This is a genomic window from Hamadaea sp. NPDC050747 (genome assembly GCF_040654195.1).
Taxonomy (GTDB): Bacteria; Actinomycetota; Actinomycetes; order Mycobacteriales; family Micromonosporaceae; genus Hamadaea.
In genome coordinates this window covers 57672-115342 of the sequence record NZ_JBFAHM010000012.1, presented here as the reverse complement: position 1 = coordinate 115342, position 57671 = coordinate 57672, and the positions used below count along the sequence as shown (strand labels likewise).

Annotated in this window: 50 protein-coding genes (2 of these 50 cut by a window edge); 28 read left to right on the top strand and 22 right to left on the bottom strand. The window is 69.3% G+C overall.

Annotated features, from left to right (window positions below; all coding sequences use genetic code 11):
- The 3 genes in view from AB0H43_RS27825 to AB0H43_RS27815 are tightly spaced (at most 23 nt apart) and all read right to left on the bottom strand, a layout consistent with a single transcriptional unit that may run on beyond the window.
- A protein-coding gene (locus tag AB0H43_RS27825; protein ID WP_360004005.1) for a DUF58 domain-containing protein crosses the window boundary here: on the bottom strand, positions 1-273 show its start. It extends 807 nt beyond the left edge of the window; only the first 273 of its 1080 coding nucleotides appear in the window; it begins with the start codon at positions 271-273; the stop codon falls past the left edge of the window.
- A 23-nt stretch (positions 274-296) separates the two neighbouring features.
- On the bottom strand, positions 297-1250 hold the full coding sequence (locus tag AB0H43_RS27820; RefSeq protein ID WP_360004003.1) for a MoxR family ATPase: 954 nt from the start codon (positions 1248-1250) through the stop codon (positions 297-299).
- The gene (locus tag AB0H43_RS27815; protein WP_360004001.1) at positions 1247-3016 is read right to left on the bottom strand and encodes a fibronectin type III domain-containing protein; all 1770 of its coding nucleotides are present in this window, start codon (positions 3014-3016) and stop codon (positions 1247-1249) included. Before AB0H43_RS27815 ends, AB0H43_RS27820 begins: the two co-directional genes overlap by 4 nt.
- A 139-nt stretch (positions 3017-3155) precedes the next feature.
- Between AB0H43_RS27815 and AB0H43_RS27810 the strand changes: the two genes are divergently transcribed.
- The 9 genes from AB0H43_RS27810 (at position 3156) to AB0H43_RS27770 (ending at position 15354) form a co-directional block, all read left to right on the top strand.
- A complete protein-coding gene (locus AB0H43_RS27810; protein WP_360004000.1) occupies positions 3156-4397 on the top strand; it encodes a type VII secretion protein EccE in 1242 nt (413 codons plus the stop codon).
- A gap of 296 nt (positions 4398-4693) precedes the next feature.
- Entirely contained in the window at positions 4694-6856 is a 2163-nt protein-coding gene (locus AB0H43_RS27805; RefSeq protein WP_360003998.1) for a hypothetical protein, read from the top strand.
- The gene (gene pelF / locus AB0H43_RS27800) at positions 6853-8391 is read left to right on the top strand and encodes a GT4 family glycosyltransferase PelF (protein ID WP_360003996.1); all 1539 of its coding nucleotides are present in this window, start codon (positions 6853-6855) and stop codon (positions 8389-8391) included. Before AB0H43_RS27805 ends, pelF begins: the two co-directional genes overlap by 4 nt.
- A complete protein-coding gene (locus AB0H43_RS27795) occupies positions 8388-9827 on the top strand; it encodes a hypothetical protein (RefSeq protein ID WP_360003995.1) in 1440 nt (479 codons plus the stop codon). The genes pelF and AB0H43_RS27795 overlap by 4 nt, the downstream gene beginning before the upstream one ends.
- 37 nt (positions 9828-9864) lie before the next feature.
- Complete coding sequence (locus AB0H43_RS27790; RefSeq protein ID WP_360003993.1) at positions 9865-10602, top strand: sugar phosphate nucleotidyltransferase; 738 nt, start codon at positions 9865-9867, stop codon at positions 10600-10602.
- Complete coding sequence (locus tag AB0H43_RS27785; protein WP_360003991.1) at positions 10599-11492, top strand: NAD(P)-dependent oxidoreductase; 894 nt, start codon at positions 10599-10601, stop codon at positions 11490-11492. Before AB0H43_RS27790 ends, AB0H43_RS27785 begins: the two co-directional genes overlap by 4 nt.
- Before the next feature lie 5 nt (positions 11493-11497).
- The gene (locus tag AB0H43_RS27780; protein WP_360003989.1) at positions 11498-12370 is read left to right on the top strand and encodes an endo alpha-1,4 polygalactosaminidase; all 873 of its coding nucleotides are present in this window, start codon (positions 11498-11500) and stop codon (positions 12368-12370) included.
- Positions 12371-12391: 21 nt separating this feature from the next.
- Positions 12392-13693 (top strand): nucleotide sugar dehydrogenase, encoded by a 1302-nt coding sequence (locus AB0H43_RS27775; protein WP_360003987.1) that lies wholly within the window; start codon positions 12392-12394, stop codon positions 13691-13693.
- Positions 13690-15354, top strand: a complete 1665-nt coding sequence (locus AB0H43_RS27770) for an NAD-dependent epimerase/dehydratase family protein (RefSeq protein WP_360003985.1) — start codon at positions 13690-13692, stop codon at positions 15352-15354. Before AB0H43_RS27775 ends, AB0H43_RS27770 begins: the two co-directional genes overlap by 4 nt.
- A 66-nt stretch (positions 15355-15420) precedes the next feature.
- Here the strand turns inward: AB0H43_RS27770 and AB0H43_RS27765 are convergent, their stop codons facing one another.
- Entirely contained in the window at positions 15421-16188 is a 768-nt protein-coding gene (locus AB0H43_RS27765; RefSeq protein WP_360003983.1) for a TetR/AcrR family transcriptional regulator, read from the bottom strand.
- 107 nt (positions 16189-16295) lie between these two features.
- Here AB0H43_RS27765 and AB0H43_RS27760 point away from each other — a divergent pair, with 107 nt between their 5' ends.
- Positions 16296-17831 carry an MFS transporter gene (locus tag AB0H43_RS27760; protein ID WP_360003981.1) on the top strand — a complete coding sequence of 512 codons (1536 nt, stop codon included), beginning with the start codon at positions 16296-16298 and terminating at the stop codon, positions 17829-17831.
- 66 nt (positions 17832-17897) lie between these two features.
- Positions 17898-18488 (top strand): DinB family protein, encoded by a 591-nt coding sequence (locus AB0H43_RS27755; RefSeq protein ID WP_360003979.1) that lies wholly within the window; start codon positions 17898-17900, stop codon positions 18486-18488.
- Positions 18489-18519: 31 nt separating this feature from the next.
- Here the strand turns inward: AB0H43_RS27755 and AB0H43_RS27750 are convergent, their stop codons facing one another.
- Both AB0H43_RS27750 and AB0H43_RS27745 read right to left on the bottom strand, forming a co-directional pair.
- Positions 18520-19179, bottom strand: coding sequence for a Type 1 glutamine amidotransferase-like domain-containing protein (locus tag AB0H43_RS27750; protein ID WP_360003977.1), 660 nt, complete (start codon positions 19177-19179; stop codon positions 18520-18522).
- A gap of 134 nt (positions 19180-19313) precedes the next feature.
- A complete protein-coding gene (locus AB0H43_RS27745; protein WP_360003975.1) occupies positions 19314-20024 on the bottom strand; it encodes a hypothetical protein in 711 nt (236 codons plus the stop codon).
- A 72-nt stretch (positions 20025-20096) separates the two neighbouring features.
- On the opposite strand from AB0H43_RS27745, the gene hrpB reads away from it, so the two are divergent.
- Entirely contained in the window at positions 20097-22577 is a 2481-nt protein-coding gene (gene hrpB, locus AB0H43_RS27740; RefSeq protein WP_360003973.1) for an ATP-dependent helicase HrpB, read from the top strand.
- 171 nt (positions 22578-22748) lie between these two features.
- Positions 22749-23993 (top strand): acyltransferase, encoded by a 1245-nt coding sequence (locus tag AB0H43_RS27735; protein WP_360003971.1) that lies wholly within the window; start codon positions 22749-22751, stop codon positions 23991-23993.
- A 74-nt stretch (positions 23994-24067) separates the two neighbouring features.
- On the opposite strand, the gene AB0H43_RS27730 is transcribed toward AB0H43_RS27735, so the two are convergent.
- Positions 24068-25054: an LLM class flavin-dependent oxidoreductase gene (locus AB0H43_RS27730; protein WP_360003970.1), complete on the bottom strand. Its 987-nt coding sequence runs from the start codon at positions 25052-25054 to the stop codon at positions 24068-24070.
- A gap of 144 nt (positions 25055-25198) precedes the next feature.
- Between AB0H43_RS27730 and AB0H43_RS27725 the strand changes: the two genes are divergently transcribed.
- The 3 genes from AB0H43_RS27725 (at position 25199) to AB0H43_RS27715 (ending at position 28449) form a co-directional block, all read left to right on the top strand.
- Positions 25199-25783, top strand: a complete 585-nt coding sequence (locus AB0H43_RS27725; protein WP_360003968.1) for a helix-turn-helix domain-containing protein — start codon at positions 25199-25201, stop codon at positions 25781-25783.
- A gap of 19 nt (positions 25784-25802) precedes the next feature.
- A complete protein-coding gene (locus AB0H43_RS27720) occupies positions 25803-27410 on the top strand; it encodes a hypothetical protein (protein ID WP_360003966.1) in 1608 nt (535 codons plus the stop codon).
- Positions 27411-27690: 280 nt separating this feature from the next.
- Positions 27691-28449, top strand: a complete 759-nt coding sequence (locus tag AB0H43_RS27715) for a VOC family protein (protein ID WP_360003964.1) — start codon at positions 27691-27693, stop codon at positions 28447-28449.
- Between the two features lie 25 nt (positions 28450-28474).
- On the opposite strand, the gene AB0H43_RS27710 is transcribed toward AB0H43_RS27715, so the two are convergent.
- Entirely contained in the window at positions 28475-28963 is a 489-nt protein-coding gene (locus AB0H43_RS27710; protein ID WP_360003962.1) for a quercetin 2,3-dioxygenase, read from the bottom strand.
- Positions 28964-29024: 61 nt separating this feature from the next.
- Here AB0H43_RS27710 and AB0H43_RS27705 point away from each other — a divergent pair, with 61 nt between their 5' ends.
- From AB0H43_RS27705 to AB0H43_RS27685, 5 genes are all read left to right on the top strand, one after another.
- Positions 29025-29678 carry a helix-turn-helix domain-containing protein gene (locus AB0H43_RS27705; protein ID WP_360003960.1) on the top strand — a complete coding sequence of 218 codons (654 nt, stop codon included), beginning with the start codon at positions 29025-29027 and terminating at the stop codon, positions 29676-29678.
- A gap of 50 nt (positions 29679-29728) precedes the next feature.
- A complete protein-coding gene (locus AB0H43_RS27700; RefSeq protein ID WP_360003958.1) occupies positions 29729-30238 on the top strand; it encodes a YcxB family protein in 510 nt (169 codons plus the stop codon).
- A gap of 256 nt (positions 30239-30494) precedes the next feature.
- Entirely contained in the window at positions 30495-32768 is a 2274-nt protein-coding gene (locus AB0H43_RS27695) for a glycosyltransferase family 2 protein (RefSeq protein ID WP_360003956.1), read from the top strand.
- A 2-nt stretch (positions 32769-32770) separates the two neighbouring features.
- Positions 32771-33601 carry a hypothetical protein gene (locus AB0H43_RS27690; RefSeq protein WP_360002274.1) on the top strand — a complete coding sequence of 277 codons (831 nt, stop codon included), beginning with the start codon at positions 32771-32773 and terminating at the stop codon, positions 33599-33601.
- Positions 33594-35261, top strand: coding sequence for a hypothetical protein (locus AB0H43_RS27685; protein WP_360003955.1), 1668 nt, complete (start codon positions 33594-33596; stop codon positions 35259-35261). The genes AB0H43_RS27690 and AB0H43_RS27685 overlap by 8 nt, the downstream gene beginning before the upstream one ends.
- Before the next feature lie 123 nt (positions 35262-35384).
- Here the strand turns inward: AB0H43_RS27685 and AB0H43_RS27680 are convergent, their stop codons facing one another.
- A complete protein-coding gene (locus tag AB0H43_RS27680) occupies positions 35385-37007 on the bottom strand; it encodes a hypothetical protein (RefSeq protein WP_360003953.1) in 1623 nt (540 codons plus the stop codon).
- Positions 37008-37199: 192 nt separating this feature from the next.
- Entirely contained in the window at positions 37200-37886 is a 687-nt protein-coding gene (locus tag AB0H43_RS27675; RefSeq protein ID WP_360003952.1) for a hypothetical protein, read from the bottom strand.
- Positions 37887-38038: 152 nt separating this feature from the next.
- Between AB0H43_RS27675 and AB0H43_RS27670 the strand changes: the two genes are divergently transcribed.
- Entirely contained in the window at positions 38039-38611 is a 573-nt protein-coding gene (locus tag AB0H43_RS27670) for a carboxymuconolactone decarboxylase family protein (protein WP_360004364.1), read from the top strand.
- A 10-nt stretch (positions 38612-38621) separates the two neighbouring features.
- On the opposite strand, the gene ileS is transcribed toward AB0H43_RS27670, so the two are convergent.
- The 4 genes from ileS to AB0H43_RS27650 form a co-directional block, all read right to left on the bottom strand.
- The gene (gene ileS / locus AB0H43_RS27665; RefSeq protein ID WP_360003950.1) at positions 38622-41771 is read right to left on the bottom strand and encodes an isoleucine--tRNA ligase; all 3150 of its coding nucleotides are present in this window, start codon (positions 41769-41771) and stop codon (positions 38622-38624) included.
- A gap of 490 nt (positions 41772-42261) precedes the next feature.
- Positions 42262-43011, bottom strand: coding sequence for a hypothetical protein (locus tag AB0H43_RS27660; RefSeq protein ID WP_360003948.1), 750 nt, complete (start codon positions 43009-43011; stop codon positions 42262-42264).
- Positions 43008-43898 carry an ABC transporter ATP-binding protein gene (locus tag AB0H43_RS27655; protein ID WP_360003947.1) on the bottom strand — a complete coding sequence of 297 codons (891 nt, stop codon included), beginning with the start codon at positions 43896-43898 and terminating at the stop codon, positions 43008-43010. The genes AB0H43_RS27660 and AB0H43_RS27655 overlap by 4 nt, the downstream gene beginning before the upstream one ends.
- Positions 43895-44104 carry a PLDc N-terminal domain-containing protein gene (locus AB0H43_RS27650; protein WP_360003946.1) on the bottom strand — a complete coding sequence of 70 codons (210 nt, stop codon included), beginning with the start codon at positions 44102-44104 and terminating at the stop codon, positions 43895-43897. The genes AB0H43_RS27655 and AB0H43_RS27650 overlap by 4 nt, the downstream gene beginning before the upstream one ends.
- A gap of 131 nt (positions 44105-44235) precedes the next feature.
- On the opposite strand from AB0H43_RS27650, the gene AB0H43_RS27645 reads away from it, so the two are divergent.
- Positions 44236-45090, top strand: coding sequence for a universal stress protein (locus AB0H43_RS27645; protein ID WP_360003944.1), 855 nt, complete (start codon positions 44236-44238; stop codon positions 45088-45090).
- A gap of 43 nt (positions 45091-45133) precedes the next feature.
- Here AB0H43_RS27645 and AB0H43_RS27640 read toward each other — a convergent pair whose 3' ends face one another.
- A complete protein-coding gene (locus AB0H43_RS27640; RefSeq protein ID WP_360003942.1) occupies positions 45134-46021 on the bottom strand; it encodes a fructose bisphosphate aldolase in 888 nt (295 codons plus the stop codon).
- Positions 46022-46259: 238 nt separating this feature from the next.
- On the opposite strand from AB0H43_RS27640, the gene AB0H43_RS27635 reads away from it, so the two are divergent.
- The 3 genes from AB0H43_RS27635 to AB0H43_RS27625 all read left to right on the top strand — a co-directional run bounded on the left by AB0H43_RS27635 (position 46260) and on the right by AB0H43_RS27625 (position 48490).
- A complete protein-coding gene (locus AB0H43_RS27635; RefSeq protein WP_360003941.1) occupies positions 46260-46856 on the top strand; it encodes a GNAT family N-acetyltransferase in 597 nt (198 codons plus the stop codon).
- A 23-nt stretch (positions 46857-46879) separates the two neighbouring features.
- Positions 46880-47473: a hypothetical protein gene (locus tag AB0H43_RS27630; RefSeq protein WP_360003939.1), complete on the top strand. Its 594-nt coding sequence runs from the start codon at positions 46880-46882 to the stop codon at positions 47471-47473.
- A gap of 192 nt (positions 47474-47665) precedes the next feature.
- On the top strand, positions 47666-48490 hold the full coding sequence (locus AB0H43_RS27625) for an alpha/beta hydrolase (protein ID WP_360003937.1): 825 nt from the start codon (positions 47666-47668) through the stop codon (positions 48488-48490).
- A 276-nt stretch (positions 48491-48766) separates the two neighbouring features.
- Here AB0H43_RS27625 and AB0H43_RS27620 read toward each other — a convergent pair whose 3' ends face one another.
- Together AB0H43_RS27620 and AB0H43_RS27615 are read right to left on the bottom strand one after the other, a co-directional pair.
- Complete coding sequence (locus AB0H43_RS27620; protein ID WP_360003935.1) at positions 48767-49111, bottom strand: hypothetical protein; 345 nt, start codon at positions 49109-49111, stop codon at positions 48767-48769.
- Positions 49112-49177: 66 nt separating this feature from the next.
- Positions 49178-49552 (bottom strand): ADP-ribosylation/crystallin J1, encoded by a 375-nt coding sequence (locus tag AB0H43_RS27615; RefSeq protein ID WP_360003933.1) that lies wholly within the window; start codon positions 49550-49552, stop codon positions 49178-49180.
- Between the two features lie 181 nt (positions 49553-49733).
- Between AB0H43_RS27615 and AB0H43_RS27610 the strand changes: the two genes are divergently transcribed.
- Together AB0H43_RS27610 and AB0H43_RS27605 are read left to right on the top strand one after the other, a co-directional pair.
- Positions 49734-50732, top strand: a complete 999-nt coding sequence (locus tag AB0H43_RS27610; RefSeq protein ID WP_360003931.1) for an ATP-binding cassette domain-containing protein — start codon at positions 49734-49736, stop codon at positions 50730-50732.
- Positions 50729-51580 carry an ABC transporter permease gene (locus AB0H43_RS27605; protein WP_360003929.1) on the top strand — a complete coding sequence of 284 codons (852 nt, stop codon included), beginning with the start codon at positions 50729-50731 and terminating at the stop codon, positions 51578-51580. Before AB0H43_RS27610 ends, AB0H43_RS27605 begins: the two co-directional genes overlap by 4 nt.
- 3 nt (positions 51581-51583) lie before the next feature.
- On the opposite strand, the gene AB0H43_RS27600 is transcribed toward AB0H43_RS27605, so the two are convergent.
- From AB0H43_RS27600 to AB0H43_RS27580, 5 genes are all read right to left on the bottom strand, one after another.
- Positions 51584-54727: a BTAD domain-containing putative transcriptional regulator gene (locus AB0H43_RS27600; RefSeq protein ID WP_360003927.1), complete on the bottom strand. Its 3144-nt coding sequence runs from the start codon at positions 54725-54727 to the stop codon at positions 51584-51586.
- Between the two features lie 44 nt (positions 54728-54771).
- A complete protein-coding gene (locus tag AB0H43_RS27595) occupies positions 54772-55716 on the bottom strand; it encodes a M15 family metallopeptidase (RefSeq protein WP_360003925.1) in 945 nt (314 codons plus the stop codon).
- Positions 55717-55880: 164 nt separating this feature from the next.
- Positions 55881-56465 (bottom strand): hypothetical protein, encoded by a 585-nt coding sequence (locus AB0H43_RS27590; protein WP_360003923.1) that lies wholly within the window; start codon positions 56463-56465, stop codon positions 55881-55883.
- 86 nt (positions 56466-56551) lie between these two features.
- On the bottom strand, positions 56552-57052 hold the full coding sequence (locus AB0H43_RS27585; protein ID WP_360003921.1) for a hypothetical protein: 501 nt from the start codon (positions 57050-57052) through the stop codon (positions 56552-56554).
- Positions 57053-57150: 98 nt separating this feature from the next.
- Positions 57151-57671, bottom strand: the 3' portion of a protein-coding gene (locus AB0H43_RS27580) for a dihydrofolate reductase family protein (RefSeq protein ID WP_360003919.1). Its footprint extends 37 nt past the window's final position; the window shows 521 of its 558 coding nt (coding positions 38-558); its start codon lies off the right edge, out of view; its stop codon occupies positions 57151-57153.

Here is a 57671-nt window from a genome sequence, read left to right as displayed (position 1 = left end):
GCGTACCTGAGGGCCGACCCGGTCGTCGACGGCGAATCCGGCCAGCCAGCGCCGGGTGGGGTTGCGGACGACCAGCGAGGCCAGGGCGGGACGCCCCCGCTCGACTCGCTCGGGATCCACGGTGCGGCTGAGCTCGACCGCCGGACGAAACCGGGCGATCAGCAGGGCTGCGACCACCGCCCCGATCGCGACCCCGGCGATCATCCGCACCACGGTGAAGCCGGCGTACTCGCCGAGGAGGTAGCCGCCGAACCCACCGGCGAGCAAAGCCACGCCACGGCGAGTGAGCCGCACGGCTACCGCCCGGCCAGGGCCGTCGGCACCGCCGTGTCCGCCAGCACCTCGGCCACGATGTCGTCGGCCTGCCGTTGCCGCAGCTCCGCCTCCGGGGTGAGCACCAGCCGGTGGTGCAGCACAGGACGGGCCATGTCCTTCACGTCGTCCGGGGTCACGAAGTCCCGCCCGTGGGTGGCGGCGAACGCCTGCGCCGCCCGGATCAAGGCGATGCTTCCGCGTGGGCTGGCGCCGTAGCGGACGTGCGGATGCTCCCGGCTCGCCGCGGCCAGCCGGACGGCGTACGACACGACCTCCGGGGCCACATGACCGGCGCGTACGGTGGTGATCACCTGCTGCAGCTCGTCGACGCTGAGCACCGGCTCGAGCTGGTGGGGCGAGATGCCCGCCCGGTCGCCGAGGACCGCCCGCGTCTCGGCGTCGTGATCGGGATAGCCGATGGACAGTCGCATCAGGAACCGGTCGAGTTGCGCCTCGGGCAACCGATAGGTGCCCTCCATCTCGATCGGGTTCTGGGTCGCCACGACCATGAAGGGCCGGGGCACGTCGTGGCCGACCGAGTCGACCGTCACCCGGTGCTCCGCCATCACCTCCAGCAGGGCGGCCTGGGTCTTCGGCGTACCGCGGTTGATCTCGTCCGCCAGCACCACGTTGGCGAAGATCCCGCCGGGGTGGAACTGGAAGCGCTCGGAGCTCTGGTGGTAGACCATCACGCCGGTGATGTCGCTGGGCAGCAGGTCGGGGGTGAACTGAATACGGTTCCACGCCCCGCCGACGCTGGCGGCCAGGCACCGGGCGAGCGTGGTCTTGCCGACGCCCGGCACATCCTCGATCAGCAGGTGGCCCTCGGCGAACAGCGTCGTGACGGCAAGCCGAACCGCGTCCGCCTTGCCGTGCAGCACCTGCTGCACGTTGTCGGCGATCAGGCGGTACGCGTCACCCGGGGTCGTCGTCATGGCATCGGCACGACGGCGGGGATCAGCGCACTGCCGGTCCGGCCTTTGATCTGCGGCCCGGATCCGAACCGGGTCACCGCGTACACGGTGACGGTCACAGCCGCCGTGGTGTTGAAAACGTTGGCGTAGGCGGCCTTCTCGCTCGTCACCGTCTGGTCGGCCTGGTCCGGCACCTTCACAACGTAGTACACGAGGGTCGCCCCGTGCAGGTTCGGACGGGCCCAGGTCACCGTGATCGGGCGCGTCCCGAACCACACGTTGGGCACCTGCACCGTGATCGCCGGCGCTCCGGCGGCCGGCGAGGGCATCGCGACCCGGGTCCCGGCGCCGGGGCCACGGCCCGCCTCGTTCTCCGCCGCCACGGTGATGACGTGTGTCGTCCCGTTGGCGAGGCCGGTCACCTTGACACTGGTGGCCGAGCCGCCGACCTTGGTCGAACCGCCGGGCCAGGACACCCGGTACGCCGTCACCGGCGAGCCGGTCGAGGCGGCCGGCGACCATCGGACGGTCGCGGAACCGTCGCCCGCCGTGGCGGTCACGTTGCGGGGCGCGCCCGGCAGGGAGCCCCGGCTCGGCGGGCCAGCGGTCGTGGAGGTCCCGGTGGTGGGCGTCTGCTCGGTCGGCGAGGTCGACGTCGGATGCGGCCAGGGCGACGCTCCGCCGACGGCGACCTTGGTCACGACCCCGGTCTCTCCGTTGACCACGAGCACGTGCGAGCCGTCGGTGCCGTCGACGTAGATCCGGTTGTCCTCCCCGCGGACCGGCTGCGACGTCGCGGCGTCCACCAGGGGCACGCGGCTGCGTACCGTGCCCGAGCTGTCATACGTGAGCAGTTCGTTGTTGACCTGATCGAGAAGCGCGATGACCTGTGGGGTCGCGACGGGACCGGCGAACCGGCCGCCCTCGGGCAGGTCGACGGCGACCGGTTTGGCGACGGGCCGGTTCTGCAGCCCGGCGGTGTCGATCAGATGCAGCTTGGTGCGCTCGGGGTCGACGATCGCGAGCCGACCGGCGGCGACCCCGCCGGCCACCTGCGCCGTCGACGGCAGGTCGACACCGATCGGTACGGCCTTGCCGAAGCCTTCCTTGCTGAAGGTCTGCAGGGTGTCGGCGGTCGTGTCGACGAGCACCGGCTGGTCGTCCACAATGGTCACCGAGCCGCTGTGCCCCTGGACCAGTTGCGCCGCGCAGGTCATCCGGGTCGCACCGGGGGCCAGCTCGCACAGCGAGCCGGTGTCGATGCGGTGCAGCCAGACCGACCCCTGGGAGGTGACCGCGGGCTGGGACAGCGGGCCGCCCGCCGGCACCGTCGCGATCGGATCGCCGAGCCGGACGACCTGACCGGCGTTGCGGTACACCAGATACGGCCCGCCGACCACCTCGAGGACCTCCGGCCGCTCGGTCGCCGGCGGCGTCAGACTCTCCTCCACGGTCAGCGTCGACTTGTTGAACTCGGTGATCCGCGACCGTCCCACGACGTAGCCCGACTGATCACCCTGGGCGACCAGGCTGCCCGCCTCGCCGCCGGGCACCGACACCCGCCCGTCGACCTGGCTGGTCGAGCCGTCGACGTGGAAGGCCGTCTCCAGGCTGTCGTTGTACACCCAGTGCCCGGCCTGGGCGAACTGAAGATTGCTGGCTGCGGGCGACCGGTCGGTCAGCACCAGCCCGATCAGCCCGGCCGACGCGAGGACCAGGACCGCCACCACCAGCCGGGGCCGGTTCCGGCCACTCAGCCAGCGGCGCGGCGTCTCATCCGTGGTCATGGCGGCCCCCACCTCTGCTTCCACAGCCGGAGTCGATCGTAGCCCGAAGTGTGCCCACAGTAGATGATCGCCAGGACGCCGATGGCAGCATCGTGCCATCAGCGCCCGCGAGCCCCGGCCCGGCCGGACAGTGTGGTCCGTGACAGGCGCCGGGTGGGCTCAGGCCGCGGAGGACGTCGCGACCGGACGGTCGCAACCGGTCCACCAGGTGCGTCCGGCGGCCGACGCCGATGACAGCGCGGCGGCGTTGACCGGGCCACGGGCCGATGCACGCAAGGCTGCGTACGCCGCTCTTGCCGCCGCACAGGCGGCCGCCGCTCCCCCGGTCACGTCCGTCCAGCAGCCGTCCACCGTCGCGCAGCCAGGCCCACCACCGGCGACCACGACGCGGGCGACCATCCGTTCGCGGCGGGTCGTGCTGACCCAGCTCGTGTGCTGGCAACTCGGCCTGGTCGCGGCGATGATCGCCGTCCGGCAGCCGTGGCCCGTGGCCACGGTGTCGATCGTCACGACGGTCGCCTTCCTCCTGGTGACCGCGGTGCCGGTGCGCGGGCGTCGTGCGTACCAGTGGCTGTTTCTCCGGTGTGGCTTCTGGCGGCGCGAACGCGACCGTGACCTGCCCGATCAGGCCGGGGCGGCGCTGCTGCGGTTCCTCTCGCCCCAGGCGGTGACCGTGCCGGGCGAGCTGTTCATGATGAGCCGCGCGGCCGGTGCCACCGCGGTACTCCAGCCCTCCGGGGAACTCGGCGCTCTGCCGTCGGCGGCCGACCTGCTGCCGGGCGCCGACGAGGCCCTCGCGTTCGTCGTGCAGGTCGTCTGGCACGCCGGGACGGATCGCACCCGGCCGCCCCGGACCTGGATCGCGCTGCAAGCACGACGCACAGTGGACGTCCATCGGGACGACGACGTCGGTCGCGTGCTCAGCAACGCGGTGCGGCGGGTCGTGCGCCGGCTCCGGCAGGAAGGACTGATCGCACGGCCGCTCGCGGAGCAGGAGGTGCTCGGCACTCTGGCCGCGCTGGCGCATGTCAACGCCGGCCGGGGCCAGGTCCGCGAGACGTGGCGGTACTGGCGCAGCGGCCCGGTCGCTCAGGTCACGTTCCGGATCGGCGAGCGCCGCGGCCTGCCGGATCAGTTGCTCGCGCTGGCGCCGGGAGTGGCGATCACGCTCGCGGTGAGCGCGCATCGCCGGCCCGGCCAGGCCGCGGCGATGACCGAGGCAGTGGTACGCCTGGCGGCGGTCGATCCGGCCGCACTGGAAAGCGCGGCGGCCGACGTCGAACGGATCGCGCAGGAGAACGGGGTCGACGTGGAACGCCTCGACGGCCGGCACGGCCGTGGTGTGGCCGCGACCTTGCCGATCGGCGGGCCCGATCGCTGACAGCGATCCACTGGTGCAGTGACGCGGCATGACCGCTTCGTGTCGCGGACGTGACAGGCCAAGAGCAGCGCAAACGTGCCAAGGGGCCACAAGGGGTCGGGCAGGACGCGAAGTTCGTACGAATAGGTAGCGCTCCGGAAATTCTGAGCTACTGAGCGGTGACTGTCTGTCAGCATCATTTTCCGACCAACTTTGCCTATTTGTGCGTCTCGGGACTTTTGTCGCTGGCCCATCCGCGTGGTCGCGATGGCGGCTGCCCGATGGACGTCCGAATCCACGTGTGAAGGAGCCCCACGGTGCGATTCAGCCGTGCAGTGACGTCCCATCCTCGCCAGCTCACCACGAGATGGCTCACCGTCGTCACCGCGACGACGCTGGCGATCGTGTCGACCCTGGCCAGCCCGGGCTCCGCTCGTCCGAACGCCCCCACCGGAACGACCGCCGTCGCCCCCTCGATCGTCGGCTACCCGCCGGTCGCCGCGCCCCAGGAACCCGCTCCGGATCCGCTGCCGAAGAAGGGCGGCTCCGTGAAGCTCGACAAGACCACCCACGCCAACCCGAAGGGTGGCGCCTCGCTGCTGGCGACGCCGGCCACCGCGAAGGTCGCGTTGCGAGCGCTGGTGGTCGCCACCTCCGCCGACGACTTCGGCGTGCCGACGTGGACCTCGACGCTGGATCAGATCGGCGCGGCCTACGACGTGCTCTACACGGCGACCACGCCGCTGGCCGGCACGACGCTGGTACGCCCGGACGGCGTCGGCAAGTACAACGCCATCCTGCTCACCAGCACGATGCTGCTGTACGCCGACGGCGCCGGATACACCGCCGGGCTGTCCCCCGACGAGTGGAACCTGCTGTGGGCGTACGAGCGGGACTACGGCGTACGCCAGGCCGCGCTCTACGGCAGCTACGGCAGCTGGCCCGAGGACTACTGCCTGCGTTCGCGTACCGAGGGCAGCGTCGGGGACACCGCCCTGACGGCGACCCTGACGGCCGACGGCGCGGCCGCGCTGGACTATCTCAACCCGGCGGCACGCATCCCGATCCTGCAGTCGTACGTGTACCGCACCCAGCTGGCCGCCGGCTGCGCCGCCCAGCCGCTGCTGCAGATCGGATCGGACATCGTCGGCGTACGCAGCACCTCCACCGACGGGCGTGAACGCGTGACGCTCACCTTCACCTCGAACCAGTACCTGTTGCAGGCCCGCCTGCTGACCTACGGCCTGTTCCGGTGGGCCAGCAAGGATCTGTTCCTCGGCGACCAGCGCCACTACCTCAACATCGACGTGGACGACTGGTTCAACACCTCCGACGAGATGTTGCCGACCGGCCAGCTCAACAGCGACCCGGGATACCAGATGTCCGGGCACGACGCGTACAACGCGTATGTCCGGCAGACCGGGCTCCGCAGCTCGTACCCGCTGGCCTCACAGCTCACCTTCGGCATGGCGATCAACGGCGGCGACGCCGACCTGTCGGCCGCTTCCCGGTGCTACCCGAGCGGGGGCGTCGCCCGGCTGACCGCCACCACCCGTTGCCTGCGCGACGACTTCCGGTGGATCAACCACTCGCTGACGCATCCGAAGATGAACTTCACCGACTACGCGACCAACGTGACCGAGATCAGCCAGAACCTCACCGTCGCGCAGCGCCTGGGGCTTCCGGTCGACCGCACCGTGCTGAAGACGCCGGAGTACTCGGGTCTGGGCGTCTACAACCCCGACGCGACCAACGACATCGACCCGCCGACCGACTTCGGCCTGAACGCCTCCAACCCCGACCTGCTGAGCGCCGCCACCGATCTCGGCGTGAAGTACCTGCACGGCAACATGTCGTTCCCGAGCCACCAGCCGCCCTGCTTCAACTGCGTGACGGCGCATCCGATGGCCCCGAACCTGAGCATCGTGCCGGACTGGCCGACGAACATCGCCTACTTCTCCACCACGCCGGCCGAGGAGACGTACTTCTACAACTCGTTCTACGGGCCGAACGGCAAGTTCCCGTACTGGTCGACGAACCTGACCTACAACCAGATCATCGGCTACGAGACCGACCAGGCACTCCTGCGGCTGGCCTCCGGAACGTCCTACACGACCACGTTCCACATCGGCAACCTGCGCGACTACGGCAGCGGACGCACGCTGCTCACCGACTGGGCCGACCAGCTGCTGGCCAAGTACAGCTCCTACTACTCGGTCCCGGTGCTCAGTCCCGGCTGGCCCGCCCTGGCCGCGTATTCGCAGGCTCGCACGGCCCACTTCGCCCAGCTCGCCGCCGGCGTGGACCCCGTCTACGACGCCGCGACCGCCACCGTCACGGTGACCTCGCCCGTCGCCGGCAGCCTCACCCTGTGCGGCGCGCAGACCGCCGATGCCACCACCTACGGCAATGACGTGTCGGCGCAGCTCACGCTCGCGGCGAACACGCCACTCACGGTGTCGATGCGGCCCCGGCTATGAAAATCGCACTCGTCTCGGAAGGGACCTACCCGTTCGCCGTCGGCGGCGTCAGCACCTGGTGCGACCAGTTGATACGCGGGTTTCCCGAGTACCGGTGGGACATGGTGGCCCTCACCGTGGACGGCACCGAACAGCCGTTGTGGCCCGCCCCGGACAACCTCGACTCGCTGCAGCGCATACCCGTCTGGGGTGCGAGCCGACCGGGCCGGGAGCTGGCCGCCGCTCAGGCCGACCGGTTCGCCGCGGCGTACGACACGCTGCTCGCCGCGATCCTGACGCCACCGGAGATCCGCTCCAGCGCCACCGCGGTCATGCAGAGCCGATTCCTGCTGGGTCTGCGGGCGGTCTACGACTTCGCGGCCGCCGGTGGCGACCCGTACGCCGCCCTCACGACGAACCGGTCCATCCGCCAGCTCGTCGACACCGCCCGGAAGCTGCGCGACTGGGATCTGCCGCTGGCCGAAGCGGCGTACGCCGCCGACGTCTTCGGTCACCTGCTGCGCCCGCTCACGGTGCCACCGCCACGTTGTGACCTCGTCCATGCCTCCATGAACGGGCTGAGCATGCTGGTGGCGATGGCCGCCAAGTGGCGCGACGGCACCCCGGTCGTGCTGAGCGAACACGGGATCTACCTCCGCGAGCGCTACCTGGAGTATGTGGACTCCGACGCCCCGCCGGCGGTCCGGACGCTGCTCCTGGGCTTCTTCAGGTCGCTGGCCGCGGCCGGGTACCTCATCGCGGACGTGCTCGCCCCGCACTCCGACTACAACCGGCGGTGGCAGCAGCAGTTCGGCGCCGACCCGGACCGGATCTGGACCATGTACAACGGCGTCGAGCTGGCGCAGTTCCCGGTCGCCGACGGCGAGCCCGCCGAGCCGACGGTCGTCTACCTCGGCCGGATCAACCCGCTCAAAGACGTGCACACCCTCATCCGGGCCTTCGCCCGCGTGGTTCCCCGGGTTCGGGGTGCCCGGCTGCGCATCTTCGGCGCCGCCGGTCCCGGTGACGAGGCGTACGCGGCCAGTTGCCGCCAGCTCGCCGACGACCTCGGGCTTTCGCGGGTCGTCACGTTCGAAGGATCGGTGGAGTCACCGGTGACGGCGTACCACGCGGGCACCGTCGTCACCTTGACCAGTATCTCCGAGGGTTTCCCGGTGGCCGTCGTCGAGGCGATGGCCTGCGGCCGGGCGATGGTCTGCACCAACGTCGGGGGCGTGTCGGAGGCGGTCGCCGACGCCGGCTTCGTCGTGGCCCCGCGCGACCCACTGGCCGTCGCCGACGCGCTCACGAAGATCCTCACCGATCACGAGCTCCGGCATCGGATGGCAAGGACGGCGCGGGCGCGGGTCACGCAATGGTTCACGCTGGCCGACTCGCTGCGCGCCTACCGGCAGGTGTACGAGGCCCTGGCGGCGCAGCCCCAAGCGGCCGTGGCGCCCCAGAGTCAGGCGCTGCCGGTCCCCACGGTCCAGCGCGCGGCCCGGCTGCGGGTCATCGGCCGGGCAGCGGTGGCCGGCGCAGGCGGGGTCGCATGAGTTCCGGGGCGCTGATGCCGCGGGCGCGTAGAGCCGCCGATGACGCCACGGCCGACGTCAGCTCGCTGCTCGCCCGGATCGGTAGCGCGGATCCGGTGGACTTCCTGGTGGAACGCATTCGCCCGGTCGTCCGGCGTGCTGTCGACCCGCTCCAGGTCGCGGCCTGGCTGGAGGCCGACGGGATGAGCGACCGCGCGGCGCGGGTGGAGTACGGCTACGCCGACGTGTTCGCCCTCGCTCAGGAGGTCTATCGTCGCGCCGACCCGGCGAGCGTCGAGCAGCCGTCTCCCCCGGCTCCGGTCCAGCACGCCCGCGATCTCGGTCACGGAGCGTTGTATCTCCTGCCGACGGTGATCTTCCCGGTGGTCCTGGCGTCACTGGGCGCGACCGCGCTTCTGCGAGGCGTCCTGCTGGTCGCCTGGCTGAGCTGGGCCTGGAGCGGGACTGCCGCGTGGCTCGGATATCACCTGGTCGGCACCGGCCGGCCCGAGTCGGCCGGGCGGGTCCTGCGATGGTCGACGCTGGCGGCGCTGCTGGCGGGCGGCATACTCGGATCGCTGACCATCGGGGAAGGCGGCCCCGCCGTCGTGCTCGCGGTGGGCCTGACGGCGTACCAGATGAGCGTGACGACGCTCGTGTTCTACCGGCACGAGCGGTGGATCTTTGCCGCGATGGCACCGGCTGCGCTGGGCGGCGTCCTGTGCCTGACCGTCCTTCCCGGACTGGTCCAGCCCATGGTGGTCGTTGCGATGGCGGCGGTCGCGCTCTTGCTCGGTCTCGCGTTGCACGCCACGACGCGTACGCCGGCCCAGCCGGAACCGCCACTGTGGCCGATGATGCGGCTGAACCTCCGCCGGCTGGTCCTCGTCTCGGGGTTCACCGCGCTGACCGCGGCCTACTTCCTCTATCCCCAGTTCTACCTGCTGTCCGGCGACGTCGTCATCGCGCTCGGCGCCCTGCCGGTGATCGCCGGCATGGGCATCGTGGAATGGCAGGCGCATCGCTTCGGCGACCGGGCGCACGCCTTGCTGTTCGAGGTGGCCCGGCCGGACCAGTTCGCGATCAAGGCCCGTCGGCTGATGTTCGTCGGGCTCGGCACCTGCCTGTCCGGCGTCGGCCTGCTCGCCGCCGTGCTGCTGGCGGCGCTCGCCGTCGCCGACCGGCTCAGTCCCCCGGTCCTCGTCTTGGCGGGGGCGTCGGTCCTGCTGGCCGGCGCGTACTTCCTGGCCTTCCTCCTGGCGAATCTGGGCCATCAGGCGTGGCTGTGCGGCAGCCTGCTCGGCTGCTTGGCCGCGTTCGCCGCCGCGATCGGCGCGGTCGGTGACTCCGCGTCGCACGCCGCCGAGGTGTTCGCCGTCACCACCGCACTTCTGCTGACGCTCACCCTGGCCCCCGCGTGCCGCCAGATCGGTCAGGTCTGGGGGCACCGGAGATGACGTCTGACCATCCGCACACGACGAAGGAGGTTCCGCCATGCATGCCGTAATCCTGGCGGGAGGCAAAGGAGCCCGGCTCAAGCCCTACACGACCGCTCTGCCGAAGCCTCTGGTACCCATCGGCGACAACCATTCGATCCTCGACATCATCTTGTGCCAGCTGTCCGCGGGCGGCTTCACCTCGGCCACGTTGGCGATCAACCACCTGGGCCGGCTCATCCGGGCGTTCGCCGGGGACGGCTCTCGCTGGGGCATGCAGATCGACTACGCCGAAGAGAGCAGCCCGTTGTCCACGGTCGGGCCGTTGTTCGGGCTGAAAGATCGGCTGCCCGAGACGTTCCTCGTGATGAACGGCGACGTGCTGACCAACCTGAACTTCGCCGATCTCCTCACCACCCACCGGCGCAGCGGAGTTCCGCTGACCGTCGCCACGTCACCGCGCACGACCCGGATCGAGTTCGGCGTGCTGACCCTGGAGAACCGCAGAGTCGTCGGCTTCACCGAAAAGCCGTCCTTCACCTACCGGGTCAGCATGGGCGTCTACGGGATGTCCCGCGACACCCTGCAGCCGTATCCGGTCGGCCGGGCGCTCGGCTTCGACCAGCTCATCCTGGACCTCATCGCGCGACGGCAGCCGCCGGTCAGCTACGACTTCGGCGGCTTCTGGCTCGACATCGGCCGGCCGGACGACTATGACGAGGCCAACCGGGACTTCGCCACGTTGCAGGAACTCCTGCTGCCCGAACCGGACCGGGTGCTGGTGGAGGCGAGATGAACCGGATTCTGTTGCTGGGCGCCTCGGGCTTTCTCGGTGGCCACGTGCACCGGGCGCTCCTGGACCAGCCCCGGCTCAAGGTCAGCTGTCCCGGCCGGGACCGGTGCGACTTGGTCACGGCCCCGGTCGAGGAGATCACGAGGTTGCTGACCGACGAGCGGCCGACGGCCGTCGTCAACTGCACCGGGCTGCTCGACGGCGACCTCACCGAGTTGGTGCAGGCCAACACCCTCGTCACGGCGAAGCTCCTCGACGCGATCGCCGCGACGTCCGCGCCGATCCGCCTGGTACGCCTCGGATCGGCCGGTGAGTACGGGCCGGTTCCGTTCCGGCATCCCGTCGCCGAGACGGATCCGTCCCGGCCGGTCGGCGCCTACGGGCTCAGTCACCTCACCGCGACGCGCCTGGTCAGCATGGCCGCCGCCGAGGGACGGGTCGACGGCGTGACGCTTCGGGTGTTCAACCCGATCGGCACGGGATCCGGGGAAGCCGGTCTGCTCGGGCGGGCCACGACGCAGTTGCGCCGCGCGACGGCACGGGGATGGGCGTCGGTGACGTTCGGTCCGTTGTCGGCGTACCGCGACTTCGTGGACGCTCGCGACGTGGGGAGGGCGGTCGCCGCCGCGCTCCTCGCGCCGCGACTGCCGATCCGGGTCCTCAACATCGGCAGCGGCAAGGCGGTCCAGACCCGCGTCGCCGTGCAGACGGTGGCTCGCCTGGCCGGGTTCACCGGCGAGGTGAAGGAGACCGGGGCGAGTTCGGCCCGATCGGCCGAGGTGAGCTGGATGTGCGCCGACATCACCCGGGCCAGATCGATTCTGGGCTGGCGACCGGCGTACGACCTCGACGATTCGATCAAGGCGCTGTGGGCGGGGTCGGCCGACGCATGAAAGGCGTGCGTCCCACTGTGATCGCGCTGGCGTTGGCCGCCGGCGGTTGCACCGTGCCCGATTCCGCACCGGCCGTCTCCGATGACGGCTGGATCTACCAGTTGCAGGGTTACCCGGGCGGCCGGCTCGACGAGATCGTGGCCCGCCGGCCGCCGTACGCGGTGATCGACCTGGCTCGCGACAGCGCGGCCGACTACTTCCACGCTGACGAGATCACCTCACTGCGTACCGCCGGAACGACCGTCTTGGCGTACTTCGAGATCGGCGGCATCGAGAATTTCCGGGCCGACTTCCCCGCGGTCCGGGATCGGGGGTTGCTGCTCAACGAGTGGCCGGACTGGCCCGGCGAACGCTTCGGCCGGTACTGGGATCCGGCGTGGTGGGATCTGGTCGTCCGGCCCCGGCTGGATCGGGCGCTGGCGGCCGGGTTCGACGGGGCCTATCTGGACACGCCGCTCGCGTACGAGGAGATCGACCTCGCCCGCGTGCCGGGCTGGGATCGAGATCGTCTCGCCCGTGCGATGAGCGACCTGGTCGTGCGGATCAGCCGGTACGCGAAAGCCGTCCGCCCCGGCTTCCGCATCGTCCCGCAGAACTCGCCGGAGCTGCGTCACCAGGCCGGCTACACCGACGCGATCGACGGCGTCGGCATCGAGGAACTCTTCTACCGGGCCACCGACGAGCCGTGCGAGCAGCGCTACTGCGCCGAGAACCTCGCCGACGTCGAGGCACTGCGCGACGACGGCAAATTCGTGCTCGCCGTCGACTACGCGGTGAACCCGGACCATGTGCGGACGCTGTGCGCCCGCTACCGCAAGGAACGGTTCGCCGGCTACGTCGGCGTCCGGGAGCTGGACCGCATCGGGGTCAGCTGCTGATCACTATGGAGGATCTGGAAAGTGCCGAAGAACATCGGGATCATCGGGCTGGGCTATGTCGGGCTCACCCTCACTGCCGCGCTCGCCCGGGCCGGGCACCGCGTCCACGCCGTGGACGTGCAGCCGGACGTCGTCGACGGGTTGGCGCAGGGCCGGGCGCACATCTTCGAGCCCGGCGTGGACGAGGTGCTCCGCCGGTACGCGGGCGAGCGCATCCTCGTGGGCCGGCAGCTGCCCGGCGAAGGGCTCGACGCGGCGGTCATCTGCGTCTCGACCCCGGTCGACCCGGTCACGCATGAGCCGGACCTACGGAACATCGCCGCCGCGGCCGCCGACGTCACCAAGTGGTGTGCCCCCGGCACGCTGGTCGTGGTGCGCAGCACGGTGCCGATCGGGACCTGCCGGGAAGTCGTGCTGCCGATCCTGACCGCCGCCTGGGACGAACCGCTGCTGGCGATGGCGCCGGAGCGCACGATCCAGGGTCAGGCGTTGCGGGAGCTGGTCGAGCTGCCGCAGATCGTCGGCGGCCTCGACGACGCCAGCGTCGCCGCGGGCGTCGAGGTCTTCAGCCAGCTGGCCAGACTCGTCGTGCCGGTGTCCAGTTTGGAGGCGGCTGAGATGGTCAAGCTGGCCAACAACTGCCACACCGACCTGATCTACGCCTTCGGCAACGAAATGGCGCTGATCGCCGAACAGCACGGGATCGATCCGCTCGAGATGATCCGCGCCGCCAACCTCGGTTACCCGAGACCGGACCTGTCGCGGCCCGGCTACGTCGGCGGCGGCTGCCTGTCCAAGGACCCCTACCTGATGCTCGCCAGTTCGCCCGGCGAGGACACGTTTCTCATCGAGCGGGCGCGTGAACTCAATGAACATCTTCCCCTGCACGTGGCACGACAGATGGTGGGCCTGCTCGCGGAGCGGCACGGCTCGACGGCCGGGCGGCGACTGGCGGTGCTGGGCTGGGCGTACAAGGGCAGTCCGCCGACCGACGACATGCGCGGAACGCCGATCGCGGCGATGCTCCCCGTGTTCCAGGCGGCCGGGCTGACAGTACTCGGGCACGACCCGATGGTGACTCCAGACGTGATCCGCGCCTACGGCGGCGAGCCGATCAGCCTGGAGAAGGCGTTCAGCGACAGCGACGGCGTCCTGGTCGTCACCGATCACCCCGACTATCGCGGGCTGCGGGTCGAAGACCTGATCACGTACGGGCAGCCGGCCGTGGTCTACGACTCGTGGCGAATCCTGAACGAGAAGGCGCTGACCGCGGCGGGCATCCGATACGCCGGGCTCGGTTACCGGACGGGAGCATTGGCATGAGGACGCTTCTCCTGGGCGGCGCGGGATTCATCGGACTCCACCTGGCTCGCCGCCTGGCCGCCGACGGGCACCAGGTCTGCATCGTCGACGACTTCTCCCGCGCTCGGCACGACCACGACCTCACCGCCGTCTGCGAGCATCCGGCTGTCACCGTGATCTCGGCCGACCTCACCTCGCCCGACGCGTGGGCCGGCCTCGAGCACGGCTGGGATCAGGTCTACCTGCTCGCGGCGGTGGTGGGCGTACGCAACGTGGAGCGCGATCCGGCGCGGGTCATCCGGGTGAACACCTTGACCGTGATGCATCTGCTGGACTGGATCCGCCCCGTCGAGGACGGCCGGGTCTTCTTCGCCTCGACCAGCGAGGTGTACGCCGGCGGCGTCGAAGCGGGCGTCGTGGGCATCCCGACGAGCGAGAACGTCCCGTTGATGATCTCCGACATCGCCGCGCCGCGGTTCGCGTACGCGACGAGCAAACTGCTCGGCGAGGCGGCGCTGCTCCACGGCGCCACCGCGAAGTTGTTCGACCTGGTCATCGGACGGTTCCACAATGTGTACGGCCCGCGGATGGGCAGCGACCACGTCATTCCCGAGATGTTGATGCGCGCCATGAACGGCGAGGAGCCGTTCGCCGTTCCGGGCGCCGACCAGTATCGGGCGTTCTGCTACATCGACGACGCGGTCGAGGCCGTGCTGCAGTTGATGCAGAGCCCGAAGGCGAGCCGCCGGATCGTGCACATCGGCACCGACACCGAGACCACCAAGATCGTCGACCTGGCGACCCTCGTGCTGGAGGCGACCGGGCACGTCGCCACGGTCCACGCCGAACCCGCGCCGTCGGGCTCCGTGAGCCGCCGTTGGCCCGACCTGTCCCTGCTGCGGCGGCTGACCGGCTACGAACCGAAGGTCAGCCTCGCCGAGGGCGTCATCCGCACCCGAGACTGGTATCGAGCCTCGATGCGGCTCACCAACCGGCGCAAGTCGATCGCGTTCTACTACGGCAACGGGCACCTCGACCGGCTCGCCGAATACCGCACGGTGGTGCTGCAGCCGGACTTCTACAGCGCACGCGATCTCATCCACTTGCGGCAGCGCGGCGTACGCACCCTGGCGTACTTGTCGCTGTCGGAGGACCAGGGGCCGCCCGCGCCTTGGCAGCGCGACGACCGTAATCCGGACTGGGGCGGTCACTTCGTCCACGTCGACCATCCGGGCTGGGTCGAGAACATCTTGAACCAGGCGGACACGGCGCTGGCGATGGGCTTCGACGGCCTGTTCCTCGACACGCTGAACGTCGAGCTGACCTATCCGCAGGACGTCCCGCACCTGCTCGCGTTGATCAGCGACCTGCGCAGGACCGTCGGATCGGCCTACATCCTGGCCAACCGCGGCTTCGGCATGCTGCCGGACCTCGCCGAACTGGTGAACGGAGTGCTTTTCGAATCCTTCTCGGTGCGGTGGATCGGCGACGGGTACGCCCCGTGGCCGCAGGACGTGCTGGAGCATCACGCCCAGATCGCCGAAGGCCTCGCCGAGCTGGACCTGGACCTGTACGCGCTGGATTACGCGGACAGTGACGGACTGGCCGCCTTCGCCACCCGGCGCGCCGAACAATTCGGGATGGAGGTGTTCATCAGCGACCGAGCGCTCTCTCGGCTATGAGCCGAGTCGAAGTCCCTAGGAAGGGTGCCGGCGGGCTTTCCGGCCGGCCGGCACCCGCGTCGCGGTCTACTGTGTCGCCGCGTCGCGTCGAGTGCGGGCTTCGACGAAGACGGCGATCCCGTCCAGGATGCGGGCCAACCCGAAGACGAGATCGCTCGCCGGATCATCGGGCTGGTCCATCGCGCCGCCGTCGATCGCCTGCCGCAGCATGGGAAATCGATCGGCCTGCACCAGGTGCCGCATCAGTGCGCTGAACTGGGCGAAGGACGCTTCCACCGGCTGGCCGCCAGCTCTTGCCGCGTCGATCATCTGGCCGCGGATCAAGGAGTCGTAGCGGATGTAGCCGTTGATCATCATCAGGAGCGACAGCTTCTCCTTCTCCGTGAGGTCCGTGTCGGCCAGCGCACGGAGTCCGGTCTCCATCCACGCGAGTTGCCGCGGGGTGGCCGGTGGCGCGGCCACCGGCACGTGCGGCAGCCAGGCGTGTTCGCGATACAGGTCGACCATGGCGTACGCCCAGCGCTCGACCGCCGCTCGCCAGGTTTCGCCGGGCGCTTTCGGCGCCGGTGGCTCGCCCGCCGCCGCCTCCATCATCAGCAGCACCAGTTCGTCTTTGTTGGCGACGTGCCGGTAGAGGGCCATCGCCGAGGTCGACAGCTCGGTGGCGAGCCGGGGCATGGACACCGCTGGGTAGCCCTCGGTCCGGGCGATGTCGAGGGCGGCCGCGACGATCCGATCGGCGCTCAGTGTCGGCTTCGGCCCCTTGGTGGGCTTTTCCCGCAGGCCCCAGGCCGCTTGTAACGCACTGGGCACCGGGCTGCTGGTCTCGGTCATCGTTGCTGCCTTCTTCTCCGGGCTTGAAACTCATCCTAGTACTGCGTAATACTTAAGCAGTATCGCGTAACCCTTACGCAGTAAATTCGTCGCGCCTGGAGGAAGCCTTGCAAGACACAAGTGCGCCGCCGCGAGCCGGACGGCGGGAGTGGATCGGGCTCGCTGTGCTGATCCTGCCGCTGCTGCTGGTCTCGATGGACGTCTCGGTCCTCTACTTCACGGTGCCCTTCATCAGCCGCGACCTCGCGCCGACCAGCACCGAACAACTCTGGATCTTCGACATCTACGGGTTCGTGCTGGCCGGATTCCTGATCACGATGGGGGCGCTCGGCGACCGCATCGGCCGGCGACGCCTGCTGATGATCGGCGCACTCGGCTTCGGCGCGGCGTCCGCACTCGCGGCGTACGCCGGCAGCGCGTCCATGCTGATCGGCGCGCGAGCGGTCCTCGGCATCGCGGGCGCGACGCTGATGCCGTCGACGCTGGCACTGGTCCGGAACATGTTCCACGACGACAAGCAGCGTTCCAGCGCGATCGCCGTCTGGACCGCCGTGATGACCTTCGGCATCGCGCTCGGCCCGATCATCAGCGGCCTGCTGCTCGAACACTTCTGGTGGGGCTCGGTCTTCCTCATCAACATTCCGGCGATGGTCCTGCTGCTGATCCTGGCGCCGATCCTGTTGCCGGAGTACCGCACCTCCGGGAGCGGCCGGTTCGACCTCGGCAGCGCCCTGCTCTCGATCGCGGCCGTCGTGCCGGTCATCTGGGGCATCAAGGAGATCGCCGCACACGGCGTCGACGCGACCAGGGTGGTCGCCATCGCGGTGGGGCTGGCCGTCGCGGCGGTGTTCCTGTGGCGTCAGCAGCGCCGGTCGGACCCGATGCTGGACCTGGCCGTCCTGCGCCGCCCGGCGTTCGCCGGTTCGGTGGCGGTGAGCCTGCTCGCGACGTTCGCGATGATCGGCTTCGCCGTCTTGTCGACCCAGTACCTGCAGTTGGTGCTCGGCATGAGCCCGCTGAAGGGCGCACTGTGGAGCCTCGTGCCGTCCGCCGGGGTGGGCGTGGCCGCCCCGATCGCGTCCACCCTGGCCCGGCGCGGGGTGGACCGAGCGAAGATCATCGCCGCTGGCTTCGTCGTCGCCGCCGCTGGATTCGCCGTCCTCAGCGCGGTGCCCGTCGAGTCCGGACTATGGGTGTGGCTGATCGGATCGGCACTGTACGCGGCGGGCATCGTCGTGGTGCTGTCCATCGCCACCGAGCTGGCCGTCGGCACGGTCCCGCCCGACCGAGCCGGGGCGTCGTCGGCGCTCATGGAGACCGCGACCGAGTTCGGTGGCGCGCTGGGCATCGCGATCCTCGGCAGCGTCGCCACCGCGGTGTACCGCGCCCACCTCGGCGACCACATCCCCCGAACCGCCCGGGAAACCCTCGGCGGCGCCGTCGCCACTGCGGCGCAGCTGCCCCCGGACGCGGCTTCGGAGCTGCTGCGCTCGGCCCGGGCGGCCTTCGTCGCCAGCATGCACACAGCGGTGTGGACCAGCGCGGCCATCATGCTCGTGGCCGCCGTCGTAGCGCTCACGTCGTTGCGTAGAGCGGCGACTCCGACTCCGACCGTAGAATCCGAACCCCTCGTCAAGGTCTGAACAACGCCGGGTGGGCCGGGTCGCCTGCCCCACCCACCCGGCTGTTTCCTGGCAGACTTGGCCGCCATGATCGACGACTTCGCGAAGGCGTACCTCCACGGTCAGCTGCGCGCCGTTCGTGAGGTGCTGGTCTGGAAGCTCGACGGGCTCTCGGAGTACGACGTCCGCCGCCCGTTGACGGTGACCGGGACCAACCTCCTCGGGCTGGTCAAGCACCGGGCGTACTCGGATGCCAGGTACTTCGGTGAAGTCTTCGGCCGGCCGTTCGCCGGGCCGGTGCCGCGCTGGAACGAGGCGGGCGCCTGGGAGAACGAGCATTGGGCCGCGGCCGACGAGACGCGCGCGGACATTCTGGCGCTGCATCGAGCCGTCTGCGAGCACGTCGACGCGACCATCGACGCGTTGCCCATCAACGCGCCAGGTCACGTGCCGTGGTGGCCGAGTCCCGAGGTGAAACTGTTCAACGTCATGGTGCACAGCCTCAACGACACCACCCGGCATGCCGGCCACGCCGACATCCTGCGCGAGCAGCTGGACGGCCGCACCGGGACGACGGCCGAGTACGAGCAGCCGATCGACGCCGCCGCTCGCAAGGCGTACTGGGCGAAGGTCGACCAGGCAGCCGCCGAGGCCGGCGTGCGCACGACGCGGAGCTAGCCGGCCTCGCCACCGATAACGGGCGGGGTCGTCAGCCGAACTTGGTCCACTGCCCCTCGGAGATCACCTCGACGGAACCGTCCACGACCTGGACGGCCGTCTGCTCGTCGATCGCGTACGCCGGATTGCCGAGGCCGGCGGCCCATCGCTCCGCGTCGGCCGGCGTGTTCGTCGGGAACAGATTCAGGTGCGGGAAGATCGAGAAGTCGACGACACCGAGCGTGCGATCGTCCGGCGCACCAGGCCACTCGACGAAGTAGTCGCCGATCCGCGGCGTCATCACCATGCTTCCGGCGCTGACGCCGACCCAGACCAGGTCGGGCAGCGACGGCAGCAGCTCGGCCAGCCCGGACTCCCGCATCCAGTGACACAGGTAGGTCGCGTCGCCGCCGTCGACCAGGAGCACGTCGGCCTCCTGGACCCACGGGATCCAGCGCTCCGTGCCGATGGTGGGCAGTGCGGTGAGTTCGAGGACTCCCAGCGACCCCCAGCCCAGGCCGGAGAAGTGCCGGAAGTTCGGTTCGGCGGCCACCAGGCCGCGTACCGACGTGGGACCGCACATCGGGTGACCCCATTGCGCTGTCGGGACCACGAGGGCGCGGCACTCGGCGACCGGTTTGCCGAGCAGCCGCACGAGCGCCGCGTGAATGCTGGGGTTCGTGACGCCGCCGGATGTGAGCAAGAGCTTCAAGACGCCCTCCGCTGGATGATCACGGACAGTACCGGGACATCGTAGGCCGGAATGTCAGCTTTGCCGATGGACCGTCAGGTATCGCTGGTGCCTCCGGCCCACTTGCCGTTGGCTACCCAAAGGCAGCCGTGGTGTCAGGGGTCCCGGCCTTGGCTCCAAGCCGCGTACTCGTACGCCTGCGAGAATTCGGCCGCGATCTTCGGGTCGGTCGCCTTCAAGGTCGCCGCTTCCAGGATGCGCGCGGGTACGCCGCCGGCGATCCATTCGCGTACCCGGCGTGACCAGTGCTCGTCCGTATCGGTCGACTGCGCGTGGTCTCGCATGACATCGGCCAGGTGCCGCACCCTCGGCTCGTCGGCCTGGTCGTCCCACAGCGTCAGATATCGCCAAGGGTCGCCGCCCCGGTCGGCCAGCACCTCCAATACGTGCGGCGCCGACGCCGGCGCCGGATAGCTCGCCAGAGTCGCGGACCACCAGGCGTCCAGGAACTCGTCGATCGCCGCCCATTCCGCCGGCGGCCATTCGGCGCCGTAGATCGCGGCTTTGCGGATGACTCCCTCGGTGTTCCAGATCTGCCCGGCAGCCAAGTGCTCGAGTATGCGAGGAAGGAAGTGGCGGAAATCGGCGTCGCCACCCCACGTCGTCATCACCTTCCACGCGTACGGCTGCAGCTGCTCGATGGTCAACTGTCGCAGCGGCACCGTCCGGAGAATCGCGTTCGCCTCGACGCTGACGCAATGGTCGCAGTAGTCGATGACCGCGGGCAGCCGGTGATGTGCGAAAGCGGCGTACACGCCCTCGACTGCCTGCTTGAGCGCTGCGGCGGCGGACTGCGGCTCGGTCACGACGCAGACCATACCCGCGGACCGGCTTCGGCCGGTCGCGAGTGACCTGGCCATATGCGGCAGACTGGCGGCATGGTGCCCGACGTCGACCTGCCCGTGCGCGCCGCGCTGCCAGAGTTGCTGACCACATTGCGTGGGTCCGGCACCGCGGTGCTCGTCGCACCGCCGGGCTCCGGCAAAACCACGCTGGTCCCGCTCGCGCTCGCCGACCAGGTCAAGGGCCGCGTGATCGTCGCCGAGCCCCGGCGGATCGCCGCGCGCGCGGCCGCGTCGCGCATGGCTCAGCTGACTGGTACGCGTGCCGGCGGGCTCATCGGCTACACGGTTCGTGGCGACAGCCGCACCAGCGGCGACACCAGAGTGGAGGTCGTCACCACTGGTGTCCTGGTTCAGCGGCTACATCGTGATCCGGAACTGGCGGGCGTCGCGGCGATCGTTCTCGACGAGTGCCATGAGCGTCACCTCGACACCGATCTCGCGCTCGCGTTCACGCTCGACTGCCGAACCCATCTGCGGCCGGATTTGCTGCTGCTGGCGACGTCGGCGACCGCGGAAGCAGAGCGGCTCGCCGCGGTGATGGGTCCGCAGACCGCCATCGTCAGCGCCGCCGGGATCACTCACCCCGTGGACGTCGTCTGGGCTCCGCCCACCGGTCCGGTCGACGCACCGTACGGGCTGCGGGTCGATCCGCGGCTGCTCGATCACGTCGCCGCTGTCGTCCGGCGCGCCCTGGTGGAGAGCCCCGGCGATATTCTCGCCTTCCTGCCTGGGGCGGCGGAGATCAGCGGAGTCGCCAACCGGCTCGGTCGCCTGCGTGAGGTCGACGTGGTGAGCCTGCACGGTCGGCAGGACGCTTCGGTGCAGGACGAGGCCCTGCGTCCCGGCCTTCGACGGCGGGTGGTGCTCGCCACCGCGGTCGCGGAGTCCAGCCTGACCGTGCCGGGGGTCCGGATCGTCGTCGACGCTGGGCTGGCCCGCGTTCCGCGTACCGACCATGGCCGTGGTCTGGGTGCGCTGGTGACCGTGCGGGCGTCGCGGGCCGCCGCCACCCAGCGGGCCGGCCGGGCGGGCCGGGAAGCGCCGGGGCGGGTGTATCGGTGCTGGTCCGAGCATGATCACGCGCGGCTGCCCGCGCAGGCCGACCCGGAGATCGCGGGCGCCGACCTCACCGGGTTCGTCCTGCACCTGGCCTGCTGGGGCCAGACCGACGCCGCTGGACTCGCCTTGCTCGATCCGCTTCCGGCCGCCGCCGCCCAGGTGGCGCGCGAAACCCTGACCGCGATCGGCGCGCTCGACGAGGCCGGCCGGGTCACCGCGCGGGGCCGGGATCTGGCCGACGTCGGCGCACACCCACGGCTCGCTCGCGCGCTGCTCGACGGGGCGGAGCACGTCGGCAGCACGGTCGCGGCGGAGGTGGTGGCGCTGCTCTCGGCCGACGTGCGGACCAGCACCGACGATCTGCCGGCGGCCTTGCGGCGGCTCCGCGGCAAGGCCGAACCTTCCGCGACCGCCGCGTGGCGCACCGAAGCGCGCCAGCTCGCCGCCGGCATCACTTCCCATCCGCCGGCGGGCACCATGTCGGCTGATCTCGCGGCCGCGCTGCTCATCGGGCTCGCGTTCCCAGAGCGAATCGGCCGAGTACGCACCGCGGGCGGCCGCGTCTACCTGATGACCGGCGGGACCGCCGCCGAGCTCGCTCCGGACACGGCGCTGGGCGGCGTGGAATGGCTGGCCATCGCCGACGCGGATCGCCAGCCCGGCAACGCCGCCGCACGCATCCGCCTCGCCGCGCCCATCGACGTCGAAACGGCGAAACTGGCCGCCGACACCCTTTACGCCGATCGCGGCGAAGTGACCTGGACCAGCGGAGACGTGCTCGCCCGGCATCGCACGCGGCTCGGTGCGATCGTCCTCACCGACCGCCCGCTCACCAAACCCGATCCGCAGGAGGTGGCGGCGGCACTCAGTGAAGGGCTACGTCGCAACGGGCTGAAACTGCTGCGTTGGACGCCTGAAGCGACGGGCGTACGCGAACGCCTCGCCTTCCTGCACCACACGCTCGGCGAACCATGGCCGGCGGTGGACGACGCCGCGCTCCTGGCCGACCTGGGCTGGCTGGGCCCGGCGCTGGTCACCGCCCGTCACCGGGCCGATTTGGCCCGCATCGACGTGTCGGCTGCGTTGCGCCGGCTGCTGCCGTGGGCGCAGGCGGCCCAGTTCGACGAGTACGCCCCCGACCGCATCGAGGTCCCGAGCGGTTCACGGATCCGGGTGGATTACACCGACCCGACCGCACCGTTCCTGGCTGTGAAGGTTCAGGAGATGTTCGGTTCGGCGGAGGCGCCCACGCTCGCCGGCGGACGCGTTCCGCTGGTACTGCATCTGCTTTCGCCGGCCGGCCGGCCGGCGGCGGTCACCGCGGATCTCGCGTCCTTCTGGCACAACGGCTACGTGTCCGTCCGCTCCGAGCTGCGCGGTCGCTATCCGAACCACCCCTGGCCGGACAATCCCCTCAAAGCGAAGCCGTCGGGGCGTACCAAGCCCCGCAAGTGAGGCATCCGAAATCCTCTTGCGGCAATGGCCGTAATTCGGCACCGCCGGAGGCCAGGTCAACTCACAGGCGGTTTGGCGGGGACCGAAACCAGACTCCGAGCTGGGTACCACGTTGTCCCCAGCCGCCCTGTACAGTCCTCGTGCGTTGGTCATGGCAACAGGGAGAGCTCAGTGAGTAGCAGCGGCGCGGCCGTCGGGACCGGGATCACGGAACCGAGCGAAGTCCACACCAAGAACCGCGTCGAGATCCTCGCCCTCACCGGACTGCGCGCGGTCGCCGCGATCGGCGTGGTCGTCTCGCACACGCATGTGCCGAAATCTCTCCCGGAACCGCTCAGCAAGATCGCAGCCTGGGGTTACGTCGGCGTACCGCTGTTCTTCATGCTGTCGGGGTTCGTGCTCGCCTACAACTACGCCGATCTCAGCTTCGCGCAGCCGCGGCGCGCGGTGCGGTTCTACATCGCCCGCATCGCCCGGGTGATGCCGTTGTACTGGGTGATGCTGGCGTACTGCGTCGCGGTCTACGCGATGAAGAACCACCATCAGTATCCGAAGACGTTCGTCATCGACCTGTTCGCCCTGCAGACGTGGGGTCCAGACCTGCATGTCGCCCAGTCGCACTACAACGGGCCGGGCTGGTCGATCAGCGCCGAGGTGTTCTTCTACGCGATGTTCCCGTTCCTGGCCCCGCTGGTGGCCTGGCTCGCCCGCCGGTTCGGATTGAAGGGGCTGGCGATCCTGTGCCTGTCCCTGTTCGGCGTATTGGTGATCTTGTGGGCGGTGTTCCTCGCCAACGGCTGGTCCAGCGTGTCGGCCGAGGAGGCGCTGTCCGGGCACCGCTGGCTGTACCGCAACCCATTGCCTCACCTGGTGGACTTCATAGTCGGCATGGCGCTGGCCCATGCCTTCGCGCTCGGGGCCAAATTCCGGCCGGCCTGGGCGTCGATCACGCAGGCCGCCGTGGTCGTGTTCGCGCTCGGCATCGCCGCCCTACGCCCCTCACCCAGTGCCGCATGGGCCTCCGCGTCCTGGGGGGTGCTGTGGATCATCCCGTTCGGGCTGCTCATATTGTCTCTCGCCTCGGGCCGAGGCTTCTTCGCCCGGTTCCTCGCGACCCGGCCCCTCGTCACGCTGGGCACCGCCAGCTACGCGTTGTACATCACGCATCGCTGGCTCGTGTATCAGGTCGGCGGCAACGACATCGTCAAGGGCTCCGGTCTGGATCCCTACTTCGCCTTCTTCGTGACCCTCGCGGTGCTGCTCGTCGTGGCCGAGGGCGCGCACCGATACGTCGAGGTCCCGTGCCGCCGCTGGATCATGCGGCTGGCTGACCGGTTGTTGCCGCTGCGCCCGAAGGCGACGCCGGCCGTCAGCGCTCCGCGGCCGGCCGAGCCCAAGGTGCCCGAACCCGCCTGACCAGCGTCCGCCACCGGCGGTGTGCGCCGCCTCGGCGTCCACGCACACCGCCGCTGAGAGCCTGATCCGGGCGGTCAGGCGTGCGCGGGTTGCATCGCCTCCGCGAGCAGGGCGACCGAGCGCAGCCGGGCCTCGCCGGTGGCGTGGTGGGCGACGATCAGCTCGTCGACGCCCGCCTTCTGCACGAACGCCTCCAGGTATTCGCGCACCTCGGCCGGCGTGCCCAATGCGGAGTACTGCAGCATCTGGTCGACGTGCGCGCCCGCGCCCTGGGCCAGCAGCTGGTCGGCCTGCTCGTCGGTGAAGGTCTGCCCGCGCCCGAACAGGCCCGTGGCGAATGCTCGGCGGGTGGCCTGGAACTGCTCGTGGGCGGCGGCGGTGGTGTCTGCCGCGACGACGTTGACGCCGGCGATCACGTAAGGCCGGTCGAGCTGCTCGGACGGGCGGAATTCCCGCCGGTACGCGGCAATGGCCGCCTCCAGGGCCTGTGGCGCGAAGTGCGACGCGAACGCGTACGGCAAGCCGAGCGCGGCCGCGAGGGTGGCACCGAACAGCGACGAGCCGAGAATGTACAGCGGGATCTCCGAGCCCTTGCCCGGCACCGCGTCCACCCCGGGGATACGCGACCGCCCGGCGAGGTACGCCTGCAGTTCCAGCACGTCCTGCGGGAACGCCTCAGCCGACTGCGCGTCGCGGCGAAGGGCTCGCATGGTGTTCTGATCCGAGCCGGGAGCCCGGCCCAGGCCCAGGTCGATACGCCCCGGGTACATCGCGTCGAGGGTGCCGAACTGCTCGGCGACGGTCAGCGGCGTGTGGTTGGGCAGCATGACCCCGCCCGCGCCGAGCCGAATCGTCCGGGTGAACGTGCCGATGTGCGCGATCAAGACGGCCGGCGATGAGGAGGCGATCGTCGGCATGTTGTGGTGCTCGGCGTACCAGACGCGCAGGTAGCCGTGCTCCTCGGCGGTGCGGGCGAGGTCGACGCTGGCCGCGATGCTGTCGCGCGCGGTTTCGCCGGGGCCGATGCGGGCCAGGTCGAGGAGGGAGAGCGGAGTGGGCATGCGGCGATCCTTCTGACTCGATCGGGCACCGGGTCGGGTCCCGCCGGCCGGATCCGCGGGACCCGGTCGACGCGAAGCGGAGCAACTGCTCCGCCTGTCCTCACGGTAACACTAGCGGAGCAGGCGCTCCGGTAGGGTGTGTGTATGACCGCACCGGCCATCCGCAGCGACGCCGCCCGCAATCGGGGCCGGCTGCTCGACGCCGCGGCCGGACTGATCGCCGAACGCGGCAGCGACGTCGACGTACGCGAGATCTCCCGCCGGGCGGAAGTCGGCATGGGCACCCTCTACCGCCACTTCCCCACCAAGGAAGCGCTCCTCGACGCCGCCCTCGAGCACGTGTTCACCTCCTGGGCCGAGCAGGCGACCGCCGCGCGAACCGGCGACGCCTGGCACGATCTGAGCTCCTTCCTCGGCGATGCGCTGACCCGGCAGACGGCTTCGCCGGGTCTGCTCGACGCGTACTGCCAGGCACTGCCCGGCCAACCCGGCAACACGGCCCGTCAGCACTGCCGGCAGCAGGTGGGACCGCTGATCGCGGAACTGGTCCGCGCCGCACACGAGGCCGGCGAGCTGCGCCCCGACGTCACCGCCGAAGACGTCTCGCTGCTGCTCGTGGCGCTGGGCCGGATCGCCCCGGTGGTCCCCGAATCCACGTGGCGCCGAGTGCTCCAGGTGGCCCTCGACGGCCTGCGCGCGACCGCGGCCACACCCATGCCCGCCGAGTGACGGCCGACCGGCCCCCGCCATGACCCATCTCCTGATCACGTTGACGGTAGAACCACCGGGCATCCGGGTGACGTGGCTGCTGGACGGCGTCGCGCTGAGCGTCGGCGACACAATCGGGCGCTTGCCGCTGTCCATCGCGGGCGCGCCGACGCTGCAGCTCGACGACGAGATGGTCACGGCCCACGACCGCCTTGGGGCCGTTCCACTCCTCATGAGCGTGTCCGAGGACGACGACCCCGAACCCCGACGCTGCTGGCAGGTCGGACGCTCGACGTCCGGCCCGATCGAACTGTCCTATCTGGCGGAGTCCGTCACTGAGGAGCCACTGCCTGCCACGGCACCGCTCGAACTTCGCGCGGAAGGCGGTGGACTCTCCGGAGTCTTGAAGTGCTTCCTGGTGCTGCCACCAGGACCGGAGGATCTCACCTTCACGCTTCGCTGGAACGGCCCCGTTCGGAAGGGCCAGTCCGCCGGCCGCTGGATGGCGGTCACCAGCCTGGGCGAAGCCGACGGAGATGACGGCGAACTCGCCGGTACGGGGCTGGAACTGCTGGGCGACACCTACGTCATGTGCGGCGACCTGGCGGACCGGCATCACCGCGACGGCGAGCTGTCAACGTGGTGGCTGACGCCGCCCGGGATCGACGTCGAAGCCTTCAGCGCCCGGCTCGGGACGACGTACCAGGTGATGTCGGAGGCGTTCGACGCACCGGCGCACCCCTACCGGGTCTTCTTGCGTACCCACCCGCACCGAGGCGCCAACGCCTCGGCCCACCCGGCGTCCTTCGCGATGGCCGTGAACCCGGCCAACCCGCTGAATGAGGCATCGCTCTACGAAACCGTCGCCCACGAACTCGTCCACGAATGGCTGCATCTGGACGGCCCGGTCGAGGAGGTCACTTGGTTCTCCGAAGGGGCCGCCGACTACTACTCGCTCGTCCTCCCCTTCCGCAGCGGCCTGCTGGACGAGGAATCCTTCCTGCGGGCCGTCAACTTCGAAGCCCGGGAGGCGTACGCCAACCCCCGCCGCGACCTGCATCTCCGGCAGGCGCAGAAGGTCTTCTTCTCGGACTTTCTAGCGCACCGCCTGCCGTACGCACGCGGCATGTTCTACCTGGCCGACCTGGACGCGCGCCTCCGGTCCGCGACCTCAGGCGAGCAGTCGGTCGACGACGTCGTCCGGTTCGTCGTGCGGCAACGCCGGCAAGGCAGGCGAACCAGCGTCGAGCAGTGGTGTGCCCAGGTTCAGCAAATCCTGCCCGACCCTGAGATGCCGATGCTGGACAGCCTCGTCTTCACCGGGACCGGGCGACCCGGCGAAGGCAGCTTCGGCACACGATTCGTCCAGAAGACCATCCAGGTGCCGGTGCTCGATCTGGGATTCGACCCGTCCACCCTCATGACACGTCAGATCCGCGGGCTCGTTCCCGGCGGAGCCGCAGAGCGCGCCGGACTCCGCGAGGGAGAGATCGTCGATCTTCCCAGGTACCCGGACATCGTCCGGCTCGACGTCGGCGACGTGCTGACCGTCGGCGTGACGCGGGACGGCCAGGCAGTCCGGACGGCCATCCCGCTGACCGGTGCAACGGCGCCAGTGCCCTGCTGGGTAAGGCGATCAGCTCCCTGAGGCCTCCTGGCTGCGGACTGGCGTGGGATCCTATTCTTCGTCGGTGGGCTACTTCGTCTCCATCGTCTTGACCCGATCGTCAAGACGTCTGACAGCTCGCGTTCCCGGGAGTGACTCGACAGCCGACGACGTGTCGGCCGCATCGCGGCGGCGTATCGGCTCATAGGTTGATCAACACCACGCACGTCTGTCCTATGGTGACTCACCGAGGCACGTCCGGCCGAGGGAGGAACACCCCGTGCGAGTACGAGGTTATGCCGCAGCGACACCGTGCTGGGCAGTGCACTACAGCACCGATGTCGCCGCCACGGCGGAGTTCTATGCCGGCCTCTTCGGCTGGACGACGGCGACGAACGACGGCGCGACCGTGTTCCGCCTGCGCGACCTGGCCGTGGCCGGTCTCGCCGAGATCGGCAACGGTGGAGCAGACCAACGGCCGGGCTGGCTGACGCACGTCTCCACCGATGACATCGACAGTACCTCTCAGCTGGTTCTCGAGGCCGGAGGCAAGGTACTGCGACCGGCGACCGAGTGGGGTGGGCGCGGACGGTCCGCGGTGTTCGCCGACTCGCTCGGTGCCGTTGTCGGAGTCTGGCAACGTGGTACCACCTCCGGCGTGGCGTTCGGCGGGGCCGAGGTCGTCAACGAACCCGGCGCGGTGACCTGGAGCGAGGTCGTCACACGCGACACGTCCGCGACGGCGGCGTTCTACGGCACGGTGTTCGGCTGGACCCAGCAGGTCGGAACCGCCACCGAGGAGCACGAGTACTACGAGTGGATCTCGGCGAATCGGGTCGTCGGCGGCATCAGCATGATGGACGGCGGGCACTACCCGCCGGGTACGCCGCCGCACTGGCGCACCATCCTGCAGATCGGCGACTGCGCCGACCTGGTGCGGCGTACGCCTGAGCTGGGCGGACGGGTGCTCGCCGGGCCGGTGGACACCGGCATCGGCATGGCGGCCTACATCGCCGACCCGACCGGAGGCACGTTCCTCGTCATCGAACTGCTGCCAGAACTGATCGCCGCACTGAACTGACCCGCCGCAGCTGGTCCGCGGTGGATCAGTGGGTGGGCGGCGGGCCGAGCAGTTCGATGGCGTGCCGGGTTGCGGCGTGGCCGAGAGCAGCCGGGTCGATCGGGCCCGGATCCGGTAGCTGCCGCGTCGTTGCTGGTTGACCGACATCGCCCGCGAACTGTTCGAACCCCGACGGGGTGGTGATCTGCAGGGTCCGCAAGGGTTCGCCGGCCTCGACGATGAACGTGTGCGGCAACCGGGCGGGCAGCAGGACGAAGTCGCCCGGCCCGGCGGAGAACACTTCGCCGTCACACCGGAACTCGGCGCTGCCGGACAAGACGTAGAACATCTCGTCTTCTTTCAGGTGCCGGTGCAGCGGTGGGGCGAACCCCGGCGGGTTGACGAATTCGACGACGGTGAGCGCGCCGTGTGTCTCGGCTCCGCTTGCCTTCACCGTCACCAAACTGCCGAGGAACCACAGCGCCTCGCCCTCGCCGTCACGCCGCACGTAAGGGCGGACCGATTCATTGATCATGACCGAGCTCCAAATTCAGCATACCGCTGTCTAGTGAATATGTTGTTAGTATGGCAGAAGCATGAGTGAAGTCAACAGCGCCAAGACACGGCGCAGCTACCGCTCGCCGACCCGCGATGAAGGGGCGCGCCGCACCCGCCAGGCGATCGTGGCCACCGCCGCCGAGCTGTTCGCTGAGCGCGGCTACGCCGCCACGTCGCTGGCCGACATCGCGACCGCGGCCGGAGTCGCGCGGCCGACGGTGTTCGCCTCGTTCGGGTCGAAGCCGGCGCTTCTCCGGCACGTCCTCGACCAGGCGCTCGCCGGCGATGACGTGCCGGTGGCGGTTGCCGACCGGCCTTGGTTCAGACCGGTCTGGGACGCCACCACGCCGAGCGCGGTCCTCGACGCCTACGCCGACGTGTGTGTGATCATCGCCCAGCGCGCAGCGCACCTGTTCGAGGTCGTCCGGCGAGCGGCAGACGGCGCGCCAGAAGTGGCGGAGCTGTGGAACGTCTTGCAGAGCAACCGCCGAGCCGGCGCGAAGATGGTCGTCGAGCACATGCGGACGCTGGGTGACCTCGCACCCGGACTCGATACGCCGACGGCCATAGACACCCTGTGGCTGTTCAACGATCCCGCTCACTATGCCGCGCTGGTCGTGCAGCGGGGCTGGCCGGAGGACGCGTTCCGGCGCTGGCTGGCAGACCGCATGCGCGACGCGTTGCTGACCTGACCACACGACGTGACCTTGACTGCGATATCGCACCGTCTGAGACTTCGGAGGTGCAGATTCACGCCGAAGATCGAGTCGAGCTCACCGTGATGCTCGACAAGGCCGATTACCGCCGCGTCGGCGCCGATATCGAACGACCCCGCCGCTGGACCAATCTGCTGATCGCGCCGATCCCCTTGGGCGCGTTCGTGAGCCTCTTGGCGGAGCAGTGGATCAGCTCGCTCATCCTGACCTTCGTCATGCTGTCCCTCATAGCCGTCGGAGTCGCGCACCGTCGGCTGCAGGCCGGGAAACTCCCCGACTGGGCTTTCGGCGCAACGACCTTTCGTGCGACACCCGAGGGCTTTGAAGTGGATCAAGTGGTGGCCCGCAGATTCGTCGGATGGACCGGCATCGCCGGATACCGGAAGACACCGACGGCTTACTGGATCCTGGTGTCCGGCGGAACGTCGTTCGCCGTGCCCCGCCGACCGCTTACCGGGCAAGATGAGATCGCCCTGGACGCCGTGCTCCAGCGCTACACCGCAAACCATGTCTACTCGGGGCATACCGGGCGGTGAGGCCTGCCCGGACGTGACCCGTTTAACCTATTCGTCGGCTTCCCCGAAAGCTTGTGCGCCCCAGGCACGAGCGTGGCCGGGCCGACCCTGATCGTCCACAACGGACACTGCCGGGTCGCACAGCGGGAAAACCGGCTTATCCGCAGCGAGGACGGCCGCTAGCCTGACAAAACGGTACGTAACATGCCAGCTGGCGGAGGTCAGACTGACCTATAGGATGGATCCGCCCAGCCGTTCAGACCAGAGGGAGAGTTCCTTGACGCCGCGACTCAGTGTCGTCGTGCCGTTTTACAACGTCGCCGACTACATCGCGGAATGCCTCGAGTCGCTGCGCCGTCAGACTCTCGACGACTTCGAGGTCATCCTCGTCGACGACGGATCACGCGACGGCACAGGGCAGATCGCCGAGGAGTTCTGCCGGCTCGACCCGCGGTTCCGCCTGGTCGTCCAGGAGAATCAGGGACTCGGGCCAGCCCGCAACACCGGCGTCAAACACAGCGAAGGCGAGTACATCACCTTCGTCGACAGCGACGACCTCGTTCCGCGGCACGCGTTCGAGATGATGGTCGGCTCGCTGAACGCGACCGGCTCCTCGTTCGCCGCCGGCAACGCCCGGCGCTTCGACGACTTCGGCGCGTGGAACTCGTGGCTGCATCGGAAGATCTTCGACGAGACGCGCCAGGCTACTCACGTCATGGAGTTCGAACAGCTGGCGATCGACCGGATGGTGTGGAACAAGGTCTTCCGGCGTACCTTCTGGGACGAGTTCGGCTACGAGTTCCCGGCCATCCGGTACGAGGACTACCCGGTGACGCTCAAGGCGTACCTGGACGCGGTCACCGTCGACGTCCTCGCCCAGCCGATCTACTACTGGCGCGAGCGCACCTCCGGCGACTCGATCACCCAGCGCAAGGCCGAGTTCGCCAACCTGCGTGACCGGATCACCTCGGCCGAAATGGTGCTCGACCTCGTCGAGCGGCAGCCCGCGTACATCCGGCACGCGGTGCACAAACACCTCGCGACCGTCGACATGGTGACCCTCGTCGAAGGCGTCGGCGATCTCTCCGACGAAGACGGCGTACGCCTGGCCCGGCTGGCCAAGCACTTCGCCGAGCGCATCGACAAGGGCCCCGCCGCGCTTTCCTCACCGATGGGCCGCGTCCAGCACCACGCGCTGCGCTCCGGCAACCTGGACATGCTGCGTGCCCTGGCCGACATCCGGCGCGGCGGCGCCCTCGGCACAGTGCGCGCCGCGCGTACGGGAGTGCCCTGGCGTCGGCACGAACTGGTCCCGCCGAACATGCAGGGCCAGGCCCGCAACCGCCGGAATCTGTTCCGGCTGTCCGGCCGGGCGCTCTACGTCACGACCACGGTCGCCGACCTGACCTGGGCGGACGATGCCCTCATGATCCGGGGCACGGCGGAGATCCGTCACCTGCAGATCGACGGCACCTCCAAGCTCCGCATCGTCCTGGAGGCCAACGGCGTCGAACTGCCCGTGTCGGTCGAGCGGTTCCCGGCGTACGACAGCCACGGCGACCAGAACCTCGTCGGCTACTCAGCCCGCGTACCGAACTCGATGCTGGCCGGCATCAAGGCCGACGGCGATCCCGCGACGCTGCGCGCCACGATCACTCAGCGGCACATCAAGCGCACCGCACTGCTGCGCAACGTCGGCCCGGGCAACCCGAGCATGCCGCCGGGCGGCTGGATCAACGACACGTCCTGGCTGCAGCCGCTGCCCGCCGACGACAACCGGCTGCTGCTGCGGCGCATGGTCGACCCGGCGCGGCTCACCTCGGCCGCGATCTCCGACGGCGTCGTCACCCTGGAGGGGCTGCTTCCCGCCGCCGCCGGCGAACTAAGCCTCACGCGTCGGTGGTACAGCGAGAAGCTGGCCGACTACGAGATCCAGCAAGACACCACCGGGGGCCACTTCAGCGCGAGGGTGCCACTGGCCGGGCTGCTCCCGGACGACGATCCGGACGATCCGGTCAGCGGGCGTACGGTGTGGCGGTTGGAGGCCGGCGGGCATCCTGTGCTCGCCACCGGGCTCACCCGGGCCGTGACTCAGGTGGTCGGCGGCCGGCTGGTCCAGGTCAGCCGGGCGGCCGACAACTGCGTAGTCGTCACCGACGGGCCGGTCCAGCCGACCGCCGACGAGATCGGGCTGGGCGACGGCGTACGCGTCATCACAGTCTCCGGGCGGACCTGGACCGACCTGGACTTCCCGCTGGTCTGGCGCAAACTCAGCGACACCAGCGGCGAGGAGGACGTCGCCTGCTCGGTCACCGTCGACGACCGGTTCACGGCTGCGGTCGACGTCGAGCGGCTGATCGCCCAATCGTCCCGGGAGATTCGCACGACCCCGACGACCTGGCACTTGATCGGCCTGCCCGCCGAGGGACGACCGTTCGCCGTGCAACCCGACGCGTTCCTCACCGCGGAGGCCTCGATTACCATTTTCGTCCTGGACCACCAGCTGACTTTGCGTCCGCATGCCGATCGTGTCACTGTCGAGGTGCGGTAGCCATGCATCATCACAATCACTATTACGGGCAGTCGCACATTCTGGCGCGGTATGCCGGTCTGGATGACGAGTTCCCGCCGCGGTTGCGGGGTTATCTGCAGCATGGGTGGAACATCGGCTGCGGCTGGAATCCGGTGCACGAGTTCTTCGACGGTGCGTGGCGGTTCGTGTGGAGTGATTGGCCGCGCCGTCGTGGGCATTCGCTGGGCCGGCGCAACTATCACGTGGTCGGTGCGCCGTGGCTGTATCTGCTGCAGATGGAGCCCACACTCGGGGTGATACCGCCGGAGCAGCGGGAGGGCACGCTGTGGTTTCTGTTCCACGGCTGGGAGGGTGGCAAGATCTCCGGTGATCATCAGCGGTTGATCGACGAGATCAAGGAGACCGAACCGGGGCCGGTCACGATCAGCCTCTACTACACCGAGTACGAGCGCCGGGAGATCCGCCGGCATTACGAGAAGGCGGGTTTCGACGTGGTCTGTTTCGGCCGGCGGGGCTGGAACTATGAGGGCACCGATCGCCGGTTCCTGTATAAGCAGTTGGAGACGTTGCGCCGGTTCAAGCGGGTGGCGTCGAACCGGTTGGCGACGGCGATCTTCTACGGGGTGTCGGTGGGGTGCGAACCGGCGGTGTATGGCGATCCGATGGAGTTGGGCGGGGAGAATCCGCTGTTCGGTGGGGTGCAGCGGATCGGCCGGTTGTGGCCGGAGATGATCGGTAAGCAGGTGGATGTGGCGGTCGCGCGGCAGATCACCGATGAGGAGCTGGGGCGGGCGTGGGTGATGCCGCCGCAGGAGATGCGGATGCTCTTCGACTGGAGGGAACGTGACTGACATCGAGAGCACCGTGCGGGTCGTCCGGGGTGAGATGCAGCCGTGGAGTGATCAGAATCAGCCGGGGATGCCGGCGGCGGGTGGGCCGGTGGTGTGCCGGTTGCTGGCGGATCTGCTGCCCCGGGCGCGGCGTACGCTGGTCGTCGGTCCACACGGCCGCGACGTCCTGGACCTGGTCGCCGAGCGCAGTGAACACGTCACCGTGCTGCTGCGCTCGGTCAGCGACGCCACCGAACTCGCCGATTCCTCCGGCGGCCGCCTGGACGTCGTCGCCGGGGCACTGGACGGCCTCGCGAGCGATTCGCCGGAGCCCTATGACGCGATCGTCGCGGTGGACGGGCTTGACCGGGTCCTCGGTGCGGACAGCCCGGATCTGAGCTGGCCGGAACGCCTCGCCCAGCTGCTCAAGCACGCCACTGTGGACGCTGTCCTCGTGTTGGGGTTGGCGAACGGGTTCGCCCTGACCAGTCTGCTGGACCGGCGCGGGCTCGACGAACGGCACGGCGACAACGAATGGTGGCCACTGCGGGATGATCCCCAACGGCCCGCCTCCGCCGCCGCGTTCGCCCAGGCCGCCGAACGCGCCGGGATCACCGGTGCCCGCGTGTACGCCAACTTCGCCGCACACACCCTCATCGAGATCGACGCAGCCACCGAAGCCCGCCCCGGCAGCCTGCTCTGCCGGATGGGCGTACGCGGGCTGCAGGCGGCCGGGGCATCGCTGCCGCTGCTCGCCCCGATCGGGGAGAGTGGTGAGGCGGCCGCCCGCGCCGGTCAGCTCGGCGCCGTCGCCGACGGCTGGCTGCTGCTTCGGGGCGGGGCGACGCGTGCCGCGTACGCCGAAGGTGTGGCGGGCCTGACGCTCACCGTCGACCGACAGTCGTCGGGTGCCTGGCAAATCGACGTCTCGGGGGTCGCTTCCGACGTTCCCGACGGACTCCGGTCGCAGTCGGCTGCCACAACGCTGCCGGACGCCCCGACGGCGGAGGACGTGCTGTTCCGGCTGGCCGCCGCGGGCGACGTCCCCGGCGTACGCGCCTTCGCCGCCGAACTCGGCGCCTGGGCGCGATCGCGGTCCACAGCGGAGGCGATCTGCCTCGACGACCTCGTCTACGACGGAACGGCGTTCACCCCCGGCTTCTACGGCTGGGCGACCACCGAACCGGCTTCAGCCGACGAGCTGCTCGCCGCCGCCTGGCACCGCTGGCGCGACCGGCTCGTCAGCGCCCACCGCCGGCACCCCTGGCCACCGTGGATGGCGGGCGACGACCTCGTGGCGACACTGCTGCAGATGTCCGGCGACGCCGCCGACCCCTCCACCGTGGAACGCGGCCGGGAGATCGCCGGCCTGGTCGCGGCCGGCACCGACGTTCCCCTGACGGAATCCACTATTGACGTACGCTCAGCGCTGGAAGAGGCAGCAGCCGCCCGGCACGAACTGTTCGAACTACGCGGGCACGTCTTCGGCCTGGAGCGCACCCTCGGCTACCGCGACAAGCAGCTCAAGGTACGCGAAAAGCGTATCCGCGAAATGCGCGCGAACATGCGGCGCATCGAGGCGATCCGCAATCACCGTATGTTCAAACTCGTCCGGTACGCCGCGAAGATCCGGCAGCCGAAGCAGTTCGCTCGGGCAGTGGTCCGGAAGCTACGCGGCTAGCCTGGGTCTATGGCGTTGATCTTGGCGAGCAAGGGGCTCCAGCTTCCAGCTCGTCAAGATCACCCCATGAGGCCCGCCGAGAGGCTGGACGGGCGGCGCATGTCCACCCGCTCCCGCCGGCGATCAGGGAATTCGTACCGGCAGCGGCAGGTCGATCTGAATCACGAACCGGTTCGGCGTTCCGTCTGTCCACGCGCCGCCCCAGTTGCCGTTGATCAGACGGTCGACGCAGAGCAGACGTTTCGGGTCTGCCGCCAAGGAGATCGTCATGTCCTTGTTGATGATGACCGGATTGCTTTGGCCGGTCCATAGGCCCCAGCCCGCGCGGCCTCCGCCGGAAAGACCAAGGTAACGATCGCCGCCCGAAGTGTCCTTCTGCAAGTACAAATCGTCACCGTGGAAGTACCACACACAGGGGTGCGCGGCGGCCTCGTTGGGAACGATGGCCAAGTAGGGATCAACCGCGCTGGAGACGCTCATCCAGCCGAGGAACTTGCCGGACTCGAAGTCGAGGCAGCGCACTGGCTGGTAGACCGTGGGAGCACCCTTGGCGAGCTCGCTCAGCGTTTGCCTGGGATTCCAATTGCCGATGTAGTTCTGGCAATTGCGGTCGTGCAACTCCTTGCGGAGCAGCGGCAGCTTGCTGCTCGGATCGTTCAGCTTGAAGAGTGCGCGGAAGTTCTGGCCGGGATTGCCGATCAGATAGTCGAAATCGGGGATCTGCTTGAGTGCCCCGTATTCCGAGACCGGAGCACCGTTGAAAGCGGTCCACACCTCGTCGGCCGACGTTTGCGCGGCTGCGGTGACATGCTGCCGGTTGTCCGCGCTCACCTTGTCCAGCAGCCGTTTGTCACCGTAGGCGAACCACTCCTCGCCCTTCTTATTTCGGACCACAAGGCCGTACTTCGAGTCCTCGTTGTGCATCGTACGGGCCAGGTTGCCGGCGACGATCTTGTCGTTGATGGTGTCGTAAAGCTCTACGCGCGGCACGCGAAGGTGGCCGGTGGAGAACAGGTCGGTCAGGAAGTGGTCGGCGAACGCGTTCATCGCATACGCCCGCTCCAGCCGAGTCTGTCGCAGGACCGAACCCTTGGGCTCGTTCGCAGCCAGCCTCGCCTCGTCCAGCGCGATGCCATGCCCGACCGAGTAAGCCTTGACCGCGTTCGCGCCGAAGTGGTCGAAGTTCTTGAGGGACAGCCGCGGATAACGGAACACGGTCTCGAACGCCCAATCGATCGAGTACCGGTCGCCGATCTCCTCGTAGACCTTCGACGGATCCTTACCGGCGTTGTACGCCGCCATCACCAGCTTGATCTCCACCTCCATGATGCCGAGGATGCGGCTGCGCTCGTGTGGGATGTACGGCGTCGCCAGCTGAAACCAACCCCGGCGGAACACGCCGTCCGGATCCTCGGCGGTGCTGATCGGCTGATCCACCACACCGTAGAAGTCACCGCCCAGCGCGATGCCCTGGCCGTAGGTGATGGTCGGACCGTACTCGAACGATCCGCCCAGCCTGATGTGCAAGCCGAACTCAGCGGCCTTGCGCTTGCCGTCTTCGAACGACAGCGTCAGTTGATCGCCGATCCAGGCGTGTTCAGCGCTTTCCATGACGGTTCCTCCGCTACGGCCCTTGATTTGACCCGATCGAACTCCACTGCTGTCGATGCTGCACGTCAGTTCGGCGATGGCTGGTTGCTGGCAATCTCCGCATATCTGGTGAATGCCGAGCTTATCCGCATTCATCCTGCGTATCCATTTGGTCACTCTTTAGGAAGAGCGGCCGATCGGCGACCAGGGCCGCTTGGCTTTGATCGGCAAGAAGCGGTGGTCGCGCCGGAGGCATGGGTCCGATGACGGAGTCGGGTTCATAGACCTGCCGGAGCGAGTGGGCCGCAGCCGCCAACGAATCGCGGCTCCGAAGGCCCGCTCCTCCAGTTAGGTCAAAGGGCTTTGGTCCAGCTCGTCGAACAGGGGGTAGCTGACGATGCTCCGGCCCCTGAGGACCTTCAGGGCTCTACGACGGTACGCAATGAGGTATTCGACCTGCTTCGGCGTCAAGGACTCAAGGTCCACCGCTGGTGGCTTCTCGTAGTAGGTGAAGCGAAAGACCAGGGGAACAGACGCTATGGCGAGCAGCAGAAGCAGCCAGATGGGAATCACCAGCAGCCAGTGGTCGGACAGCTCCGGGAGCCTCATGTACAGGGCAGCTAGCGAGCCGGCAGCGCACGCCCCTTCCATGGCGGCGATCCCGAGGATCGTCCTGCTCCATTGGCGGTAGGGCGTGGTCAGCCAGTCGATCCACCAGTGCAGAACCGTCAGGCAGCCCGTGAGGAAGCCAGCGGCGCAGAAGATCTGCAAGCCTGCCTCGAATTCCTCAGGCCTCACCCGGAGAACCATCAGAAGTGCGATGCCGGACACGATCAGGCCGCAGATCATCACCACGTATGACGCCGCGACCAGGAACTTGCCGAACCACGACCGGCGCTCGTGCCGCTCGCACCGCGCCAACTCGATCGACGCAGACTCGCGTACCACCCGGTTCAGCTCGTCGGGCTCGAACTTTGCCAACGGATCACAGATCGTGGCCCACTCGGCCGCATCCATCGCTGTCGCCCGAGGCACAGCCCAACTCCTTCCGTCTCCGCGCGAGGCTGCGCCGCAGCCGCATCGCTTCCACATGCGTGGGCGTAACGTTATTCATCATGCGCAACCACAGTGTCGACATGTCGATATAGCGATGTTGGGAGACCGTGCGTGAGGCGACAATCGACCGCATGGCGTACATCGACCTGGGCGTCGACGAGGACCAGTTTCCCGGTATCAACGGCCCGATGAGGTTTCGGCCCGAGACCGCCAAACCGCTCAACGAACTCGCCGAGGTGCTGCTGCGCCAACCGCATCCGACGTTGAGTCCCGGCGAACGCGAACTGATCGCCGCGTACGTCTCCGGTCTCAATTCATGCGAGTTCTGTTGCGACTCGCACTCCGCCTTTGCGGCGGCCCAGCTACCGGAGGGATCGTCGCTGGTGCAGATGGTTCGCCGGGACGCGGCGAGCGCTCCGATCTCGGCCAAACTGCGGGCGCTCCTCGGTGTCGCCGCGGCCGTGCAGCAGGGCGGGCGTCATGTCACGGCCGAGCACATCGATTCCGCCCGGGAAGCCGGGGCCACGGATGTGGAGATCCACGACACCGTGCTCATCGCGGCCGCATTCTGCATGTTCAACAGGTACGTCGACGGGCTGGGCACGAAGCCGGCCGCGCATCCGGAGCAATACGTGTTCGCGGCCGAGCGGATCGTCACCTTCGGCTACGGCGCATCCGGACAGCGGCGCGACCCGAGCAGCTGATTCGGCGGCGCTAAGCCTGGGTGATCCAGAACCTCAGCCCCAGCGCCTCGTCGCTGAACGTCTCACCGACCGCGAGGCCGCCGCCGTCTCCAGATCCGGAACCGCCGCCCTCACCGGCCGCGAAGTCGGTGGCGAGCACCTCGTCGGCGATGAGCGAACCGTGTTCCCGCAAAGCCTCCGCCGTCTCGCCGGACGCCGCGTACCGGAGGGTGATGCGGTCGGCCACGTCCAAGCCGCTGGACTTGCGGGCCTCCTGCACCAGGCGGACGACCTCGCGCGCGAGTCCGGCCCGGCGCAGCTCCGGCGTGATCTCCAGATCCAGCGCCACGGTCGCGCCGCCGCCACTGGCCACCGCCCAGCCCGACCGAGGCGTCTCGGTGATGACGACCTCGTCCGGGCCGAGCTCGACGACCGAGCCGTCGACGTCGACCGTGGCGGATCCGTTGGTACGCAAGGAGCTGCTGAGCGCGGCGGCGTCGGCGGCGGCGATCGCGGCGGCCACCGCCTGTACCGTCTTGCCGAACCGCTTGCCGAGCGTACGGAAGTTGGCCTTGGCGGTGGTGTCGACCAGCGATCCACCGACGTCCACCAACGACTGGACACTCTGGATATTCAGCTCGTCGATGATTTGCTCCACAAGAGACTCCGGCAGCTCGGCGAAGCCGGGTGCGGACACCAGGGCGCGGGACAGCGGCTGACGGGTCTTGACCGAGGACTCGGCCCGGGCCGTGCGGCCCAGTTCCACGAGGCGGCGTACGAGCGCCATGCCGGCCGCCAGGCCGTCGTCGATCAGCGCCGGGTCGGCCGTCGGATAGCCGGCCAGATGGACCGACTCTGGCGCCGACGGCATCACCGGGACCACGATGTCCTGCCATACGCGCTCGGCCACGAACGGCGTGATCGGGGCGAGCAGCTTGGTCACGGTCACCAGCGCCTCGTGCAGGGTCGCGAGGGCGGCTTGGTCTCCCCGCCAGAACCGACGGCGACCCCGGCGCACGTACCAGTTCGACAGGTCGTCGACGAACGCCGCCAGCAGCTTGCCGGCTCGCTGCGTATCGAATGTCTCCATCGCTGCGTCGACCGCACCCACCAGCGTGTTCAGCTCCGAGAGGACCCAGCGGTCCAGGAGCGGCCGGTCGGCCGGCGCGGGGTCCGCGTCCGACGGCGACCAGCCGGCGGTACGCGCGTACAACGCCTGGAAGGCGACGGTGTTCCAGAACGTCAGCAGGACCTTGCGGACGACCTCCTGGATGGTGCTGTGGCCGACGCGGCGCGCCGACCAGGGTGAGCCGGCGGCGGCCATGAACCACCGGACGGCGTCCGCGCCGTGCTGATCCATCAGCGGGATCGGCTCCAGGATGTTGCCCAGGTGCTTGGACATCTTGCGGCCGTCCTCGGCCAGGATGTGCCCGAGGCAGACCACGTTCTCGTAGGACGACTTGCCGAACACCAGCGTGCCGACCGCCATCAGCGTGTAGAACCAGCCGCGGGTCTGGTCGATGGCCTCGGAGATGAACTGGGCGGGGTACCGCTTCTCGAACAGCTCCTGGTTCTTGTAGGGGTAGCCGTACTGGGCGAACGGCATCGCCCCGGAGTCGTACCAGGCGTCGATGACTTCGGGCACCCGGGTCGCGGTGGCGGCGCACTGCGGGCAGTCGAAGGTCACCTCGTCGATGAACGGCCGATGCGGGTCCAGAGTGGACTGATCTCGGCCGGTCAGCTCGGTCAGTTGAGCCAGCGAGCCGACACAGGTCAGGTGGCCGGCCTCGCAGCGCCAGATCGGCAGCGGCGTACCCCAGTAGCGGCTGCGGGACAGCGCCCAGTCGATGTTGTTGTCGAGCCAGTCGCCGTATCGCCCGTACTTGACCGTCTCGGGCTGCCAGGTGGTCTTCTCGTTCTCCCGCAGCAGTTCGTCCTTGATGGCGGTGGTGCGGATGTACCAGGACGGCTGCGCGTAGTACAGCAGCGCGGTGTGGCACCGCCAGCAGTGCGGATAGCTGTGCTCGTACGGGAGGTCACGGAACAGCCGGCCGCGCTCGGCGAGGTCCTTCACCAGCGCCTTGTCGGCCGTCTTGAAGAACACGCCGCCGACCAGGGGCACAGAGTCCTCGAACGTGCCGTCCGGGCGTACCGGGTTCACCATGGGCAGGCCGTGCGCGCGGCTGACCGCGAGGTCGTCGGCGCCGAAGGCAGGCGCGATGTGGACCAGTCCGGACCCGTCCTCGACGGTGACGTAATCGGCGGTCACCACGAAGTTCGCGTCCTCGACCGCCACGAGGTCGAACGGCCGCTCGTACGCCCACCGCAGCATCTGCGTACCGGTGAAGGACTGCTCGACCGTCCAGCCGTCGCCGAGCACCTTGCCGACCAGCGGTTCGGCCAGCACCAGACGTTCGGTGCCGTCGGTGGCGACGACGTAGGTGACGTCCGGATGGGCGGCCACCGCGACGTTGGAGACCAGCGTCCACGGGGTGGTCGTCCACACCAGCAGGGACGCGGCGCCGGCCAGCGGGCCGGACGTCAGCGGGAAGCGCACGTAGACCGACGGGTCGACGACGGTCTCGTAACCTTGGGCCAGCTCGTGGTCGGACAGGCCGGTGCCGCAGCGCGGGCACCACGGCGCCACCCGGAAGTCCTGCACGAGCAGTCCCTTGTCGAAGATCTGCCGCAGCGACCACCACACCGACTCGATGTAGTCGGAGTCCATCGTCCGGTAGGCGTCGTCGAGGTCGACCCAGTAGCCCATCCGCTCGGTGAGCTGCGCGAAGGCGTCGGTGTGCCGGGTCACCGAGGCCCGGCAGCGGTCGTTGAACTCGGCGATCCCGTAGGCCTCGATGTCCTGCTTGCCGGAGAACCCGAGCTCCTTCTCGACGGCCAGCTCGACCGGCAGGCCGTGGCAGTCCCAGCCGGCCTTGCGGGCGACATGGAAGCCCTTCATCGTCTTGTAGCGCGGGAACACGTCTTTGAACACGCGTGCCTCGATGTGGTGGGCGCCGGGCATGCCGTTGGCGGTCGGCGGGCCCTCGTAGAACACCCACTCCGGCTTGCCCTGCGACTGGTCGAGGCTGCGCTGGAAGACCTTGCGATCGCGCCAGAAGTCGAGCACGGCGCGCTCGAGCGCAGGCAGGTCGACCTGGGCGGGCACGGGCTTGTACGGCATCTTTCCTCCGGTCTCGTTCACACGTTCCCGGAGGGACGAGGCGAACCCCGCGGTACCACCCTCCTTGGCCGCAGACACGGCCCGCTCATTCGTGCGGTCGGCTTTACTCGGCCCGCGGGCCTTTCCTCCGACGGCTCCGGGGTGATCTTCACAACGGGCACGCCCCCGGGCTTCCACCGTCCCCGAGTCTCTATTGGCTGCGTCCGGAGCTACTCGTCCCCATCAACGCCTCGCGCCCGTACTGTAACTCAATCCCCGGGCACTTCATTTCCCAGGTCCGCGGTGGGTCGCGCGCCGCTGCTCCCGTCGGGCACCGGCCTCGGCCGTGGGCCGGCCTCAGCCTGCACGGTCCGCGATCCAGCGACGGCCACGGAGCCGCGCTCGGCTTGGTTCGGCTCCGCAGATGACCGGCCCCCGGCGTACCGGTTCATCGCCGACCTTGCGCGGCCGTTCTCCGGCGGGCCGCTCCTGCGATCAGCGGTGACGCGGATCAGAGCTCGCGGCGATCGCCCAGTACTACTGCCCCGCCGAGGGCCAGCACGGTCGCGACCACGGTGATCACCAGCGCCGGCAGGTAGTCGGCCGCCGCTGCGCCCGCGACGACGTCACCCAAGGCGCTGAGCAGCCCGGTCGGCAGCCAGCGGCCGCCACCCGTCAGGCTCCCGATGATCCCGACGAGCAGCAAAATCACCAAGGCGACGCCCGCCGTCGCCAGCACGCCGCGGACGAGCGCCGCGACGAACGCCACCAACGCCACAGCGAACGCCGGGAAGACCGAGCCGTATCCGATGCCGGCCAGCATGGCCGCCGTCGACGGCGCGCCCAACAACACGGCGGTCTCGTACCAGGCACAAGCCGCGCCGACGACAAATCCAGCCACGGCGGCAGCCGCGTTCACCGCATACGCCGACAGCACCACCGGCCGCACCCCGCCCAGCCGCGTACGCAGAAAGACGGCCATCTCGCGCCGTGCATCGAAGGCCAGGGCTGACGCGGCGACCAAGGTGACGACGAGCAGCCCGATCTGCGAGGCGTTGCCGACGAACTGTGCAATGCCGTCAGCCGGGGTCGGCTTCGGAAACGTCACCTCGACGCCGTCGGTGCCGACCGCACGGAGAATCTCCCCGAGGTAGCGGGCGGTCAGTGGCCCGGTGAGACCGAAGAAGGCGTACACGGCGAGAATCGTGAGCAGGCGGCGGGTCCGCACCAGCCGCAGCCACTCCAGCCGCCACAGTGTCACGAGATCAGCTCCAGGAAGACGTCTTCGAGATCGGCTTCGCGCGGACCGAGACTGATCACGCGCGCTCCCGCGGCGGCGAGCACACCAGCGAGGTTGCGCTCGGCCTCCGCCACCGTGCGTACGCCGACGAGCAGCTCCCCGGGCTCCGAGCGCACCTCGGTCACCCACGGCTGCTCGCGTAGCCCCGCCTCGGCCTCCTGTGCGCCGCCGCGCAACCGAACCACATACGCCGGAGTGGCCCTCCCCACCAGCAGGTCCTCGATGGTGCCCTGGAACAGCAGCCGCCCATCCCGCAGGACGCCGATGCGGTCGCAGACCTCCTGGACGTCGGCCAGGATGTGGCTGGAGAAGATCACGGTCGCGTGGCCCCGGAGGCGGGAGATCAGGTTGAGCACCTCCCGCCGGCCGACCGGGTCGAGGGCTGACGCCGGTTCGTCCAGCAGCAGCAGTTCCGGGTCGCCCACCACGGTCGCGGCCAGCCCGAGCCGCTGCAGCATGCCCCGCGAGTAACCGCCGACTCGGCGGTCCGCGACCTCGGCGAGGCCACTGTCGGCCAGCACGGCGTCGACCCTGGCGGCGACAGCCGACTGCGGTGTCGGGGCGGCGACCAGATGCGCCGCCAGCGACACGACCTCGCGGCCGGTCAGCCACGGATCGAACTGCGGTGTGTCGGGCAGAATCGCGATCCGGCGGCGATCGGCGGTTACGCGAATGTCGCCGCTGGTGGGCCGTCGCAGTCCGGCGAGGATGCCCAGCAGCGTCGTCTTGCCTGCCCCATTCGGGCCGACGAGCCCATACACCGATCCGGCCGGGACCCGGAGGTCGACGCCGTCGAGCGCGGCGTGCGTACCGTAGCGCTTAGTCAGGCCGGACGTCTCCAGGATCATCGGGGGCTGCGCCCTACGAGCAGGTAGACGATGCCGCCGATCGGAATCGAGATCACGCAGATCGCCGCCCAGGCCCACTTGGGCAGGTAGCGCACCTCGTTGCGGGCGAGGTCGTACAGGCAGTAGACGACGAAGGCCAGCCCGAGCAGGACAAGCGGCGCCAGGGCCGCGAGGGGCAGGTCGGCGTCGGTGGCCGCAAGGTTCATGTCATGAGGATGGCAGAAGCCGGCGCCCAGGCCGTAGCAGCCTCGCACGCGGTAGTCACAGGTCGTGCAGCAGCTCGCCCAGGGACCTTCGTCCCCTGTCCGGCCAGGCCCACTCGGAACAGGCTCTAGGTATGGGCAAGCGCACGTTCGTCGTAGCCGGCGTCGACAGCACCGGCAACAGCCTGATCGCCGTCGACCGTGCGGCCGAGGAGGCAAGACTGCGGGACTGGCCGCTTCGCCTGGTGTACGCCCTGGACCCGGATCGCCGGCCGGGCACCACCAGCGGGTTCGGGCTGTTGCAGGCGGCGGCTGATCGCGTACGCCGTCGGCAGCCGGATGTCACCGTGTCCACGGTGCTCGGGCTGGGCACCCCCGCCGACGTGTTGATGAGCTACTCCGCGGACGGCGGCCTGCTGGTGCTGGGTAATCGCAGCCGCCGTGAGTTGGCTGGCGTACGCCGCTCGGTGGCGCTGCATCTGCTGCCGAGACTGCAGGTGCCGATGCTGATCGTCCGCGTACCCGGGTTGCCGGATCTCCCCCGGCGGCCGGCCCGGCCGGTGGTGGTCGGCGTCGACGGCACGCCCAGCTCCAACGCCGCCGTGGTGGCGGCGATCGCCGAGGCACGGCTGCGGTCGGTTCCGCTGATCGCGGTGCACGCCGCCATCGGGGATTCGGTCTACTCCGATCGTTCGGCGAATCCCCTGTACGGCGGCCCGCTGGCCGACGAGCAGCTGCTGAACGGGGTGGCGCTGCGTCGGGTGCCCGTCGAGGCTGATCCACGCGCGGCGCTGATCGGCCTGTCGCGCCAAGCCTGCATGGTCGCGGTGGGCAGCCGCGGCCGAAGCGGTCTGGCCGGGTATCTGCTCGGCTCGGTGGGCCACGCTCTGATCCGGCTGGCCAGCTGCCCCGTCCTGATCGCCCGGTGGCCGGTCGGCTCGGCGGCGCCGGAGGAGCTGGACGCCCATCCGGTCACCGCGCCGGTGTGAAATAGGGCGTGCTCTCTGGGCACCGCCGTTCGCGGTGGGGTGATCAGGTTGTGGAGGCCGCGTGGATGGCCGCGATCGACGTGGCCAGAACCCGATTGAACTCCTCGTCACTCTGCTGCCGCTGCAGTCCTTCCGTCAGCGCGCGCGAGAAGCTGGCGATCAAGCCATGGTTTCTTGCCAATCGCTCGTTGGCCTCCTGCTGCGAGTAGCCTCCCGACAACGCCACCACCCGAAGCACCTTCGGATGCCGGATCAAGTCGCCATAGAAGTCGTCCTGCGTGGGAATGGTGAGCTTGAACATGACCTCGCTTGCCTCGGGGATACTCTCCAGGCGTTCGAGGATGCCTTGTTTCAGCAGTTCTTCGGCCTGCTGCTTCTCGGCGCTGGCGATGTCGACCTCTGGCTCGATGATCGGCATCAGTCCGGCGTCGACGATCTGCAGCGCATAGGCGAACTGCTGGTCGAGGACCGCGGCGATGCCCGCAGGATCGGCACGACTCACGAATGAGCGCATCTTCGTACCGAACACCTGCCGGCCAACCGCACGGTCAAGCAGACTCTCAAGCTTGGTGAACGGCTTCATGAGCCGGACACCGTCGGCCTCGGCTGCCAGTCCTTCGTCGACCTTGACGAACGGGACCACGTTCCGCTGCTCCCACAGGTAGCGTGGCACGGCAACGCCGCCCACCTCGCGGTCCATCGTCTGCTCGAACAGGATCGCGCCCAGGATGCGGTCCCCTCGGAAGGCCGGCGCGGCCATGATCCGACTGCGAAACTCGTGCATCAGGTCGAACATGACGTCTTCCGACGAGTACGCCGACTCGGGGACTCCGTAGTGCGCCAGCGCCTTCGGTGTGCTGCCGCCGCTCTGGTCCAGCGCGGCGATGAAGCCCGCATCTTCCTTCATTCTCTGCCGTTTCGAGTCGTTCATCCGCGCATCCTCCTTTTGCTCTGATTTTTCGCAAACACCAGCTTAGGTGGCTGCCGGCGTCGGCGGGTCCGGGCGACGATCCCAGCACCGTCGAACACGGCGACCCCACCCGGCGTACCGCGGATCGACGAACTGCATTGTCGGCTTCGCCGTTTCGCGCTGATCGTGAGCTGGAGGCCGGCCAGGACCGTGCGTCGGCGACCGCTCATCGTCGGACCAGTGTGGTATGCAGGAAAGCATGCACGACGACGTCAGGGTCGTCCCGGCTAACGAGGCGAGCTGGGACGACTTGCAGACGGTGTTCGGCCGTGGCGGCGCGGCGAAGTGCCAGTGCCAGCGGATCAAGCTGGGCGACCATGACTGGTTCCGGATGCCGGTCGAGATGCGCGCACACCGGCTGCGCGAGGAGACCGAGTGCGGTTTTCGCGACGCCGAAGCCACGAGCGGCTTGGTGGCGTACCTCGACGGCGAGCCGGTCGGCTGGGTGGCGGTCGAGCCCCGCGCAAACTACCGCCGGCTGCGGGGCTCCTCGGTGCCGTGGGCCGGCCGGCAGGAGGATCCCGACGACCCGCTCGTGTGGGCGATCGTCTGCTTCGCGATCCGGGCCGGCTTTCGACGCCAGGGCCTGACCCGGCCGTTGGCCGTGGCGGCCGTGGCGTACGCGAAAGCGCATGGCGCGAAAGCTGTCGAGGGGTACCCGATGGTGCCCAAGGCTGGGCAGGGTGTCACGTGGGGCGAGATGAACGTCGGATCGCCGGGCACGTTCCGCTCGGCCGGCCTGCATGAGGTGAGCCGGCCGACCGTGCGCCGAGCGGTCATGCGTCTGGACTTCTGAACCCGCCGGGTTAGCCTCCACGAATGCGGTACCTCAGCGAGTCATCCGCGGTCGGCGCCCTGCGCCGGTCGGCGTCGATCGAGCAGTTCCTCGGCCCGGCTTTCCACGGCGACCGTCGAGGCATCCGCTGGGTTTCCATCGAGCCTCGCCGCCACGCCCACTATGTGATCGTGCTCTACCTCAGCTGGGACGTCGGCGGTGAACACCTCCGGGACCTGTTTGAGTTCCCGCCGCTGGATCCGGAGGCTGAGAACGACGGCGACGTCCTCGCCGAAGTGGACGACGCCGTGGAAGCCATCCGCATCGCCGAACAGCTCACCGACGCCGTCCGGCAGCGATGGGCGAACTTCGGCGTCGCTGCCGAGGACTACCTCGACTACGTGAGGTCGGCGCGGCTGCCTGACCCGCTCACCAGACAGGCCGCAATCGAGGTGCTGAGCACACTGCTGGCTTCGGGCGGCGGTGATGATCGAACGGTCTCATGGCTACTCGACGGCCTTGCCCGCCGAACGGGATGCCTGCATTTCACTGACATGATCTACTGGCCCTCCGATCGCTCCTGGACCGCCGAGGAGATCATCGATCACGCCTGGTCGTGTACGCCGATAGCCCTGTAGCCGGCGACAGTCTGGGCTCGACGACGCGTCACACGGCCATCGGCCTGATCAGAGCGGGGCGCCGCCGAACGAGATCTCGTTTCCCTCCGGATCGTGGTAGGTGGCGTGGCGTACCCCGTTGGCGGAGGTCTCTGGCCTGCCGTGAAAGGACGGTGACAGCTCCACGTCAGGGCGTACGCGGATGGTGGTCGCATGACGACGAACAAGAACGCCGCGACCACCACGAACTCGACCTGGACGGGCATGGTGCCGGTCGACGACACCGCTTTGGCGGTCACCGACACCGGGGGTTCCGGTGTGCCGATCATCTACCTCAACGGTCAGTTCGCCACCCAGGGCTACTGGCGGCGGGTCATCGCCGAACTGGGCTCCGGTTGGCGCCACATCACCTATGACGAACGCGCCCGGGGTAAGAAGTCGGGCACGTCGGCGGACTACTCGTTCGAGGCCGCCGTACGCGACGTCGATGTCGTGCTGGCGGCCCGAGGGGTGCAGCGGGCGGTGGTGATCGGCTGGTCCTACGGCGCCTTCGTCGGCGCACACTGGGCCAGCCGCAACCCGGACCGGACCATCGGCGCGGTCCTGGTGGACGGCGCCCAGCCCTACGACTGGCTGACCGAGGCCATGGAGCAGCGCATCCGCAAGCAGTTCCAGCAGTTCCAGTGGGCGTTGCGGCTGCTGCGCCCGACCGGTCTCACGCCGCGGATGAACGCCACCGAGATGGCCGAGTGCAACATCGAGCTGGGCCGGATTGCCCGGGCCGCGGACCTCGGACCGGTGCTGGACGCGATCACCGTGCCGACCAGGTACGTGGTCGCCTCCGGCTCGTCGCTCGGCAGCAAGGGCGACGAGCAGGAGATCATCCGGACCAGCCTCGTCGGGGTGACCGAGCGCAACCCGAACATCAAGATCAGCGCCAAGGTGCCCAGCAACCACGGTGCGATCCTCAAAAAGGACTACGCGGCGGTCGCCGCTGCCGTCCGCGAGGTCGCCGCCCTCGACTACGCAGGACGTTGACGAGAGCACATGTCGTGGCCCGCCACGGTCGCCGATGGCGACCCGGTGAGCTCCGACCGCAGACGCGTGCGGTCGCGGACGCAGCAGGAGTCCGCGGCCGCACCGGTGAAACCCGGTGGCGCCAGCCACACCCCTTGGGCATCCTGGTCGCCGTGCTCGTCGTGCAACGCGTTCGCGTCCGTTGGGGCGCTCATGCCCGCGGAGCGATACCTGCTGCCCGACGTCGGGCGGTTGCGGAGGCTTATGAGCTTCCACCCGTGCCGGTGAGCGAGCCGCTCATCGTCCACGACGTGCTGGCGGACGAGGCTGACGGCTACCGCCCATTGTCCGCTGCAAGTTCGGGCTCGCAGGCGGTGGAGCTGCGCCCAGATGCTCGATGGCTGCGGCGACGACTTGTTGCGAGCCGTCGGCCCATTCAGATGCGCTCATGATGTCGGCATAGACGGTCATGGCCGGCACGGCCGCGTCGCCGGCAATCACGGTCGCTGCGGCTGCCAGCGGTGGTGCCGTAAGCGACCCCTTCGACGCAGTCATTGCCACCAAGAGGGCATCCATGATGGAGTCCAGGCCTTTCCTCTTCACATAGGACGGCTTGGCAGCCGTTGCCTCAAGCTCATTCACCAGGAGATTCCTCCGGCACTGGGCGAGCCAGCGTCGCCACGACCGGGGGTTCGCCTATCGCCCTGGTCACCTGGCCGGAGCTTTCGCCTCGCCGTCTGGCCGGAACTCGTGGACGACCTCTATCAATCCGACGATGTGCTGGTTGAATTCGTCGAGTTCTTCGGCGGGCACCCATAGCTCGAGGATGTCGCGGCCGCCGGCCTGCTGGATCGGGTAACGGGAAGCGAACTGACGGTCGACCTCGAATCGGGTGACGTAACCGACGCCGGAGGCGGGCACGTTCCAGTCCCGGGCGATCATGATCGCGTACTGCTCGTTGAGGACTGGATAGAAGATCGGCTGGTCCGGTAGGCGCGGTGGCCATGCCTTCCAACCGGAGGCAGCCACGAGTTCGAGTTCCTCGGGGCCGGTCGGCCGCCAGAGGGTCGTCGTTCCAGTCACCGCAGTCTCCTTCCGCGTCGAGGAAGGGTAGCGGGCTGCGCGAAGCGGTGGCGCGTAATTTCGCCGCGGATCTTGGCGGATTCTCCGCGCGGGCGGCGATGAAACCGCGGTGTAGGCGCGGTGGAACCGGGGCGGCGGATGCTTTTCCTCGACCGGTTGACGCCGGCACGAGGGAGCGATCATGAGAAACATTCCCGCGGTTCACGCGGAGGGCCTGGTGAAGGCGTTCGGGGACTTCCGCGCCGTAGCCGGGGTCGACCTGCGCATCGAGCAGGGCGAGATCTACGGTGTGCTCGGCCCGAACGGTGCCGGCAAGACCACCATGCTGAAGATGCTGGCCACGCTGCTGCCGATCGACGGCGGGCGGGCGGAGATCTTCGGCGTGGACGTACGCCGTGAGCCGCATCGCACCAGGCAGTTACTTGGTGTCACCGGCCAGTACGCATCTGTCGATGAGAACCTGACTGCCAACGAGAATCTGTGGCTGTTCGGCCGGCTGCAGGGGGTGTCGAGCCGGGCGGCTCGCGCCACGGCGTCCCAGCTGCTGGAACAGTTCGGCCTGCAGGAGGCGGCCAACAAGCCGATCTCGCAGTTCAGCGGTGGTATGCGGCGGCGGCTGGACCTGGCCGCAAGCTTGATCACCCGTCCGCCGCTGATCTTCCTGGACGAGCCGACCACCGGCTTGGACCCGCGTACGCGTGGCCAGATGTGGGACACCATCCGGCAGCTCGTCGCCGACGGCTGCACTGTGCTGCTCACCACGCAGTACCTGGACGAGGCCGACCAGCTCGCCGACCGGATCGCAGTCATCGATCGCGGGCACAAGGTGGCCGAGGGCACACCGGACGAGCTGAAGGCGTCCGTCGGCAACTCGACGCTGCAGTTGCGGCTCACCGACGCCGCCGACCAGCCCGCCGCCGCCGCGGCCGTACGCCGTCTGCTGGGCGAGGAGCCGGTGCTCAGCCCGGAGTCCGGCCGCATGAACGTGGCGCTCGACACCGCCGACCGGGCCGCCGACGTGCTCATCGCGCTGCGCGAAGCCGGCATCGGCATCGCGTCGGTGAGCGTCGACGCGCCGACTCTCGACGAGGTGTTCCTGGCCCTGACGGGGCACGACACCGGCGAGGGTTCCGACCAATCCGCGACCGCGGACAAGCCCCAGCTCGAGGTGGCCCGATGACCCTGCAGATGACCACGCCGGCGCCCGTGGCGGCCCCGCGCCGGCTCACCCCCGACGACATCGCCGCGCGTACGACGTCACACAACAGCCTGCGGCAGACGCTCGGCCAGACGATGTCGATGGCGTGGCGGGCGACGAAGAAGATGCGCCGCAACCCGGAGCAGTTCTTCGACGTCACCGTCCAGCCGCTGCTGTTCACGGCGATGTTCGCGTACCTGCTCGGCGGCGGTCTCGCCGGCAGCGTGCAGGCGTACCTGCCGCTCGTGATTCCCGGCATCCTCGCGCAGACCGCGCTGACCGCCTGCATGGCGACCGGCGTGCAGCTGCGCGAGGACATGGAGAAGGGGGTGTTCGACCGGTTCAAGTCGTTGCCGATGGCCCGGATCGCGCCCCTGGCCGGCCCGATGATCGCCGACCTGCTGCGGTACGCCATCGCCTCCACGCTGACCTTCTGCACCGGTATCGCGATGGGCTACCGCCCCGGCGGCGGCGTGGCGGGTGTGGTGGGGGCGATCGTGCTCACGATGATCGCCGGCTGGTCGCTGGCCTGGGTGTTCACCTGGGTCGGCACGCTGGCCCGCAGCGCGCAGAGCGTCCAGGGCATCTCCATGATGATCATGTTCCCGTTGACGTTCCTGTCCAACGCGCTGGTCCCGGTGGAGACCCTGCCGAGCTGGCTCGCCGCGTTCGTGAAGGTCAACCCGGTGTCCCATGTGGTCACCGCCACGCGCGACCTGGCCAACAACGGTCAGGTCACCGCGCACGTCGGCTGGGCGCTCGTGGCCTGCGCGGCGGTCATCGCGATCTTCGCGCCGCTGTCGGTGCGCAGCTACAAGAAGCACATCTGAAGATCAGCCGGCCCCGATCCGCTCGACCAGGTCTCGCGCCTCGTCGAGCAGGTCGGGGCCGCGCCGGTCGCCGTACTCCGCGGCCAACGCGGCGAGCAGCCCGGGCGCCCGTTCCTCGGCCCGCGGGGCGATCCGCTCCCAGGCCAGCGTCGGCATGCTCCGGTTGTACGCGAACCGGTCGGCCAGTGCGATCAGCCGGACCGCCTTCTCGACGGGCAGCGCGTCGCGGAGCAGTCCCCACGCTCCGAGGGCGAACAGCACCAGACCGCAGACCGGGTAGTCCAGATAGGGATGGTTCGGATCGAGCACGAGCGACGCCCGCTGCCGGTTCTCCGCGAACAATGCGGCACCGACCGGGTCGTCGGCCGGTGCGTAGTAGGCGTGCGCGGCCAGGTTGGTCGCCTCGGCCACCAGCAGCCACGGCTCCAGCCCGGTCTTTTCCAGGAGCGGCATCCGCAGCTCACGGACTCGCAACCCGGCCGTACGGTAACCGGCCAGTCCCGTCTCGACGTCGCCGCGGGCCAGATCCAGCTCGGCCTGGCCCAGGTCGAAGGACAGCCGGCCGGCCATGGCACCCTCGAACTCCGTCGAGTCGCCGAGTTGGGCCAGCTGCGCGGCAGCGCGGTCGAGGTCGCCGTCGGAGATGAGCGCCAGGGCGAGCAGCGACCGCAGCTGGATGGCGTCGTCCTGCGCGCCGAGCCGGTCGAGCACCGGCAACGCGGCATGCGCGTGGAGCGAGGCGTCCTTGACCCGGCCGAGCTGCATCGCCAGCTGTGCCGCCATGGTGTGCATGATCGCCTGCGACCACGGGCCGGTCGTGTCGTCGGCCAGCTGCAGGCCGCGCTCGGCGGCGTCCATGGCCGCGTCCGGGTGGCCCATGTTCTCCAAGGCCTGGCTCAGCCACGGCAAGGCCAGGGCGGCGATCTCCCGGTCCGGGGATTCCGCGTGCGTACGCAGTTGCTGCAGGAAACCGTCGGCCGAGTGGGGGTCGATGTCGATCAGCATGGTGACCATGGCGGCGATCCATCGATCGTGGTCGCCCGGCCCGAGCGCCCGCAACGCGTCCCGAAGCAGGTCGGTATGCGGTGAGTTGGCGACGAGGGCGCCGTTGAGGGTCATCGCGATCGCCGTACGCGTGGCGTCGGCCAGTTCCGGCGGGGGCGTCCAGCCCGCCACCACGTTCGCGGCCGCCTCGATCACCACCAGCAGCCGGGGATGTTCGCCCCGGATCATCCAGTACCCGGCCAGCGCCGCGAGGATCTGCATCGCGGCCGCCGGGTCGGCCGTGGCGAAGGCCCGGCGCAGCACATCGGAGAGGTTGCCCTCCTCGGGCCGGATCGCGTCGACGACGTCGAACTGCCGCCGGCTGAACAACGAGCGGGCGTGCCGTGCGGCGAACGCCACCGCCCAGGCACGCTGGGCGTGCTCGGCCGCGCTGTCCTCGCCGACCGCGATCAGCTGGATGCGGCCGAATTCGCGGACGGTCTCCAGCATCCGGTAGCGCACGCCGCCGGAATCGGTCTCGACGACGGTCAGCAACGACTGGTCCGCCAGATCCTGCACCGCCGTCAACGCGTCGCCGCCGAGCATCGCCTCCGCGGCGTCGAGATCGAACCCGTCGTGGAACACCGACAGCCAGCGCAGCGCCCGGCGCTCCCGCTCGGCCAGCAGGTTCCACGACCAGTCGATGACCGCGAGCAGCGTCCGATGCCGGTCGGGTGCGCTGCGATCCCCGCCGCGCAGCAACGCGAACCGGTCCTCCAGGCGGCGGGCGATGTCGGCGACCGCCATGACGCGTACCTTGGCCGCCGCCAGCTCGATCGCCAAGGGCAGCCCGTCCAGCCGCTCGACGATCTCGGCGACCACGTCCTCCGTACCGGTCAGGCGCACGTCCGGCCGCGCCGCCACCGCGCGCTGGCGAAACAGCTCGGCCGCGTCGCCGGCGTGCAACTCCCCCAGCAGGTAGACCTGCTCGGCGGGGATGGCCAGCGGCGCCCGCGTCGTGGTGAGCACCCGCAGCTCGCGGGTCGTGGCGGTGAGGTACGCGACCAGGTCGGCGACGGCCGCGACGATGTGCTCGCAGTTGTCCAGGATCAGCAGGCTCGGCGCTTGATCGAGGTGGCGGGCGATCCGGGCGCGCACGTCGGCCCACTGCTCGGGCGTGAGGGTCCGCCGTCCGCTGACCGAGTCCCGTACGCCCAGCGCCGACCCGACCTCGCCGACCAGGTCCTCGGGTGCGGTGACGCCGACGAGTTCGACGAAGTGCACGACGGGAGCCGGATACTCCCGGCCGAGTACGTGAGCCAGCCGGGTCTTGCCCAGCCCGCCCGGCCCGACGATCGACACCACCCGGGAGGCGGCCAGGGCGGCCTGCAGCCGGCGAATGTCACCGGTACGGCCGATCAGCGTGGTGGCCTCGTAGCGCACGCCGGTGCGTACCGGGCTGTCCTGGACGAGCAGCTCGCTGTAGATCCGGCGCAGCTCCGGCCCGGGATCGGCGCCGATGCGCTCGCGAAGATCCGCCCGGTACGCCTCGTATCGGGTCAAGGCGGCACCGGTGCCGCGGACGGCCGCCTCGCTGCGCAGCAGGTCCGCCAGGAGCGCCTCGTCCGCCGGGTGGCCCGCCGACTCCTCGGTCAAGACGGGCAGTGCGTCTGCGTACTCGCCGATTCTGACCTTGGACCTGGCTTGCAGCAGGCGAGCCTGTTCCAGGTCGTGCGCGGCCTCGCGCCGCAGCGATCCGAGCGGGCCATGGCCGCCGGCCGCGACCGGGCCGAACTGCAGGGCTTCGGCGGCCAGCTCGGCCGCGCGAGCCGGATCGGACTCGAACGCGGCCCGAGCCGCGGCGAGCCGGTCCGCGAGCACCTGCACGTCGACCTCAGACCGGTCGATGCCGAGACGGTAGCCGTCCGTGTCGCGAACCACCGAGTCCGGGCCGTGCGCCGTCCTGGTCCGGGACACGAGCACCTGCAGCGCTTTGAGCGGATTGGCGGGGACGTCCTCATCCCAGATCAGCTCGACCAGCCGCGCGGAGCCGACCGTCCGCCCGGCGGCGGCAAGAACGGCGAGCAGCGCCTGCGGCCGCTCGCCCACCACCGGCTCGCCATCCCAGCGCACCGCGTCCAGCAGCGTCAGGATGATCGGCACCTGCCGAGTCTAGACTTCGCAGCCGGTATGCCGGACGAAGCCACTCAGCCGCCGTTCGCGGAGAAGTGCATGTAGTCCTTGAGGGATCGATAGTCGCCGCCCCATTCCCAGCCGACCGCGGCGAAGGCCCGGACGACCTCGCTGCGGGGCTGCACCATCCCGGACCGTGCGTCGGCTCGGTCGAGATACGCGGTCGCGAGTTCCGGCAGCACGATCTTGCCCTTGTGGTACGGGTTCTGGAACGGGTCGACGTCCACGGCGAGGCCGTAGGCGTGCTGTGACCACGTGTCCTGGCCGCGCACAGGGCGGCAGGCGAACACCTCGGTGTTGTTGCCGTCGCCGGTCGGCGGCGCGTTCAGCTCGGCGGCGGTGGAGATGTGCATCCGTTCGATCGGGAAGTCCGCGGCGAACAGGCGCTGGAATACCGTGACCAGGTCGTTGGCCGCTCGGGCGTTGACCAGCAGTTCTCCGGTGTGGGCACGTCCGTCGAAGCCGCGGAAGCCGACCGTGACGTAGCGCAGGTCGGCCTGGGCGACCGGGCACTGTTCGGTCCAGCTGGACCGGGCGAGTACGCGGGCCGGCACGACCTGGACGGTCGAGTGAAAACGGCCGTCCGCCGGAGGCGGCAGCTCGTCGACGGTGATGATCGACCGGTTACGCAGCTCGGCCGGGGTCTGCTGGGCGGCCGCCACCCCGTCCGAATCGACCGGGAGCAATCGCCTTCCCAGCCAGGCCGGTGCTGGGGTGGCGTTCCCGACACGACTGGATTCAGGGCTCGGCGACTCGGTGTCCGTCGGCGCGGCAGTCGGAGTTTGTGCCGGCGTGTCCGCTTCCGGCGTCACCGGGCCGTTCGAGCAGCCGACCAGGGCGTAGCCCAGCAGCATCATCGCGGCCAGCAGCCCGGCTACCCGGCCCCGGCCGCGCCGCCGACCGGAGGGCTGCTCGGTTCGAAAACGGGGGGACGAGGGGAAGCCGTCGGGGGCACGCACCTCGCCAACGATAGACATTTCCCTGGTCAACCGCATTGTGATGACTTCGACGACGCCACAACCCGTGAAGATCCACCGGCTGCCTCTCGGCGGTGTTCACAGCGATCCCGACTCCGGCCAGTTCGACCAGTGCGTGTTCGGGGACCTCGACGGCCGGTACACCGTCAGGTCACCTGTCGCCAGAACCGCGGCAAGCTGGTGGAACGTCTCGGTCTCGCTGGGCAGTTGGTCGTACCGTTCGGGCTCCCGATGCCACCACTCGTCGAGGACGAGCACGCACGGCAGGTCCGCCGGGATGCGACGCCGCAATTCATCCTCGTCGGCCAGCAGCAGGTCACGATGCTCGGCACGAGCAACCGGAAGACGTCCTCCAGCGGATCACCGGCGGCTGCCTCGACCGGTACGCGCCGACCCCGGATCTCGATCGGCCCGCCGTCGGTCTGCAGATACTCCGGGTTGTCGATGTCCTCGATTTCGTCCATATTGTCGATCCGGGACAGGAAGTCCTCGTTCTCACAGCCGGGCCGCCCCCGGGTGAGGCAATTCCCGTACGCGTGCACGACGTCGACCACGTTGCCCGCGCGTGGGTTGTAGCCGACCAGTTCGATCAGCAAGGCCCACCGGGAATCGTCGCGGAACACATGCAGCCGAGCGTCGATCGCCGAGGAGTACGGATGCTCCGGGTCGGCGAAGCGGTAGTCACGCGCGGCATCGTCGAGTTGGGCGAGGATCTGCTCGGCGGTATCCATCGCGGCAGCGTACGGCAGGACACCATCCGCCATGGCGGTCGCCCGAGGTCGTTGTCCAGCGCGCGGATCCCGGCGGGCGGGACGTTTCAGATGTAGCTCATGGGGCAGCCGTGCCGCAGCGAATGCTCGGCGGCCTGGCGGTAGACCGCGACGTAGAAGGTGACCGGGTCCTCGATGCCGGTGCTCAACGCGAGCGGTCCGCTTGGCAGGTCGGCGGACAGGCCGATCTCGGCGGCCATCGGCGCGACGAGGTCCCGCAGCCGGTGCGAGCTGACGACCCGAGTCTCCTGTTCGTCGTACGCGTTGCCGACCGGAAGCTTGATCAGACCGTCGAACGGCACCGGGACGAACAGAGCAGCGTCGAGCACGTCCTCCGCCCCATTCCGGGCGCACAGCTCGCTGAAGCCGTCCAGCTCCGGCGAGATCTTCTCCTCGAAGGACTCCGCCGGCGGCACCTCGCGTAGCGGACCAGGGTAGGGCCCGAAGCCCCGCTCGGCGAGGGCGCGGTCGAGCAGTGAACGGATGCCGAAAGTGATCTCGTCCTTCGCCCAGCTGTCAGGCCCGATGTCGACCAGGTAGATACCCACGCGGGCACGGTAACGAGAGGAAGCGGCGAGCGCGAGTCACGGCGCTTCGGCCGCACCCGTTCGGCACCCTTGTCCCGGCGGCGATGGACTCCTGTCGTTCAGCGCGCGCGACGGTAGTGCATGATCACCACGCCGTTACCGAGGGCTTCCGACGACAGCAGTTCGAGCCGGCGGGTAGCGGGCAGCCCGCCCTGGTACAGCGTCGGGCCGTGGCCGGCGATCCTGGGATGGACGAGCAGCCGGTATTCGTCGATCAGGTCCAGCCGGTCGAGCTCGGTCGCGAGCATTCCGCTTCCCAGGAGGACCCCGGCCGGGGTGGCGTCCTTGAGCTTTTGAACGCCCTCACGCAGATCGCCGGCGATATGGTGGCTGTTGGTCCACGGGAAGTCCGTACGCGTCGACGACACGACGTACTTGGGTTTGGCGTCCAGCTTGACCGCCCACTCGCGCATGGCCGGGGGCGCCTCCTCATCGCCGCGGGCGATGGCCGGCCAAGCGCCCTCCATCATCTCGTAGGTGACACGACCCCACAGCATGGCTCCGCACTCGTCCATGAGACGGGTGAAGAAGGCGTGCGTCTCATCGTCGGCGATCCCCTCCCGGTGGTCGACGCAACCGT

Bases quoted from the DNA above. Each gene is read 5' to 3' on its own strand.
- AB0H43_RS27820 (WP_360004003.1), bottom strand. From the start codon at position 1,250: ATGACGACGACCCCGGGTGACGCGTACCGCCTGATCGCCGACAACGTG.
- AB0H43_RS27815 (WP_360004001.1), bottom strand. From the start codon at position 3,016: ATGACCACGGATGAGACGCCGCGCCGCTGGCTGAGTGGCCGGAACCGG.
- pelF (WP_360003996.1), top strand. From the start codon at position 6,853: ATGAAAATCGCACTCGTCTCGGAAGGGACCTACCCGTTCGCCGTCGGC.
- AB0H43_RS27795 (WP_360003995.1), top strand. From the start codon at position 8,388: ATGAGTTCCGGGGCGCTGATGCCGCGGGCGCGTAGAGCCGCCGATGAC.
- AB0H43_RS27790 (WP_360003993.1), top strand. From the start codon at position 9,865: ATGCATGCCGTAATCCTGGCGGGAGGCAAAGGAGCCCGGCTCAAGCCC.
- AB0H43_RS27785 (WP_360003991.1), top strand. From the start codon at position 10,599: ATGAACCGGATTCTGTTGCTGGGCGCCTCGGGCTTTCTCGGTGGCCAC.
- AB0H43_RS27770 (WP_360003985.1), top strand. From the start codon at position 13,690: ATGAGGACGCTTCTCCTGGGCGGCGCGGGATTCATCGGACTCCACCTG.
- AB0H43_RS27765 (WP_360003983.1), bottom strand. From the start codon at position 16,188: ATGACCGAGACCAGCAGCCCGGTGCCCAGTGCGTTACAAGCGGCCTGG.
- AB0H43_RS27755 (WP_360003979.1), top strand. From the start codon at position 17,898: ATGATCGACGACTTCGCGAAGGCGTACCTCCACGGTCAGCTGCGCGCC.
- hrpB (WP_360003973.1), top strand. From the start codon at position 20,097: ATGGTGCCCGACGTCGACCTGCCCGTGCGCGCCGCGCTGCCAGAGTTG.
- AB0H43_RS27730 (WP_360003970.1), bottom strand. From the start codon at position 25,054: ATGCCCACTCCGCTCTCCCTCCTCGACCTGGCCCGCATCGGCCCCGGC.
- AB0H43_RS27725 (WP_360003968.1), top strand. From the start codon at position 25,199: ATGACCGCACCGGCCATCCGCAGCGACGCCGCCCGCAATCGGGGCCGG.
- AB0H43_RS27720 (WP_360003966.1), top strand. From the start codon at position 25,803: ATGACCCATCTCCTGATCACGTTGACGGTAGAACCACCGGGCATCCGG.
- AB0H43_RS27710 (WP_360003962.1), bottom strand. From the start codon at position 28,963: ATGATCAATGAATCGGTCCGCCCTTACGTGCGGCGTGACGGCGAGGGC.
- AB0H43_RS27705 (WP_360003960.1), top strand. From the start codon at position 29,025: ATGAGTGAAGTCAACAGCGCCAAGACACGGCGCAGCTACCGCTCGCCG.
- AB0H43_RS27690 (WP_360002274.1), top strand. From the start codon at position 32,771: ATGCATCATCACAATCACTATTACGGGCAGTCGCACATTCTGGCGCGG.
- AB0H43_RS27680 (WP_360003953.1), bottom strand. From the start codon at position 37,007: ATGAATGCGGATAAGCTCGGCATTCACCAGATATGCGGAGATTGCCAG.
- AB0H43_RS27670 (WP_360004364.1), top strand. From the start codon at position 38,039: ATGGCGTACATCGACCTGGGCGTCGACGAGGACCAGTTTCCCGGTATC.
- ileS (WP_360003950.1), bottom strand. From the start codon at position 41,771: ATGCCGTACAAGCCCGTGCCCGCCCAGGTCGACCTGCCTGCGCTCGAG.
- AB0H43_RS27655 (WP_360003947.1), bottom strand. From the start codon at position 43,898: ATGATCCTGGAGACGTCCGGCCTGACTAAGCGCTACGGTACGCACGCC.
- AB0H43_RS27650 (WP_360003946.1), bottom strand. From the start codon at position 44,104: ATGAACCTTGCGGCCACCGACGCCGACCTGCCCCTCGCGGCCCTGGCG.
- AB0H43_RS27645 (WP_360003944.1), top strand. From the start codon at position 44,236: ATGGGCAAGCGCACGTTCGTCGTAGCCGGCGTCGACAGCACCGGCAAC.
- AB0H43_RS27640 (WP_360003942.1), bottom strand. From the start codon at position 46,021: ATGAACGACTCGAAACGGCAGAGAATGAAGGAAGATGCGGGCTTCATC.
- AB0H43_RS27635 (WP_360003941.1), top strand. From the start codon at position 46,260: ATGCACGACGACGTCAGGGTCGTCCCGGCTAACGAGGCGAGCTGGGAC.
- AB0H43_RS27630 (WP_360003939.1), top strand. From the start codon at position 46,880: ATGCGGTACCTCAGCGAGTCATCCGCGGTCGGCGCCCTGCGCCGGTCG.
- AB0H43_RS27625 (WP_360003937.1), top strand. From the start codon at position 47,666: ATGACGACGAACAAGAACGCCGCGACCACCACGAACTCGACCTGGACG.
- AB0H43_RS27610 (WP_360003931.1), top strand. From the start codon at position 49,734: ATGAGAAACATTCCCGCGGTTCACGCGGAGGGCCTGGTGAAGGCGTTC.
- AB0H43_RS27605 (WP_360003929.1), top strand. From the start codon at position 50,729: ATGACCCTGCAGATGACCACGCCGGCGCCCGTGGCGGCCCCGCGCCGG.
- AB0H43_RS27590 (WP_360003923.1), bottom strand. From the start codon at position 56,465: ATGGATACCGCCGAGCAGATCCTCGCCCAACTCGACGATGCCGCGCGT.